This window comes from Arthrobacter sp. Y3221157, assembly GCF_059089865.1.
This window is the reverse complement of record NZ_JBNHFD010000023.1, coordinates 1-46755: the sequence shown is the minus strand read 5'-3', so window position 1 is coordinate 46755 and position 46755 is coordinate 1. Positions and strand designations below refer to the sequence as shown.

The 46755-nt window shown below is 67.1% G+C and carries 37 protein-coding genes, 4 tRNA genes and 2 pseudogenes; 19 read left to right on the top strand and 24 right to left on the bottom strand.

Annotation, left to right across the window (positions count from 1 at the left end):
• From AC5RTT_RS08750 to AC5RTT_RS08725, 6 genes and pseudogenes are all read right to left on the bottom strand, one after another.
• A pseudogene (locus AC5RTT_RS08750) lies at positions 1–434 on the bottom strand (hypothetical protein); the annotation flags it as partial.
• A 17-nt stretch (positions 435–451) separates the two neighbouring features.
• Positions 452–1093 (bottom strand): TetR/AcrR family transcriptional regulator, encoded by a 642-nt coding sequence (locus AC5RTT_RS08745; RefSeq protein WP_494144855.1) that lies wholly within the window; start codon positions 1091–1093, stop codon positions 452–454.
• Entirely contained in the window at positions 1090–3126 is a 2037-nt protein-coding gene (locus AC5RTT_RS08740; protein ID WP_494144854.1) for a YhgE/Pip family protein, read from the bottom strand. Before AC5RTT_RS08740 ends, AC5RTT_RS08745 begins: the two co-directional genes overlap by 4 nt.
• A complete protein-coding gene (locus tag AC5RTT_RS08735) occupies positions 3123–3896 on the bottom strand; it encodes an ABC transporter ATP-binding protein (RefSeq protein ID WP_494144853.1) in 774 nt (257 codons plus the stop codon). Before AC5RTT_RS08735 ends, AC5RTT_RS08740 begins: the two co-directional genes overlap by 4 nt.
• 69 nt (positions 3897–3965) lie before the next feature.
• Complete coding sequence (locus AC5RTT_RS08730) at positions 3966–5420, bottom strand: dihydrolipoyl dehydrogenase family protein (protein WP_494144852.1); 1455 nt, start codon at positions 5418–5420, stop codon at positions 3966–3968.
• 134 nt (positions 5421–5554) lie between these two features.
• A tRNA-Arg gene (locus AC5RTT_RS08725) sits at positions 5555–5628 on the bottom strand.
• A gap of 276 nt (positions 5629–5904) precedes the next feature.
• Between AC5RTT_RS08725 and AC5RTT_RS08720 the strand changes: the two genes are divergently transcribed.
• Positions 5905–7731, top strand: coding sequence for a phosphoenolpyruvate carboxykinase (GTP) (locus AC5RTT_RS08720; protein WP_494144851.1), 1827 nt, complete (start codon positions 5905–5907; stop codon positions 7729–7731).
• A 135-nt stretch (positions 7732–7866) separates the two neighbouring features.
• Here AC5RTT_RS08720 and AC5RTT_RS08715 read toward each other — a convergent pair whose 3' ends face one another.
• The 4 genes from AC5RTT_RS08715 to AC5RTT_RS08700 all read right to left on the bottom strand — a co-directional run bounded on the left by AC5RTT_RS08715 (position 7867) and on the right by AC5RTT_RS08700 (position 11566).
• Positions 7867–9027: a globin domain-containing protein gene (locus AC5RTT_RS08715; protein WP_494144850.1), complete on the bottom strand. Its 1161-nt coding sequence runs from the start codon at positions 9025–9027 to the stop codon at positions 7867–7869.
• Positions 9028–9174: 147 nt separating this feature from the next.
• Positions 9175–9639, bottom strand: coding sequence for an RrF2 family transcriptional regulator (locus tag AC5RTT_RS08710; RefSeq protein WP_494144849.1), 465 nt, complete (start codon positions 9637–9639; stop codon positions 9175–9177).
• Between the two features lie 13 nt (positions 9640–9652).
• Positions 9653–10141, bottom strand: coding sequence for a hypothetical protein (locus tag AC5RTT_RS08705; RefSeq protein ID WP_494144848.1), 489 nt, complete (start codon positions 10139–10141; stop codon positions 9653–9655).
• Between the two features lie 6 nt (positions 10142–10147).
• Positions 10148–11566, bottom strand: a complete 1419-nt coding sequence (locus AC5RTT_RS08700) for a phosphomannomutase/phosphoglucomutase (RefSeq protein ID WP_494103818.1) — start codon at positions 11564–11566, stop codon at positions 10148–10150.
• Positions 11567–11708: 142 nt separating this feature from the next.
• Here AC5RTT_RS08700 and AC5RTT_RS08695 point away from each other — a divergent pair, with 142 nt between their 5' ends.
• Entirely contained in the window at positions 11709–13922 is a 2214-nt protein-coding gene (locus AC5RTT_RS08695; protein ID WP_494144847.1) for a RecQ family ATP-dependent DNA helicase, read from the top strand.
• Here the strand turns inward: AC5RTT_RS08695 and AC5RTT_RS08690 are convergent.
• The 4 genes from AC5RTT_RS08690 to AC5RTT_RS08675 form a co-directional block, all read right to left on the bottom strand.
• Positions 13846–15327, bottom strand: coding sequence for an MFS transporter (locus tag AC5RTT_RS08690; protein WP_494144846.1), 1482 nt, complete (start codon positions 15325–15327; stop codon positions 13846–13848). The genes AC5RTT_RS08695 and AC5RTT_RS08690 overlap by 77 nt on opposite strands.
• A gap of 113 nt (positions 15328–15440) precedes the next feature.
• Positions 15441–15529: transfer RNA gene (locus tag AC5RTT_RS08685), tRNA-Ser, on the bottom strand.
• Between the two features lie 104 nt (positions 15530–15633).
• A complete protein-coding gene (locus tag AC5RTT_RS08680; protein ID WP_494144845.1) occupies positions 15634–16164 on the bottom strand; it encodes a GNAT family N-acetyltransferase in 531 nt (176 codons plus the stop codon).
• Positions 16161–18419: a prolyl oligopeptidase family serine peptidase gene (locus AC5RTT_RS08675; RefSeq protein WP_494144844.1), complete on the bottom strand. Its 2259-nt coding sequence runs from the start codon at positions 18417–18419 to the stop codon at positions 16161–16163. The genes AC5RTT_RS08680 and AC5RTT_RS08675 overlap by 4 nt, the downstream gene beginning before the upstream one ends.
• A 68-nt stretch (positions 18420–18487) precedes the next feature.
• On the opposite strand from AC5RTT_RS08675, the gene AC5RTT_RS08670 reads away from it, so the two are divergent.
• The 5 genes from AC5RTT_RS08670 to AC5RTT_RS08650 all read left to right on the top strand — a co-directional run bounded on the left by AC5RTT_RS08670 (position 18488) and on the right by AC5RTT_RS08650 (position 24747).
• Complete coding sequence (locus AC5RTT_RS08670; protein ID WP_494144843.1) at positions 18488–20428, top strand: FAD/NAD(P)-binding protein; 1941 nt, start codon at positions 18488–18490, stop codon at positions 20426–20428.
• A gap of 451 nt (positions 20429–20879) precedes the next feature.
• A complete protein-coding gene (locus AC5RTT_RS08665; RefSeq protein ID WP_494144842.1) occupies positions 20880–21959 on the top strand; it encodes an ABC transporter substrate-binding protein in 1080 nt (359 codons plus the stop codon).
• A gap of 3 nt (positions 21960–21962) precedes the next feature.
• On the top strand, positions 21963–22856 hold the full coding sequence (locus tag AC5RTT_RS08660) for an ABC transporter ATP-binding protein (RefSeq protein ID WP_494144841.1): 894 nt from the start codon (positions 21963–21965) through the stop codon (positions 22854–22856).
• Positions 22856–23767: an ABC transporter permease gene (locus tag AC5RTT_RS08655; protein ID WP_494144840.1), complete on the top strand. Its 912-nt coding sequence runs from the start codon at positions 22856–22858 to the stop codon at positions 23765–23767. Before AC5RTT_RS08660 ends, AC5RTT_RS08655 begins: the two co-directional genes overlap by 1 nt.
• Before the next feature lie 56 nt (positions 23768–23823).
• Positions 23824–24747 (top strand): TauD/TfdA dioxygenase family protein, encoded by a 924-nt coding sequence (locus AC5RTT_RS08650; protein ID WP_494144839.1) that lies wholly within the window; start codon positions 23824–23826, stop codon positions 24745–24747.
• Positions 24748–24891: 144 nt separating this feature from the next.
• On the opposite strand, the pseudogene AC5RTT_RS08645 reads toward AC5RTT_RS08650, so the two are convergent.
• Together AC5RTT_RS08645 and AC5RTT_RS08640 are read right to left on the bottom strand one after the other, a co-directional pair.
• Positions 24892–26976, bottom strand: a pseudogene (locus AC5RTT_RS08645) (bifunctional metallophosphatase/5'-nucleotidase); the annotation flags it as partial.
• A gap of 248 nt (positions 26977–27224) precedes the next feature.
• Positions 27225–27312 (bottom strand) — tRNA-Ser (locus tag AC5RTT_RS08640).
• 107 nt (positions 27313–27419) lie between these two features.
• Between AC5RTT_RS08640 and AC5RTT_RS08635 the strand changes: the two genes are divergently transcribed.
• The 9 genes from AC5RTT_RS08635 (at position 27420) to AC5RTT_RS08595 (ending at position 37469) form a co-directional block, all read left to right on the top strand.
• On the top strand, positions 27420–28403 hold the full coding sequence (locus AC5RTT_RS08635; protein WP_494144838.1) for an NAD(P)H-quinone oxidoreductase: 984 nt from the start codon (positions 27420–27422) through the stop codon (positions 28401–28403).
• A 117-nt stretch (positions 28404–28520) separates the two neighbouring features.
• A complete protein-coding gene (locus tag AC5RTT_RS08630; protein ID WP_494144837.1) occupies positions 28521–29120 on the top strand; it encodes a PadR family transcriptional regulator in 600 nt (199 codons plus the stop codon).
• Positions 29117–29854, top strand: a complete 738-nt coding sequence (locus AC5RTT_RS08625) for an ABC transporter ATP-binding protein (RefSeq protein ID WP_494144836.1) — start codon at positions 29117–29119, stop codon at positions 29852–29854. The genes AC5RTT_RS08630 and AC5RTT_RS08625 overlap by 4 nt, the downstream gene beginning before the upstream one ends.
• Positions 29854–32709, top strand: a complete 2856-nt coding sequence (locus tag AC5RTT_RS08620; RefSeq protein ID WP_494144835.1) for a hypothetical protein — start codon at positions 29854–29856, stop codon at positions 32707–32709. Before AC5RTT_RS08625 ends, AC5RTT_RS08620 begins: the two co-directional genes overlap by 1 nt.
• A 154-nt stretch (positions 32710–32863) precedes the next feature.
• Positions 32864–35164, top strand: coding sequence for a carbon starvation CstA family protein (locus tag AC5RTT_RS08615; protein WP_494144834.1), 2301 nt, complete (start codon positions 32864–32866; stop codon positions 35162–35164).
• The gene (locus AC5RTT_RS08610) at positions 35164–35367 is read left to right on the top strand and encodes a YbdD/YjiX family protein (RefSeq protein WP_494144833.1); all 204 of its coding nucleotides are present in this window, start codon (positions 35164–35166) and stop codon (positions 35365–35367) included. Before AC5RTT_RS08615 ends, AC5RTT_RS08610 begins: the two co-directional genes overlap by 1 nt.
• Before the next feature lie 79 nt (positions 35368–35446).
• Entirely contained in the window at positions 35447–36076 is a 630-nt protein-coding gene (locus AC5RTT_RS08605) for a bacterial proteasome activator family protein (RefSeq protein WP_494010740.1), read from the top strand.
• 7 nt (positions 36077–36083) lie between these two features.
• On the top strand, positions 36084–36533 hold the full coding sequence (locus tag AC5RTT_RS08600; RefSeq protein ID WP_494144832.1) for a hypothetical protein: 450 nt from the start codon (positions 36084–36086) through the stop codon (positions 36531–36533).
• 90 nt (positions 36534–36623) lie between these two features.
• On the top strand, positions 36624–37469 hold the full coding sequence (locus AC5RTT_RS08595) for an aldo/keto reductase (protein WP_494144831.1): 846 nt from the start codon (positions 36624–36626) through the stop codon (positions 37467–37469).
• A 91-nt stretch (positions 37470–37560) separates the two neighbouring features.
• Here the strand turns inward: AC5RTT_RS08595 and AC5RTT_RS08590 are convergent, their stop codons facing one another.
• From AC5RTT_RS08590 to AC5RTT_RS08575, 4 genes are all read right to left on the bottom strand, one after another.
• Complete coding sequence (locus tag AC5RTT_RS08590) at positions 37561–37746, bottom strand: hypothetical protein (protein ID WP_494144830.1); 186 nt, start codon at positions 37744–37746, stop codon at positions 37561–37563.
• A gap of 114 nt (positions 37747–37860) precedes the next feature.
• Positions 37861–38331 (bottom strand): alpha/beta hydrolase, encoded by a 471-nt coding sequence (locus AC5RTT_RS08585; RefSeq protein WP_494144829.1) that lies wholly within the window; start codon positions 38329–38331, stop codon positions 37861–37863.
• A gap of 595 nt (positions 38332–38926) precedes the next feature.
• Positions 38927–39346: a hypothetical protein gene (locus tag AC5RTT_RS08580; RefSeq protein ID WP_494144828.1), complete on the bottom strand. Its 420-nt coding sequence runs from the start codon at positions 39344–39346 to the stop codon at positions 38927–38929.
• A 128-nt stretch (positions 39347–39474) separates the two neighbouring features.
• On the bottom strand, positions 39475–40440 hold the full coding sequence (locus AC5RTT_RS08575) for a hypothetical protein (RefSeq protein ID WP_494144827.1): 966 nt from the start codon (positions 40438–40440) through the stop codon (positions 39475–39477).
• A gap of 287 nt (positions 40441–40727) precedes the next feature.
• Between AC5RTT_RS08575 and AC5RTT_RS08570 the strand changes: the two genes are divergently transcribed.
• Entirely contained in the window at positions 40728–41246 is a 519-nt protein-coding gene (locus AC5RTT_RS08570) for a GNAT family N-acetyltransferase (protein WP_494144826.1), read from the top strand.
• Positions 41247–41400: 154 nt separating this feature from the next.
• On the opposite strand, the gene AC5RTT_RS08565 is transcribed toward AC5RTT_RS08570, so the two are convergent.
• The 4 genes from AC5RTT_RS08565 to tmk form a co-directional block, all read right to left on the bottom strand.
• Positions 41401–41473, bottom strand: a tRNA-Thr gene (locus tag AC5RTT_RS08565).
• A 103-nt stretch (positions 41474–41576) separates the two neighbouring features.
• Positions 41577–43142, bottom strand: a complete 1566-nt coding sequence (locus tag AC5RTT_RS08560; protein WP_494144825.1) for an alpha/beta hydrolase — start codon at positions 43140–43142, stop codon at positions 41577–41579.
• Between the two features lie 17 nt (positions 43143–43159).
• A complete protein-coding gene (locus AC5RTT_RS08555) occupies positions 43160–44302 on the bottom strand; it encodes a DNA polymerase III subunit delta' (RefSeq protein ID WP_494053701.1) in 1143 nt (380 codons plus the stop codon).
• Positions 44299–44997, bottom strand: a complete 699-nt coding sequence (gene tmk, locus AC5RTT_RS08550) for a dTMP kinase (RefSeq protein ID WP_494144824.1) — start codon at positions 44995–44997, stop codon at positions 44299–44301. Before tmk ends, AC5RTT_RS08555 begins: the two co-directional genes overlap by 4 nt.
• Before the next feature lie 121 nt (positions 44998–45118).
• Here tmk and AC5RTT_RS08545 point away from each other — a divergent pair, with 121 nt between their 5' ends.
• Together AC5RTT_RS08545 and AC5RTT_RS08540 are read left to right on the top strand one after the other, a co-directional pair.
• Entirely contained in the window at positions 45119–46309 is a 1191-nt protein-coding gene (locus tag AC5RTT_RS08545; protein ID WP_494144823.1) for a trans-sulfuration enzyme family protein, read from the top strand.
• Positions 46310–46318: 9 nt separating this feature from the next.
• Entirely contained in the window at positions 46319–46672 is a 354-nt protein-coding gene (locus AC5RTT_RS08540; protein ID WP_494144822.1) for a DUF2516 family protein, read from the top strand.
• Positions 46673–46755 lie beyond the last annotated feature (83 nt).

Below are 46755 nucleotides of genomic sequence, written 5' to 3'. Positions count from 1 at the left end.
CGGGAAGCAGCAGGCCGGCGCTTCGCTGCGGGCCGCCGGGCAGGCGCCGCCCTTCTGCCGGCGGGCCAGGCGGCACCAATGAACAGGGCCAGGAACGTTGCCACAAGGGACACCCCGGCGCCGAAGAAGTAGTTGTCTGGATCGTTGGTGGGCACCGGCGTGCCCAGGAACGTTGACTGGCCGTCAAACGCCAGCTCCCACGTGCTCAGGAACGCCAGGACAAGGCCGACGGTGAGGCTGGTGCCGGCCCCGACGCACAGCAACACCAGCCGGCGGCCCCGCACCAGGACCTCGCCGACGGCGGACAGATACGCAAGGGCAAGCACGCCAAGGAACGCGACGAACACCGGCTCGGCGAGGGTCATCCCCGTGAGCACGAGCAGCAACGCGGCAACGATGCCGGCGATGACCGCGAACTTTCCGCTTTTCCCCATGTGGCGCACGGGCACCATCATTCCGGAGGAGCAGGCTGCCGCAGGACGTAGCCACGCATGATGGCCATGATTGCTGCAACACTTTGGTCACGGCTGCGCTCGGGGTTGTAGGTCTGCCTGTCGAGCCCCACCACAAAGCAGGCACCGAAGATTGCCGTCTCCAGGCTGCCCCGGGACACGGATTCGTCCACAGGATACGCCTGCGCCACATCGTCTACGGCCTGGGCAATGACGGCCAGCAGCTCGCCGCGCAGCACCGCGAAGGTGCCCTGCCATTCGCTGGGCGTGCGCCAGTTCTCGCTCACCCAGAGCCGGGCGAAGGACGGATACTCGGCCATGAAGTCCATGGCCTGGCCGATCATGGCTTCCATGGCTTGCAGCGGATCCTGTGCCGGCTCTGTCCCGGCCTCGAGCAGCCGTGCCTTCAGGATGTCCACGCCGTGCCGCAGCAGCTGCGCGATGAGTTCCGATTTGCTGCCGAAGTTGTAATAGACGGTGCCTTTGGACACCCCGGCCGCGTGGGCGATCTCGTCCACGGTGACGTTGGCGGCTCCGCGTAGGCCAATAAGCTCCATGGACGCGTCGAAGAGTTTTTGCCGGGTGGCGGTGGTCCGTCCTGGCCGCTGCCCTTTTGCTGGCGCCGGCGGCCCGGAGGTCATGCTGCGATCTCCGGTTTCAGCGTTTTCAGGGTCCAGTATTTGTTCCTGCGGACGGCCAGTGTGGACAGGACGGCCCCCAGCAGGGTGTAGCCCAGGAGTCCGAGGACCGTGGGGAGGATCATGGACAGGTCGGCCCCGTAAATCAGGTGCCGCATGCCCGTGACCACGTATCCCATGGGCAGTACCTGGTGCACCACATGGAGGGGTTCCGGGGTGGTCTGCCAGGGGAACGTGCCGCCGGAGGACACCAGCTGGAGCACCAGCAGGATCAGCACCACCAGTTTGCCCGGCGACCCCAGCAGCGCCACGATTCCCTGGATGAGGGCGCTGAAGGCCGTGGCCGCCGCCAGCATGAACAGCCACATGAGGACCGGGTGCACCGGGTTCAGCCCCAGCGCGAGGTTCACCACGAGTGTGAGCAGGGTGGCCTGGACCGCGGACACCGCCAGGAACGGCAGCCAGCCGCCGACGGCAATCTTCCAGGACGGCGCGTTGGATGCCAGTGCCCGCTGCGTAATGGGCCGCATGACCTGCACCAGCATGAAGATGCCTATCCACAGCGCCAGGGTGAGGAAGAACGGTGCAAGCCCCGCGCCGTAGGAGTCGGCCTTCGCCTGGGAAACGTTGCTGACGGCGACAGGATCGGCCATCACCCGCGACAGGTTGTTCTTCTGGGCATCGTCCGGGTTGGGTACCTGCCCCGCACCCTTGCCGAGCTCGTCCGCCAGGTAACGTGAGCCATCGGCGGCAGTGGCAGCCCCCGCGGCAAGCTGGGCCGCACCAGCATCCAGCTTCCGGGCGCCTTCGGCGAGGCCGGCAGTGCCGTCCAGGGCTGCTTGTCCTCCGGTTGCCAGCGTGGCGGCACCGGTGTGCAGCTGGTCCGCCCCGCTGGACGCCTGCCGGACGGCGTCCTTGAGTGCCGGCGTCCCGGCGGCGAGCTGCGCGGCGCCGACGCTGACGGACTCGGCGCCGTCAGCCAGCTGCTGGACCTGGGCGGCGTCCGTCTGGACCTTGGCCTTGGCCGCCGCCACCGGGCTGGACGCCGCCGTGGCGTCGAAGTCGGCCAGGATGCTGTCAGCCTGTTCCTGGGTCAAGACGCCGGCGGCGACCAGCCGGGTGTTCGAGTCAATGACACGCGTGCGGAGTCCCTGGTCGGCCCTTTCCAGCTGGACGGCCACGTCCTGGAACTTCGCGTTCAACTGGGCGTTGCCGGCAGCTACCTGTGCCGCACCCGTGGCGAGGATCTGCGTGTCGGTGGGCAGGGACGCGGTCTTGTCCTTGAGGGCGGACAGGCCGCTGCTGAGTTGTCCCGCGCCGTCGGTCAGTTGGTTGGCGCCGTCCCGCAGCTTCAGTTGGCCTGCGTAAAGGTCGTCGGCGCCGGTGCTTAGGCCGGAGGTTCCCCCCTGGAGTCCGGCCGCGCCGTCGCGGAGCTGCGCCACGCCGTCGGCCAGCCGGCCGGCGCCATCAGCGGCCTGCACCATCCGGGTATGGATCGTGCCGAAGCCGGTCAACAGCTGGTTGGCGGTCTCCTCGCCCACCTCCGTGGCTACGGTGCTGTGTACTGACGTGGTCAGCTTGTCCACGATGGTGCTCAGCAGATAGTTGTTCGCATCGTTCGTGGTGACATTCAGCATGGCCTGGCTGGCCGAATCGAAGCTGCCCGGCGACACGAGGTTCGCGGAAAAGTCCTTCGGGATCTTCAGGGCGAACGCGTACTCACCGTCGCTGACGCCCTGGTCGGCTTCCTGGCTGCTTGCAACCGGAACCCAGTGGAAGACGTTGCCTTCCACCAGGCTGTCCGCCACCTTGGTTCCGGCCGCAAGATGGGTGCCGTCGCTGGCGGTGGCACCGGCGTCCTCCACAACCAAAGCCGCATCCAAGTGGTCCAGGTTCCCGTACGGGTCCCAGTTGGCATAGAGATAGACGGCGCCGTACAGCAGGGGAACCATGGTCAGCGCCAGGATGGTCAGCTTGGGCAGCAGCCCGCCGGTCATGCGCTTGAGTTCGGAGCGGGCCAGCCGCAGTACGGTCACTTGGCAACCTCTGTTTCGAAGTGGGTGTGCTGGTGGTCCGGGCGGCGGTTCGCGTCGTCTTGCGCCTCTGCTTCCCCCCGGCGCCCTGCCTCATCCCGGGGGTCTGCCGCTTCCTGGGGCGCTGCCTCGTCCCCTGATTCGCGGCCCGCCTCGGCGTTGCCGACTTCCACGGCTGGACCGGTCCATGACTGCGGCAGGGCACTGACTGTTGCTACGACGGCGAGCTGCCGCCCGGCGTCGGACGCCAACTGCCGGAGCTTCGGCAGCCAGTCGCCGTCGTCCCCGCTGTGCCGGTCCGGAGAGTCCACTACCAGCAGGTCCGTGCGGGGGTTGGCCAGGGCCAGGGAGACGAGGAGCTCCAGCCGGCGGCGCGGCTCCAGCTGCTCGGTCCAGAGGCCGGCGATGTCCTGGAAGCCGTTGACCTTGATCCAGGGGCCGCTCAGCAGTGCTCCGCGGTAGCGGCGGGGGACAAGGGCCAGGTCCTCGGTCACCAGGTCGCGGACGCTCAGATGCTGCTCGGGTTCGTTGACGCCCGGGGAATCCACCAACGCGCTGGCGAGCCGCAGCTGGCGGATGCGTTGGTTGCCGTCCCAGCTGAGCACGCCGCTGCTGGCCTTCATCCTGCCGCCCAGGACCAGGGCAAGAGCCGTCCTTTGGTCCTGGCGCTGGCCCGTGACGAGAAGCAGTTCACCCCGGCTGACGTGGAGTGAGGTGGAGGGAAGCAGTGAATCGCGGCGCCCTTTGACATGGAGCTGATGCGCTGAAAGCAAGAATCGCCTTTCGCGGTGAATGCGGCTGCTTCCAGCTTAACGAAACTGACCGGTCAGTTCAAATACCGCTCACAGCCCGTACTTCTCCAAAAGGCGCAACCACACCTCGCTGAGGGTGGGGTAGGAGGGCACCGCGTGCCACAGGCGGTCCAGGGGAACTTCGCCCACGACGGCGATGGTTGCGGCGTGCAGCAGTTCGGCGACATCCGGGCCGGCGAAGGTGGCCCCGAGGAGGACCTTGCGGTCCTCATCCACCACCAGCTGCGCCCAGCCCTCGTAGTTTTCGGAATGCAGGGAGGACCCGGCCACCTGGATGGGAAGCTCCACCGAGGAGGCGTTGTACCCGTCCTTTCGCGCCTTCTCCAGGGTGCGGCCCACGGAGGCGAGCTCAGGATCGGTGAAAACCACGCCGGGCACCGCATGTGCGTTGGCCGTCTGCGCGTACCGGCTCCATTCGGCGGGTGCTCCTTTCAGTTCCCCCTTGGCGCGGGCGGCGATGGCGTCGCCGGTGGCGCGGGCCTCGTACTTACCCTGGTGCGTGTAGAGGTGCTCACCGGCGGCGTCTCCTACCGCGTACAGCCACGGCTCGTCTCCGGGTGTTCCCTGGACCAGGCCTGAGGCGTCCGTGTCCAGGACAAGGTGCCCGTCCTTGTCCGGCTCGAAGCCAAGGCTTTCCAGGCCAAGCCCCTCCAGTGCGGGGTGCCGGCCGGTGGAGACCAGGACCTTGTTGGCCGTCACGGTGGTCCCGTCGGACAGCACCAGGCTGAACGTGCCGTCGTCGTTTTCGCTGATGCGCTCGGTGGCCGTGTTCAGGCGGAGTTCGACGCCGTCAGCGCGCAGCCCCGCGGCCACAAGCCGTGCGGCCTCCTCCGGAAAGTTCCGCAGCAGTCCGCTGCGCGCCACCAGTGTTACATCAGAGCCCAGGCGCGCGAATGCCTGGGCAAGTTCGGTGCCGGCAACGCCGCCGCCAAGGACAGCAAGCCGCTGCGGGACCTCCTTGGCCGACGTTGCTTCGCGGGTGCCCCACACCTGGAGGTCCTGCAGTCCCTCGATGGGGGGAGTGTTGGGCATGGAGCCGGTTGCCAGGACTACCGCCTGCCGCGCCCGGAGCAGGTGCGATGTTCCGTCCAGCCCGGCCACGTCCACGGTCCTGGCTGCAGTGAGCCATGCGTGGCCACGGACCAGTTCGATGCCTGCCTCCTTGACCCACGACGCCTGGCCGTCGTCCTGCCAGTTTGCGGTCATGTCATCGCGGCGTTTCAGCACGGCTGCAGCATCCAGCGTGCGCGTGACGGCCTCTTTCGCGCCCGGCGTGGTCTGTGCGCCATGCAGTGCGGTCCCAGGCCGGAGGAGTGCCTTGGACGGCATGCAGGCCCAGTAGGAGCACTCGCCGCCCACCAGTTCTGCCTCCACCAGGACTGCCGTCAATCCCCCCTGGACCACCCGGTCCGCCACGTTTTCCCCTACGGCGCCTGCGCCGATCACCACTACGTCAAATTCGCGCTCAACAGCGTCCGGCATCATGGGGAAAGCCTACGCCCGGGCGGTGACAGTAAGGGCCCGGTTTGGTGCGGATACAGGGGGGGATGGATGCGCGGCGGGCCGGCGCTGGTTAACGCATAAGGTCCGCACCGGCAAACCGGTGCGGACCTTGGTTGTGCGCCCAAAGGGATTCGAACCCCTGACCTTCTGTTCCGTAGACAGACGCTCTATCCAGCTGAGCTATGGGCGCATCTCGTGTCCTTGGAGAAGAACCGCTCTCCCTGAACCTCGAATTACTTTACGCGAGGTTGGCCGCCGTGCCAAATCGAAAGCCATGTAATCTGCACGACTAGACCGGTATAGGTGACCTTCGTCACTTAATCGGCCATTTTCCCGCTGCTTTTCCTTGAATTCTCGCGGAATCCGGTTTTTTCAGCTCCATTTGCCCGACATCCGGCCCAAAAACGCCGGTGGTCCGGACCATAGCATTTAGCTCACACCGATGAACCCGAGGAAGGGAACCGAAATGGGCGATCTGGCGCAGAAGCCGCTGCTTGATAAAGCACCCACCACACATGCCGGTCTGCTGGCATGGGTCGAAGAGGTTGCTGAGCTAACGCAGCCGGACCGCATCTACTGGGTTGACGGATCCGAAGAGGAAAACACCCGTCTCACCGATGAGCTTGTTGCAGCCGGAACCCTGACCCGGCTGAACCAGGAGCTGTTCCCCAACTCCTTCGCCGCTTTCTCGGACCCGGCTGACGTGGCACGCGTGGAGGAGCAGACGTTCATCTGCTCCGAGAACAAGCGTGACGCCGGGTTCACCAACAACTGGATGGCCCCGGCGGAGATGAAGGACAAGCTCCGCGGCCTCTTCGCAGGTTCCATGCGCGGCCGCACCATGTACGTCATCCCGTTCGTCATGGGCCACCTGGATGCAGAGGACCCGAAGTTTGGCGTCGAAATCACCGACAGCGCCTATGTTGTTGCCTCGATGCGCATCATGGCCCGCATCGGCACCGACGTCCTCAACCGCATCACCGAGACGAACGCCTTCTTCGTCCCGGCCCTGCACTCCCTGGGTGCCCCGTTGGAGGCGGGCCAGGAAGACGTGCCGTGGCCCTGCAACCCGGACAAGTGGATCGTGCACTTCCCGGAGGAGCGCTCCATCTGGTCCTTCGGCTCCGGCTACGGCGGAAACGCGCTGCTGGGCAAAAAGTGCTACGCCTTGCGCATCGCCTCGGTCATGGCCCGCGATGAGGGCTGGCTGGCCGAGCACATGCTCATCCTCAAGCTGACATCCCCGGAACAGAAGACCTACTACGTCTCCGCGGCATTCCCCTCCGCCTGCGGCAAGACCAACCTTGCACTGCTGGATCCCACCATCAAGGGCTGGAAGGTAGAGACCCTCGGCGACGACATCACCTGGATGCGCTTCGGCAAGGAAGGCGAACTGCGTGCCGTCAACCCCGAGGCGGGCCTCTTCGGCGTTGCTCCGGGCACCGGCTGGGGCACCAACCCCAACGCCATGCGTGCCATTGCCAAGGGCAACAGCATCTTCACCAATGTTGCGCTGACCGACGACGGCGGCGTGTGGTGGGAGGGCATGACCGAGGAAGTGCCGGCGCACCTGACCGACTGGCAGGGCAACTCCTGGACGCCTGAGTCGGGCAAGCCTGCCGCGCACCCCAACTCGCGCTTCTGCACCCCAATCGACCAGATCGACATGCTGGCCGAGGAATACCACAGCCCCAACGGCGTGGAACTGTCCGCCATCCTGTTCGGCGGCCGCCGCAAGACCACCATCCCGCTGGTCACCGAGGCCCTCAGCTGGTCCAACGGCATCTTCATGGGTTCCACCCTGTCCTCCGAGACCACTGCCGCAGCAGCCGGTGCGGTGGGCGTGGTCCGCCGTGACCCCATGGCCATGCTGCCCTTCATCGGCTACGACGCAGGCGACTACCTGAACCACTGGGTCAACCTGTCGGCCAAGGCAAACCCCGAGCGGCTGCCCAGGATCTTCCTGGTCAACTGGTTCCGCCGGAACTCCGAGGGCGGCTTCGCCTGGCCCGGCTTCGGCGACAACGCCCGCGTCCTCAAGTGGGCCATCGAACGCCTCGAAGGCAAGGCGGACGCCGTCGAAACCCCCATCGGTTTCGTTCCCACCGGTGACTCCATCGACCTCGAGGGCCTGGACATGACCCCGGCGCAGGTCGAGGAAGCCGTCAAGGTCGACCCCACCGAATGGGCTGCTGAACTTGCCTCCATCGAGGAATGGTTCGCGAACTTCGGCGGCTCACTGCCCGAAGCACTCCAGTCGGAGCTGGCGGGCCTGAAGAAGCGCCTCTCCTAAACGGTTACAGCAGAACGACGGCGGCCCCGCACCTTTCGAGCGAAAGGTGCGGGGCCGCCGTCGTTCCTTGACAGGGGCCTCCGCTGCCGAGGGTTCCCTGGCTGAGCGGAGCGAAGCTAGGGAGGCGGTGGGGATCTAGCCGGCCAGCCAGATGTCCGGGCCGAAGACCTCGTAGTGGATACTGGTGGCCGGTATCCCGGCGTCGATGGCCTCGTTGCGGATCTTCTGCATGAAGGGAAGCGGGCCACACAGGTACAGGGACGCATTGGCGGGAAGATCTACCTCCCGCAGCGACATGAAGCCCTCGCGTGCGCCCGCCTCGGGCTTTTCCAGCCACAGCTGCAGTTCGGCACTTTCCAGGCGTTCGACGTCGTCCGTCATCTGGCTGCGCAGCGCCCAGCTGTCCAGGGTGCTTTCGGCATGCAGCACCAGGACCCGCCGGTCCGTTCCGGCTTCGGCCAGCGAACGCAGGATGGAAGCCGTAGGGGTACAGCCGATACCGGCAGAGGCCAGGACAACGGGACCGGCACCCTCCTTGAGTGTGATCTCGCCGTACGGGTTGGAGATTTCGAGGATGTCGCCCACCTGCACGTCTCCGTGCAGGACCGGGGAGACCTCGCCGCCGTCGTCAAGCTTTGTGGTGAAGCTGCGGCTGGTCCCGGCGTCCGCCGACAGGGAGTACTGGCGGACCTGCCGCAGCCCTTCCGGGAGCACCACTTTAACGCTGATGTACTGGCCGGGAAGCGCAGGCGTGACGGGGGTGTCGTCCGCCGGCTCCAGGGTGAAGGTCATGGCGCCGGTGCCGGCCGGAGTCTTGGCCGCCACGCGCCACGGCGTCCAGCTCCGGTCATTGGCCTGGCTGGCGTACAACCCCTTCTCGAGCTTGATCAGGGCATCGGCCATAAGCCAGTAGACCTCAGTCCAGGCCTCGGCGATCTCAGGCGTGATGACCCCGGCGAGGTCCTCGGCGATGGCGGCGAACAGGTGCTCGTAGACCACCTGGTACTGCGGCTCCGTGATGCCCAGGGAGGCGTGCTTGTGGGCGATCCGGGACAGAACGGCTTCCGGAAGCGTGCCGGGGTTGTTCACCAGGTGGGTCGCGAACGCCGCGATACTGCCCGCCAGGGCCTGCTGCTGGTTGCCCGAACGCTGGTTGGAGCGGCTGAACAGCCCGTCCAGCAGTTCGGGGTGGGCGGCGAAAAGGCGGGAGTAGAACTTGGGCGTGATCGCGCCGATCCGCGACCCGACCAGCGGAAGGGTGGCTTCGATAACGGGGCGGGACTTTTCCGAGAGCATGCAGACTCCTGAGATAGTGGCCGGGGCCTTCGTCCGGCCAAGTACGAATACATGCATTCGCATGCGTGTATTCATAGCTCAAGTTCTACAACTCGTAGAAGACGAAATCAAATTGCGCGGAGATGTTGCGCCCGGACGCAAGGAGTCTTATCCGGGGCCAGGCGAGAGTCCGGGCCGGAGGCCGATCATGTCGAAGACCGGGGCCATCTGACGCGACCCGGGCAGGTCCGCGATCACCACGGAGTCAAGCTCCCGGTAGAACGCCTCCCTGGCCCGCGCCAGCGCTGCCCGCAGCTTGCACTCATTGATGAGCGGGCAGTTGCCTGTTGCCGCCATGCATTCGGCGGGGTCGGTGCGGGTGTCAAGCTCGCGCAGGATCTGCCCCACCGTTGCCATGCGGCCCGCATGACTCAGGCGCGAGCCGCCCGTCCTGCCCCGCGCTACCTCGATCAGCCCGAGGCTCCGCAGCTTTGCCATTGCCTTGCTGACATGGTTGTAGGGCGTTCCCACCGAATCCGCAATGCTCTGCGTGGTGAGCAGCTCGCCGCCGGGAACGGCGGCGAGCACCATCAGTGCCCGCAGGCTGACATCGGCGAAGGCGTTGATCTTCATGGCCGGCGGCGGTCTAGTCCACCCAGATTGCGGGTTCGTTGGAATCGGCAGCCAGCTCGCCGAAGTCCCATGTGCGGGTTGCCGTGTTGGCCGCGTAGGGCAGCACGGCCGCGAAGACTGAGCCATCGCGGTGTTCGGCGGCCACGTGGATGGCGTCCGAGTCCTCCTCCACCAGCAGGATGTCGCACACGATGGCGGCAGCCCGGAAGCCATCCCTGTTCTGCCGCAGCAGGGCGTGGAGGTCGCTGATCATCGCGTCGGCGTCGAAGTCCGCGTCCGAATCCTCCGCCACGTCGGCGGGGGAGACGGCAACGAGCCGTACCTCGCCGTCGTTCTGGACCGTGAGGGCGAAGGGCAGGAAGCCGCCGTTGCGCTGGAGTTGTTCCTGGGCGGCGCTGACGCCCGTCCCCAGGAGGTTCTCCAGGTCAGTTGCGGTGCCGTCCGGAACAGAATCGCGCCATGCGGCTTGTCCCTCGGCTCCCGGCAGCGTCCCGTCAGCCATCGCGCCCTAGGCCCGGACGATCGACAGGACGCGGTCGCGGATCCGTTCCATGGTGCCGCGGTCCGTAGCTTCTGCATTGAGCCGGAGGAACGGTTCGGTGTTGGAGGGGCGCAGGTTGAACCAGTAGCTGCCATCGTTGGCGGTGAAGGTGCTGCCGTCCAGGGTGTCGATGGTGAGGTCCTCGCCGGCGAAGGCGGCGCGAACCCGTTCGACGGCGGCAGGCTTGTCTTCAACTTCCGAGTTGATCTCACCCGAGCTGACGTAGGGCTCGTATTCGCGGCCCAGCTCGGACAGCGGGCCGTCCTGCTCACCCAGGGCGGCCAGGACGTGCATGGCGGCCAGCATGCCGGTGTCCGCGTTCCAGAAATCCCGGAAGTAGAAGTGGGCCGAGTGCTCGCCGCCGAACACTGCGCCTTCCTTTGCCATGACGGCCTTGATGAAGGAGTGGCCCACGCGTGTGCGGACGGCTCGGGCGCCGTCGTGCTCCACCAGTTCGGCCACGGCACGGGAGCAGAGGAGGTTATGGATGATCGTTGGCGTGGCCTCACCCTGAGCCTTCGCGCGGGCGATCTCCCGCCGGGCCACCATGCCGGTAATGGCCGACGGCGACACGGGCTGGCCCTTCTCATCCACCACGAAGCAGCGGTCGGCGTCGCCGTCGAAGGCCAGGCCGATGTCCGCGCCGTGCTCGATAACTGCGGCCTGCAGGTCGCGGAGGTTCTCCGGCTCCAGCGGGTTGGCGGGGTGGTTGGGGAAGGAGCCATCCAGCTCGAAGTACAGCGGAATGATGTCGAACGGGAGCTTGGGAAGCAGGGTGTCGCCCAGGACCGCGGGCGTGGTGAGGCCGGCCATGCCGTTGCCGGCGTCGACGACGACTTTGAGGGGGCGGGAACCGGACAGGTCCACCAGCTTGCGGAGGTATTCGGCGTAGTCCTTGAGCACGTCGCGGACACTGATCTGGCCGCGGGTGCCGGCAGCGGGAATGGAACCGGTGTTGAGGTACTGCTCGGCGAGGGTCTGGATGTCCTTGAGGCCGGTTTCGGAGGAGATGGGAACCGCACCGGCCTTGGACATCTTGATCCCGTTGTAGCCGGCAGGGTTGTGGCTGGCGGTGAAAGTGGCGCCGGCGCGGTCCAGGAAACCGCATGCGAAGTACAGCTCATCGGTGGAGATCAGGTCCAGCAGCTCGACGTTTGCGCCGCGGGTTGCTGCCCCGTCTGCGAAGGCTTTGCTGAACTCGGGGGAGGAAGGGCGCATGTCCCCGCCCACCAGGATGGTCTGCCCCTCGAGCTGCAGGACGTCCACGAACGCGGCCCCCACGGCTTCGACGATTTCGGCGGTGATGGTCTCGCCAACGATCCCACGGACGTCGTAGGCCTTGAAGGATGCCGAGAGATCAAAAGTCGTTGTCTGTTCGCTAGTCACGGGCTTTATCTTACGATGGCGCGGAAGGTGCCTGTGGAGGAGGGGTGGCGGCAGCCCAATGTGACGGCCGGGTCTTTGGGCCGGTTTCCACATATAAGTCCGCCATGTGTCCGCTGTCGGAGGTGGCTGGGATACTGAATCAATGGTCGATAACCAGCACGCCGCCCTGATAGACGCGCCAGCAACTTCCGGTACAGCATCCAACGGCCCAGGCCCAGGCCCTGCCTCCGCCACCCACCAGCAGGCACTGGAGGTCCTCCGGGAGCTGGTGGGCCACCCCGAAGCCGGTTTCCACGAAGGGCAGTTTGAAGCCATTGAGGCGCTGGTCGACGGCGGGCGGCGGGCTTTGGTGGTCCAGCGCACCGGCTGGGGAAAGTCGGCCGTGTATTTCGTGGCGTCCCTGCTTCTCCGGCGCCGGGGTGCGGGGCCCACGCTCATTGTTTCGCCCCTGCTTGCCCTGATGCGGGACCAGGTGGCCGCAGCGGCAAGGGCAGGCGTCCGCGCCGTGGCCATCAACTCGGCCAACCAGCTTGAGTGGGACACGGTCCGTGAGCAGCTGGCAGCGGACCAGGTCGACGTCCTGCTCGTCTCCCCGGAGCGCCTCACCAACCCTTCCTTCCGGGAAAACCAGCTGCCCGAACTGATCCGGCGCACTGGCCTGCTCGTCATCGATGAAGCACACTGCATCTCCGACTGGGGGCATGACTTCCGCCCGGACTATCGCAGGATTGCCGACCTGATCACCCGGCTGCCGGAGTCGGTCCCCGTGCTGGCCACCACCGCTACCGCCAACTCCCGAGTGGTGCACGATATCGAGGAACAGCTCGGGGCAGGCGTCCTGACCATCCGCGGCGCACTGGGCCGGGACTCGCTCCGGCTCGGCGTCCTGACCCTCCCGGACTCGAAACAGCGCCTGGGTTGGCTCCTGACCCACCTGTCCGATCTTCCCGGCAGCGGCATCATCTACACCCTGACGGTCTCCGCCGCGGAGGACACCGCCCGCCTGCTGGTGGAGGCAGGGCACGAGGTCCTGGCCTATACGGGACGCACCGATCCCGCGGACCGTGAGCGCGCCGAGCAGCTGCTCAAGGACAACCAGGTCAAGGCCCTGGTTGCCACATCGGCGCTGGGCATGGGATTCGACAAACCCGACCTGGGCTTCGTGGTCCACTTGGGCGCGCCCTCCTCGCCGGTGGCGTACTACCAGCAGGTGGGACGTGCCGGGCGTGGTGCCGCCAACGCCGACGTCCTCCTGCTTCCGGGCTCCGAGGACCGGGAAATCTGGCAATACTTTGCCACCGCTTCCATGCCCTCCGAGGAGAAAGCGGCCGCTGTCCTCACAGCGTTGGCGGAGGCGGGGACTGCGCTCTCCACGGTGGCCCTCGAAGCGCGGGTGGACCTGCGCCGCACCCCGCTGGAGCTGTTGCTCAAGGTCCTGTCCGTGGACGGGGCCGTCGAACGGGTAGGGGGAGGCTGGCGGTCCACGGGACAACCATGGGTCTACGATGCGGAGCGCTACCAGCGGATTGCCGAGGCCCGGGTGGACGAGCAGGACTCCATGGTGATCTACCAGGACACCGCAGGCTGCCGGATGGAGTACATCACCTCGGTCCTCGACGATGAAACGGCGCACCCCTGCGGCCGGTGCGACAACTGTGCGGGGCGCTGGTTCCCGGCAGACGTGGCGGAGGATGCCACCGCTGCCGCAGGCCAGACCTTGAGCAGGGCCGGCGGTGTCCTGGAGGCACGCCTGCAGTGGCCCAGCGGCATGGACCGCCTGGGCGTTCCGGTGAAGGGAAAGCTGAAGCCCGGCGAAGGACTCTCGGAAGGACGCGTCCTGGCCCGCCTGACGGACCTTGGCTGGGGCGGCGCGCTGCGGGAGCTGTTCGCTGCAGGTGCCCAGGACCGGCCCGTGGATCCCGGGATGCTGCAGGCCTGCGTGCAGGTCCTGCGGGAATGGGGCGCCGGCGATGCACGCACCCCGGGCTGGAGCGGTGCGGGCAGGCCCGCCGCCATCGTGAGCATCCCGTCACGAAGCAAGCCGCAGCTGGTGGGCTCCCTCGCCAGGGGAATCTCAGAGATCGGCCGGATTCCCTATCTCGGCGAGCTGCAGCTGGCCCACGGTGGCCCCACCGGGAGCCGCGGCGGCAACAGCGCCTACCGGCTGGCCGGGGTGTGGGACCGCCTGGCCGCCGGACCGGAGCTTGAAGCAGCGCTGGCAGCAGTCCAGGGGCAGAGCGTGATGCTGATCGACGACCTCGCGGACAGCAGGTGGACGCTCACGGTCGCGGGCCGCGCTCTTCGGCAGGCCGGGGCCGGCGCGGTTCTTCCACTGGTGCTTGCCCAGGCCGGCTGACTTCCGCGCCCGCGTGCCGGGGCAGCAGGAGGCTGTCCAGGGTGCTGGCGAGCATCAGGGCGGCCATGGCGAGGAAGGCGCCGCGGAACGGGCCGGCCGGGTCCGCAGATCCCGCCGGCAGTCCGGAGAAGATCCGGATCAGCAGTGCCGCCACAGCGATGCCCGCACCGGTGGCGAGCTGCACAAGGGTGGCGGAGACCGTGTTCGCTGACGTCAGCTGGGACGGCACGATGTCTGCGTATTGCACGGAGGCGTATGCCGAGAAACCGATGGACCGGAACGCGCCGCTGCAGACCAGCAGGGCGAATGTCAGTGCCTGGGGTGTTTCGGGCGTGAGGAAAGCGCACGCGGCGAAGGTAGCGGCGGACGCGAGGGAAGCGAAGACCAGCATTGCCTTGAAGCCGAAGCGGCGGATCAGCGGGGTGGTGGCCGGCTTGATGCCGATGTTGCCGATGAAGACCGCCGCCACCATGATGCCCGCGTGGATGGGGGACCAGCCGAATCCTGTCTGGAACATCAGTGGCAGCAGGAAGGGGACGGAGCTGATGGTCAGGCGGTAGACGAACCCGCCGGTGGCCATGGCGCGGAACGTCCGGGTCCGGAACACTTCCAGGTCGAACAGCGGGTTCCTTGCCTTGCGCATCCACAGCACGGCGGCCGCGAGGCAGATGGCTCCGGCGGCTGCGCTGATCCCGGCCCAGGGGGTGTCGGGGTGGGCGCTGGCCAGTTCGAGGCCGGTCACCAGTGCGCCGACGCCCAGGGTGGTGAGGATAAGCCCGGGCCAGTCCAGGCGGCGGCCCGGGTCTCCGCTGGTGCCGGGTACCAGGCGCAGCGCTGCGATCAGGGCGGCGGCGCCGAGCGGAAGGTTGATCAGGAAGATCCAGTGCCAGGACAGATAGGTGGTGAGTGCGCCGCCCACCAGGGGAGCGAGGACCGGAGCCAGGAGCCCGGGCCACACCAGGAAGGCGGTGGCCCGCAACAGGTCGGCTTTGGGAGTCCCGCGCAGGACCACCAGCGTTCCGACTGGCACCATCATGGCTCCCCCGGCGCCCTGGGCGATGCGGCTCAAAGTCAGGGTGGTGAGGTCCTGGCTCAGCGCGCAGGCAAGCGAGGCGGCGGTGAAGACGGCGATGGCGAGGCAGAACACCCGGCGGGCTCCGAAGCGTTCGGCCAGCCAGCCGCTGATCGGAATGCCCACGGCCACCGTCAGCAGATAGGCCGTCATGGTGATGTTCACGTCGGCTGCCGGAACGCGGAAGTCGGCTGAAATATTGGGGATGGCGGTGGTCAGGACCGTGCCGTCCAGGAATTCCATGAAGAACGTTGCCGCCACCAGGAGCGCCAGGCGCGGATTCCACGCCTGCCCGGTGCTTCCGCTTCCGTCCACCTGAGTACTCGCCGCCATTCGTTTATGGTGCCATCGGGAGTAGCCTGCAGCAGTGCGGTGTCCGGTCCCCGGACGGCCCGGACACGGCCCGGGAACGCAAAAGGCCCCGGTCCAGGGACCGGGGCCAAACGCGGAGACGGGGGGATTTGAACCCCCGGTCGAGTTTAACCCCGACCCTTCATTAGCAGTGAAGTCCATTCGGCCGCTCTGGCACGTCTCCAATTGCTATTCCTAGCCCACCAAGGATACGCAGATTCGGGCACCCAGTGCAAAACGCCGCGAAGCAGGCGCAACGCCAACAGACACGGTGTGCAACAGCGGAACTCAGGCGGCGGGCTGCGCGGGCCGCACCATCCGGATCTCGCGCAGGTTCTCCCACTCGGCCAGGACATCTTCGGCGCCGTCAGGTTCAAAGCCGAACCGGCGGTAGAAACCGATGGCACGGCTGTTGTCGGCCGCCACCCACAAGCTGGCCGCTTCATTTCCAAGTGCCGTTTCCAGCAACCGCCGGCCCAGTCCCAGGCCCTGGTGCGAGGCCAGCAGGTACAGTCCCCACAGCTGGAAGTCTCCGGAGGCCGGCGGTGGATGCCCTTGCGGGGAACCCGGGGCGGGATCCCACCGGACACCCGCGAATCCGACCACTGTCCCGTCATCGCACGCCACCCACGCTGCCGCGGGCTCGGGACGGTCCAGCAACATCCGCCACAACTCCAGCCGGTTGGCCTGATCCACCCCGGACAGGAAGGCGTCGGAGAGCATCCCGCGGTACGTTTCCCGCCAGCAGCGGATGTGCACCTCGGCCAGCGCCTCCACGTCGGCGGCGACGGCCCGCCGCACCGACAATCCTGGCGTCACGACAACCCGCCCGCCAGCGCCTTCCACAGGAAATGCTGGCTGCGTGCCTGCAGCGCGGCGGCTTGCCGGTTGTCGGACGCACCGGCGTGGCCGCCCTCCAGGGCCTCATGGAACCAGACGTTCGGGATGCCCATGGCCAGCATGCGGGCTGCCATCTTCCGGGCCTGGACAGGCCCCACCCGGTCATCGGAGGTGGCGGTCCAGATGAACGTTTCGGGGTACTCCACCCCGTCCCGGAGCAGGTGGTAGGGGGAGAAGGTCCTGATGTACTCCCACTGCTCCGGCACATCCGGGTCGCCGTACTCCGCGATCCAGGAGTGGCCGGCGGACAGTTTGGTGTAGCGCCGCATGTCCAGCAGGGGCACGCCGCAGGAGACGGCGCCGAACAGTTCCGGGTACCGGGTGAGCATGTTCCCCACCAGCAGCCCGCCGTTGGAGCCACCCACGCAGCCCAGCCGCTCCCGGGAGGTGACACCGCGGTTGATGAGGTCGCGGGCCACAGCGGCGAAGTCCTGATACGCCTTGTGCCGGTTCTCCTTGAGGGCCGCTCGGTGCCAGGACGGACCGTATTCACCGCCGCCGCGGATGTTGGCCACCACGTAGACCCCGCCGCGCGAATGCCCGTCGCCGCGGCCGGCGGGGCCCGCTGTCCGGCGCTCCAGCCACGCCCTACCCACGGTGCCGCTGTAGGCAGGCGTCCGGGAGATCTCGAACCCGCCATAGCCCGACAGCTGGGTGGGGTTCTGGCCGTCCAGTGGCAGGTTCCGGGCGGACACCTGGAAATAGGGGACGCGTGTTCCATCCTCGGACACCGCGAAATGCTGCTGCACTTCGTACTCGCTGTCCGCAAAGAACGACGGCGATGCCTTCACCACCGCGTGCCGGCTTACCACGCCGGGCTGCCCGCCGTCGTCATGGTTGCGTTCCAGGTTCCCCCGCATCAGCGTGCTGGGGGTGGTGAACCCGGTGGCGACGAGCCAGAAGTCGTCGCCCGCACCGCCGTCGGCCGCAGTTTCGTCCTCATCGTCCACGGCGTAGGCGTTGACGTCGTGCAGGGGCGGGCAGGCGTCCAGGGGAGTGGACGCCCAGGCGCCCGCCGCGCTGTCGGCACCTGCCACGGGGCGGGACGGGTCGAGGACCCGGATTTCGGACGAGACGTCACGAAGGAGATTCAGCAGCAGGAAGTTGCGCGTCCAGCTCCAGGACTGCAGCGAGGTGCGGGCATCCGGCGTGAACAGGACGGACAGGCGGCGGCTGCCGGCCAGGTAGTCCTCGAACGCCGCGGCCAGCAGCGATCCGGCCGGATAGGTGGTGCCGGCCAGGATCCAGTCCTGCTGCGGGCGGAACAGCAGCCACTCGCGGTGCGCGCTGACGTTGACGTCGGTGGGGACGTCGATCGCCACCCATTCCCCGCCGCGGAGCACCAGGTTGGTGCGGTTGAAGAAGTCGATGTAGTCCACGGCGAAGGTGCGTTCAAAGCCGGGAGTTGAATCGTGGGCCATCACTGCCATCATGTGGTCTTCGGGGACCTCAAAGAGCCGGGGAGCCGACGCGAGGCTGGCGCCGCGTCGGAGGGTTACCGCGGTGCGGGCGTAGGAGGACGCCGTCCTGGGCAGCCCTTCGGCCGTGGAGGCGACCAGCAGGGTGTCCGCGTCCAGCCATGACACGTTGCCCTTGGCAGTGGGCAGGTCGAAGCCGCCCCGCGTGGGGTCCACGAAGGAGCGGGTCTCGACGTCGAATTCGCGGTAGCGGTTGGCGTCGCCGCCGTCGGGGGAGAGCGCCAGGAGGGCCAGGCGGTAGGGGTCGCCGGTCGCCGGCCGGAGGAACGTGGCTCCATGGAACACCCACTCCTCGCCTTCGGCGGCGGACAGCGCGTCCACGTCCAGCAGGACGTCCCACTCGGGGGAGTCAGTGCAGTAGCTTTCCCAGGTGGTCCGGCGCCACAGGCCCTTGGGGTTCTGCTGGTCCTTCCAGAAGTTGTAGTACCAGTTGCCGCGCTTACCCACCATGGCGATGCGGTCCGTGGAGTCGAGGACTTCCAGGATGCTGCCCTCAAGCGCCGCATAGTCCGCGTCCTCGAGCAGGTCCTCCGTGCGGGAGTTCTGCTCCTTGACCCAAGCAAGCTGCTCTTCGCCGTAGATGTCCTCGAGCCACACGTTTTCGTCGATGGGCTCCGGCGCGGTGCCCGCAGGCGCGCTCCCGGGGCTGGCCCCGGAACCCGGAACGGACGCTGAATCAGCTGCAGTGGTGGTCATTCGCCCATCCAAACAACATCGGTGCCGGCGGGCAAGGCGTTCAGCTGGCAGCGGATAGTCTGGATGCCGTGGAAAATACGCAGAGCATCCGGGCCGCCATCATTGGTGCCGGCCCCCGCGGCACCAGCGTGCTGGAACGCCTGCTCGCGCACTCCGCCGCCCGCCGCGCCAGTGACGGCGGGGCCCTCCGGCTCCACATCGACGTCGTGGATCCCTACCCGGCCGGGCCGGGGCATGTCTGGCAGCCGCAGCAGTCGCGGCTGTTCCTGATGAACACCCAGTCCTTCTACCCCACGCTCATTCCGGAGGACCCGTCGCTTCCGGCGCCGCTGGCAGGCACCTCGTTCGACAGGTGGCGGGAGCGGCAGCAGCGCAACCCGCTGCCGTCCCTGACCGCGGACGAGCGCGCGGAACTCGCGGTGCTGCAATCCAATGACTTTCCCAGCCGCGCCCTGTACGGCAGGTACCTGCGCTCCACCCTGGAGGACCTGCTGGACAACGCGCCCGACGGCGTCACCGTCCAGTTCCACGAAACGTCCGCCATGTCGGTCCGCCCCGCAGCGGACGGAACGTTCGACGTCGGCCTGGCCACCGGGGAGACGCTCCGCACCGGCTCCGTGGTGCTCGCGCTGGGCCACATCCCGTCCAGGCTCAACCCCGAACAGCGCGAGCTGCAGGCGGCGGCGGAGCAACTGGGACTGCAGTACCTGCCCCCGGCGGCACCCGCCGACGTGGACTGGTCCCGGATCCCTGCCGGCGAACCCGTCCTGGTCCGCGGCATGGGGTTGAACTTCTTCGACACGATGGTGCAGCTCACCGAGGGCCGCGGCGGAAAGTTCGTATCCGGCGGGGGACGGCTGGAGTATGAACCGTCCGGCCAGGAGCCGCTGATCATCGCGGCCTCCCGGCGCGGTACCCCGTACCGGGCCAAGGCGGCGCTGGAAGGCTACTATCCGGCGTCGGTCACCCTCCGCTACCTCACCGAGGCGGCGCTGGAGCGGTTCCGCAGGGCCGGCATCCGGCCCGGGTTCGACCATGACCTGTGGCCGCTGCTGCACCGCGACACTCTTTGGGCCTACTACTCCACGCTGGTCCGCTCGCAGCCCGCCGCCGTCCCGGACAGGGCTGCCTTCCTTGCCGCCCTCGAAGAAGCGCTGCACCCGCACGCGCATTCGGCGGCCAACTGGGAGGACAGCGTGGAGAGCGTGCTGGCAGTCCATGTGGGACCGCGGCACAGGCTGGACCTTCCCGCGCTCGCGGCACCCCTGGCAGGAAGGACGTTTGGTTCCCGGAGGGAACTCGACGCCGCCGTGGTGGAGTACCTGCTGGACGATGCCCGCCGCTCAGCCCTTGGCGAGGACGACCCCGTCAAGATGGCCATCGGCGCCCTGCACCACGGGCGCGCCGTCCTCAAGACCGCAGTGGCCGACGGCGGCATCACCGAGGCGTCCTGGGTGGCCGGACTGCGTGGCTGGTTTGAGTCCTTCGTTGAGGGCCTTGCCAGCGGGCCTCCGGCCCTGCGCTCCGAGCAGCTGGCCGCGCTGGCCCGGGCCGGAATTGTCAGCTTTGTGGGCCCGGACCCGAAGTTCGGCGTTGACCGCAGGACCCGGATGTTCACCGCGTCCTCACCCTGGGTGGACGGTCCGCCGGCTGCCGCGCCCACCATGGTGGAAGCCCTGGCCCCCGGCAACAGGGTCTCGGCCAACGACTCGCCACTCCTCGGGCAGCTGCTGGGTGACGGCGCGGTCCGGCCCCGCCTGATGATGACCGCCGAGGGTGCGCCCGTCCAGTCCACCGGCCTGGACGTGGTGCCCCACCCGTACCGGCCTGTGGCGGCAAACGGCGCCGTCACCGAGGGCATCTATGTCCTGGGCCTTCAGCTCTCCTCCAACCAGTGGGGGACGGCCATCGCCGCCGAGGCTGCCCACCCCGGGTACCCCGTCTACCGGAGCGGCCAGCGGACCCTCCGCGACGCCGACGAGATAGCCGCCGCCATCCTCGGCCGCTGACCGGCCGCCCGCATCGGGAACCTCTCGCTGCGGCGTAACAAAAGGCGCTGCACCACGAGAAATATTCGGGACGGATTTCCCACCGGCAGGCCTGCCACGCAGCGCAGGACTTGACGACGGCGGCGCCCATCAGGTCCCCTTCATGGCCGTGATGGGCGCCAAGCCCCCGCACGTACGGGCCCGTATGTCACCAGGTGAAGCGACGTGACCCTCCGTTACCCCGCACCGTGGCCCAGCGTTGCCGCCGGTTAACCGCCGTGTAGGAGTGTTGCAACATGCGTCCACGGCCTTACCCGGGAGACGTTTTGGGGCCAATCATGACCCGGGAAAACCTGAAATTTCCTGCCGTTTCCCGCCGTGAAGGCGCCCCTTCTGCTTCGGATTCCACTCTGTTCTAGTGGTTGCCACGAGCCAGCCGGCCCGGACCCAACCGACTGCAGAAAGACCCCCGATGAAAAACCGACTCCTGCCCGCAAGACGAATCACCGCCGCAAGCAAGGCAGCCGCAGTGGCCGCCGCCGCGGCACTGTCGCTGGTGATGTCCGGGTGCGGCGGCAGCGCCACCGCGGAATCGGCGGGAAGCGGCGGCACCGAAGTGAAGACCGTCCGTTACCAGGGCTCACCCAACACCGTCTCCCTGCTGGAGGTGGCCGAGGACCTGGGGTACCTCGGCGACGTCAAGCTCCAGTGGGTCAGCAACACCACCAGCGGCCCGCAGAGCATCCAGTCCGTTGCCACGGACCAGACGGACATCGGCGGCGCCTTCACCGGAGCGGTGATCAAGCTGATCGAAGCGGGCGCCCCCGTCCAGGCCGTTATCAACTACTACGGCGAGGACAAGGACACGTTCACCGGGTACTACGTGGAGGAAGGCAGCCCCATCACCAGCGCCCGCGACCTGATCGGCAAGAAGATCGCGGTGAACACCCTGGGCGCCCACCATGAGGCAGTCATCACCACGCACCTGAAGAACAGCGGACTGACGCCCGAGGAAATCAAGCAGGTCCAGCTGGTGGTGGTACCGCCCAACGAAACCGAGGTGGCCCTGCGCAAGAAGCAGGTGGACGTAGGCACCCTGGGCGGGGTGCTCCAGGACCGGGCGCTCGCCGAAGGGGGCATCCGGGCCCTGTTTACCGACGTCGGGGTCATTGGGGGGCCGTTCGACGCCGGCCAGTACGTCCTGCGCAAAGACTTCCTGGCAAAGAACCCGGAGACCAGCCGCACGCTGGTGACTGGCGTGGCCAAGGCAATCGAGTGGGAACGCAACACACCCCGTGAACAGGTCATTGCCAAATTCGAGGAGATCATCGCCAAGCGCGGACGGAACGAAAGCACCGAGGCGCTCAAGTACTGGAAGAGCGTGGGAGTGGCCTCACCCGGGGGGCGCATCTCGGATAACGACTTCACCCGCTGGTCCGATTACCTGAAGTCCGCAGGGATCATCAGCGGCGGCCTGGACACGGCAAAGCTCTACACCAACGAATTCAACCAGTTGGAGACAACCGCTCCGGCTGCACAGTCCAAGGGATAACCCATGACCTCCAAAATCAGCCTTCAACACGTCACCAAAGAGTTCGCCGTCCGGCAGGGAAGGAACAGCCGGGGAAGGAGAATCGGCAGCCAGCCGGAGACCGCCGTCCTGACCGCCTTGGATGACCTCAGCCTGGACGTGGCAGCCGGTGAATTCCTCACACTGGTGGGGCCCAGCGGTTCCGGCAAGACCACCCTCCTGGACCTGCTGGCCGGCCTGTCCCGTCCCACGTCCGGCAAAGTCTTGGTGGATGGAAAGGAAGTCACCGGGCCCGGCCAAGACCGGGCCGTCGTGTTCCAGCAGTACGCCCTTTTTCCCTGGCGGACTGCGTCAGCGAACGTCTCGATCGGCCTTGAGAACCGCGGGTTGTCCCGGAAGGACCGGGCGGCGACGGCAAGCAAGTACCTGGACCTGGTGGGCCTGGCCGGGTTCGAGGACCGGTATCCGCATGAACTGTCCGGCGGTATGAAGCAGCGCGTGGCCATTGCCAGGAGCCTCGCCTATGAGCCGGACGTCCTCCTGATGGACGAGCCCTTTGCGGCGCTGGACGCCCAGACCCGTGAGCAGCTTCAGGACGAACTCCTGCGGATCTGGCAGGCGACGGGGAAAACCATCGTCTTCATCACGCACGGGATTGATGAGGCGGTGTATCTCGGCCAGCGGGTGGCGGTCCTGAGCGCCAGGCCCGGCAGGCTCAAGGAAATCGTGGACATCAATATTCCGGACCGCGGGGGCGAGGCGGATGTCCGCTCCCACCCCGCGTTCGTGGAGCACCGCCACCAGGTCTGGTCCCTGCTGCACGACGAAGTCCGGCTGGCCCAGGACTCGGGCCACCGGAAGATCCTCCCGGACGGCACAGCCCCCGATGAACACCCCCTCGAAAGGAACGCCGCCTGATGAGCACCGTCCTAAGCCGGCCCCCACAGGGGAGCGCCGCCGTCGAACCCGCACCACATCCCGCCGAACCGCTGGCTCCCTCCGGTCCCGCCAGGAGGGAACGCCCGACGCCGGCAGGAAGGTTGGGTGCCGCAGCGAACCTGGCCATACGCGCGGCCTGGAAGTCGCTGGCAGTCCTGCTGTTCCTGGCGCTGTGGGAGTTCGGTCCCCAGTACTTGGCCGGCCCGTCCACCCGGGTGTTCCTCCCGCCGCTGCACGAAGTCCTCGCGGCGGGGGCCAGGCTGGTGGAGACCGGGCAGCTGCAGAACCACCTGCAGGCCAGCCTCACCCGTTCCGTTTCCGGGTTCGGCATCGCGGTGGTGTCCGCCGTTGCCCTGGGGCTGCTGATCGCCTGGTACGGCTGGTTGAACTCGTTCCTGAACCCGCTTTTGGAACTCTTCCGCAACACCGCAACCCTCGCCCTGCTGCCGGTCTTCACGCTCCTGCTGGGCATCGGCGAGGAATCCAAGATCACCATCGTGGCCTACGCCGCGTTCTTCCCGGTGCTGCTCAATACGATCGCCGGTGTCCGCACGGTGGACCCGCTGCTGGTCCGCGCTGCCAGGTCCCTGGGGCTGAACAGCTTCCGGCTCTTCCAGAAAGTCATCCTTCCATCGGCGGTGCCCACCATCTTCACCGGGATCAGGATGGCAGGCACCTCATCGATCCTGGTGCTGATTGCCGCGGAAATGGTGGGCGCAAAGGCCGGGCTCGGATACCTGATCGTCAATGCCCAGATGAGCTTCCTCATCCCGGACATGTACGCAGGCATCCTCACCGTCTCCGTGCTGGGCCTTCTCGTCAACATCCTGCTGGTGGCACTGGAACGCCACTTCTCCCGCTGGCGCACCGCCGTCGGCGCCGGCAACTGACCTTCCCCGTTCCCAAACCCTGACAACACTGACACTGACTGAAAAGGACACCGACCATGACCACCATTACCGAAACCAAACTCGAATTCACCAAGCTCGGGTCCCGCATCGGCGCCGAAATCAGCGGCCTGGACCTGGGCGCGGAGCTCAGCCCTGGCACAGTGGCCCAGATCCGCGAAGCCCTCAACGTCCATAAGGCCCTGGTGTTCCGGAAGGCGAACATCCGCACCGACGAGGACCAGGTCCGGTTCGCAAGCTACTTCGGCCCGCTCACCAAGGCGCACCCCACCGTTGCCTCCGTCGATGGCAAACCCGCCGTCCTGCCGGTGGACAGCGAAAACGGCAGCGCCAACAACTGGCACACCGATGTGACGTTCGTGGTGAACCCGCCGCAGGCATCAACGCTGCGCAGCATTACGCTGCCGCCGTACGGCGGTGAAACGCTCATCGCCTCCTCGGCGGGGGCTTACCGCGACCTGCCCGAGGAGCTGCGGAACTTCGCCGACACCCTCTGGGCCATCCACACCAACGACTACGACTACTCCGTGCCCAAGAACCTGGAACACGCCAATGCGGAGGAGCGGCGCAAGGAATTCACCAGGATCCACTTCGAAACCGCCCACCCCGTGGTCCGAGTCCACCCGCTGACCGGGGAGCGCGGGCTCTTCATCGGCGGCTTCGCGCAGCGCCTGCGGATCGTGGGGCTGTCCAACACCGAGTCCAGGGACATCCTCCGCCTGCTGCAGGCCTACGTCACCAGGCCCGAAAACGTGGTCCGGGTGAACTGGGAACCTGACCAGCTGGTGCTCTTCGACAACCGGATCACCCAGCACTACGCCCCGGACAACTACGATGGCCAGCCGCGGAAGCTGAACCGGGTGACCATTGCGGGGGATGTCCCGGTGGGCGTGGACGGCCGCAGCAGCACCGCAATCAAGGGGGATTCATCCACCTACTCGGAAACGGTGGTCCTCCCCTAGACCCCGGAGTTTTTCTCCAGATATGGCGGGATAACCTGTCCGGAAGTCACCATATCTGGACAAGAACTCCCAGCAGAAAGCGCCCCACGTTCGGGTCCGGGAAGCCCGGGACCAACGCGGGGCGCTTTCTTGTTCAGCCAGGTATCAGCCGCGCAGGCACTGCTGGTACTGGAGCCAGGCAATGCCGTAACGGATCCAGCCCAGGACGTCGTACCACTGGGCGGGTTTGGCCGGAGCGGTGCACACCGGCGGGACGGGACCGTCAGTGGCCACCTGCACGCCGACCTTCACCACGGTGCCGGACTCGGCGGCGGTCAGCACCAGGGTTCCGGTGCCGGCTGCCGCGCGTGCGGGGACGGCCAGGTTCACAGAAGCAGACCCGGAAGCGACCGGCACGGCGCCAAGGTCTGTCACTACACCGGCGGCATCGGTGAACACCGCCGCCAGGGAGGTGTTGGCCGGGCTGCCCAGCGACGTCAGGTCCAGCTTGGAAACCGTCAGCGTAACGGGTTCGCCCGGGTTGACCTTTGCGGGAGTGCTGTTGGTGACGGCCACGGAGCGGCGGGCGAAGTCCGGCGATACCGGACTGCTCTCCTGCAGGTAGCTGATCCACGCGTCCCGGTCCACCAGCCCGGAGTCACGGGTGTTGGCGCCTTCGGTAAAGACCCGGAAGTTGTCCCCACCGGTGGCCAGGAAGCTGAACGTGCCCACCCGGTAGGACTTCGCCGGGTCAAGCAGTTCCCCGTTGACCCGGACCGAAGTGATGCGGTCACCGGCAGCGCGGGCGGCGTCGAAGGTGTAGTTCACGTTCTTCGACAGGCCCAGCTGGATGTAGGCGCGGCTGGGAACCGTGCCGTCCGCGTTGGTCTGCCACTGTTGTTCCAGCAACGTCTTGAACTGGGCACCGGTCAGGGAAGTGGTCCACAGGTTGTTCACGAACGGCAGTACCGCGTTGGCCTCGGCGTAGGTGATGGTGCCGTCCGGGGCGTAGTAGAGCTCGTTCCGCAGTCCGCCGGCGTTGACCACGCCGATTTCCGCGCCGCCCAGTCCGGCCGGCTGCAGGGAAGCAAGCAGCGAGTCGGCCACGAGGTTGCCGAGGGTGGACTCGCTCGAGCGGTCGTCCCGCTTTGGCGCGCCGGTGGCGTCAGTCCTGAACGCCGTGGTGATGTCAGCGGTGACGGAACCGACCCGCTCGTTGCCGATCACGGCAGCGTCGGCCAGGGCTTTCTGGACAATGACGTCGACGGCGGCGACCCGCGGGTAGGCGGCGGCGATCAGGCCGGCGGCGGGATCGGTGGTCCGCCTGACGTTGCTGCCCTTGGACGCCGTCACCCCTTTGGTGGCGGTGTCTACTGTCAGCTGGATGTGGCCCACGTTCTCGCCGTAGTTGCCGGTCTGCACGATGGGACGTGTCTTGCCCTCGACGCCAGGAACGGGGGCGTCCCAGGCGTATTCCTTGTGCGTGTGGCCGGTGAAGATCGCATCCACGTCGGCGGACGTTTCGGTGACCAGCTTGGCGAAGGGGCCGCCCGCTGCCACTTCCTCGGCCAAGGTTGAACCTTCCACCACACCCGAGCCGGCGCCGTCGTGGTTTTCCACGATGATGACGTCGGCCAGGTTCTCCGCGGTGATCCTGGCGGCTGCCCGGTTGATGGCATCCACCGGGTCCCCGAACTCAAGGTCTGCGATGCCGGCCGGGGTCACCAGGGAGGGGACCTCCTGGGTGACGGTGCCGATGACGGCCACCTTGATGCCGTTCATGTCCAGCACGGTGAACTCCGGCAACACCGGCTCAGTGGTGCCCTTGCGGTAAACGTTGGCGCCAAGGTAGGGGAACTTCGCATTAGCGCCGCCGGCGATGACGCGCTCGCGCAGGTCCGCCCATCCGCCGTCGAACTCGTGGTTGCCCACGGCCGATGCCTGCAGCTCCAGGGCATTCAGCACGTCGATGGTGGGCTGGTCCTTGGCCACAGCGGAGGCGAACAGCGACGCACCGATGTTGTCTCCGGCGGAGAGGAACGCCGTGGCGCCAGGGGCGGCAGCGGCGCGGAGCTTCTCGATGGTTCCGGCGAACTGGACGGTGTTGGCGTCGATCCTGCCGTGGAAGTCGTTGATCCCCAGGAAGTTCAGGTCGACGGTGGCAGGAGTGGAACCCAGGTCCAGGCCCACCACCACTGGATCGTGGTCACTGGCACGGAACGGGTCCGGGGCGTAGTAGTTGGTGATGTTGCGGACAAGTGGCCCGGACCCGGCTCCTGGTCAAGTGGGTATTTCCGGCACATCACAACAGAGCTGAATGAACGCAAAGTGGCTAGGGCGTGCATTCGGCGGGACGTCCCCCAGCGGAACGGACCGCCCACCGGCCTGGAGCCCCCGTAGCCTGGTTCCGGTGATGCTGCTGGTGGTTTATGGCACGGTGGAGGGCAAAAGCAAGGGCCCCTGCCGGCCAGCGGGCTGGCGGACAGGGGCCCTCTTTGCGGAAGGTAAGAGATTCGAACTCTTGGTACGGGGTTACCGCACACTGGTTTTCAAGACCAGCTCCTTCGGCCGCTCGGACAACCTTCCTCAGCTAGTAGTGTTTCATAGGCGCTTGCCTGCAACAAAACAGAGCCTGGAAGGTGTCCGGTGCACACTGGTTGCAGCCAGTATTGAGTCAGAAACGGAAGTGGTCCATGAAAGCCGTCTTTATTTCGGAACCGGGCGGCCCGGAGGTCCTGGAGGTCCGCGAAGCCGATGCCCCGGTGCCCGGCCCCGGCGAGGTGCTCATCGACGTGGTTGCCGCAGGCCTGAACCGTGCCGACGTGCAGCAGCGGCGGGGTTTCTACCCGCCGCCGCCGGGCGCGTCCGAGATTCCCGGGCTCGAGGTGTCCGGCAGGATCGCCGGGTTCGGGCCGGGGGTGACCAAGGCTTTCTCCGTGGGCGACAAGGTGGTGGCGCTGCTGGCGGGAGGCGGCTACGCCCAGCAGGTGGCGGTCCGGGCCGAACAGGTCCTGCGGGTGCCCGAGGGGGTGGACCTGGTGACGGCGGCGTCGCTGCCGGAGGTTGCGGCTACGGTCTACTCCAACCTGATCATGACGGCCCAGCTCCAGCCGGGGGAGACTGTACTCATCCACGGCGCCACCGGCGGGATCGGCACCATGGCCATCCAGCTGGCAAAGGCCTTCGGGGCGCGGGTGGCCACGACGGCCGGCACGGATGAAAAGGTGAGCACGGCGAAGGCCTTCCTGGGCGCGGATATCGCCATCAACTATGCGGAGGAAGATTTCCCCGAAAGCCTCCGCCGGCAAAACGGCGGAAAAGGCGCGGACGTCATCCTCGACGTCGTGGGGGCCAAGTACCTGTCGCAGAACGTGGACGCGCTGGCGGACTACGGGCGCCTCGTGGTCATAGGGCTCCAGGGCGGCACCAAGGGGGAGCTGGACCTGGGCCAGCTGCTGAAGAAGCGTGCAGCCGTGGTGGCCACGGCACTTCGGCCCCGCCCGGTGGAGGAGAAGGGCGCCATCATGAATGCGGTCAGGGAAGCGGTGTGGCCGCTGCTCGGCGACGGCCGGATCAGGCCGCTCGTGGCCAAGACCTTCCCGCTGGACCAGGTCCAGGCGGCCCACCGGTACTTCGACAGCGGCGACCATGTAGGCAAAATCCTGCTGCTTATGTAGCGGGATACATACTCAGTATTGTTTTGCGCGCGGACTGCGGCTAGGCTTCCCGTATACGCGGTATGCACGGGTCTTGGGGGTTCGTGCATACCGCTGCTACCAGCCAGAAGGAGCAGCATGTCCATCCGTCACAGCCTCCTCGCCCTGCTGCAGGACCGGCCGCGCTACGGCTATCAGCTCAGGGTCGAGTTCGAGAACCGGACCGGGTCCACCTGGCCCCTCAACATCGGGCAGGTCTACACCACCCTGGACCGGCTGGAGCGGGACGGCCTGGTGGCAAAGGACGGCGACGACGGCGAGGGCCACGTGGTGTACAGCATCACCGCCGAAGGCATGGCGGAAGTGCAGAGCTGGTTCGCCGCTCCCGTGGTGCGCACCAATCCGCCGCGGAACGAACTCGCCATCAAGCTGGCGCTTGCCGTGACGCTGCCGGGCGTAGACGTCCAGGCCATCATCCAGGCCCAGCGTGTGGCTTCCATCCGCGCCCTGCAGGATTACACCAAGGCCCGCCGGGATACGGCGGGCAGCCAGCGCAGCGGTGACACAGCCTGGCTCCTGGTCCTCGATTCCCTCATCTTCCAAACGGAAGCGGAGGTCCGCTGGCTGGACCTCTGCGAGGCAAGGATGGTCCAGCTGGCCGCCGCCACTGCCGCACGCAAGACGTCCAACGGGGTCACGGAAGACGCCGCCCCGCTCAACGCGGACAGCCGCCGGTGAGCGTCCGGGGGCCGCAGCAGGTCCTGGAGCTTGCAAAGGTCAGCAGGACCTTCGGGGAGGGCGCGACGGCGGTCGCCGCACTCCGGGACGTGAACCTCACCATCGGCGCGGGGGAGTTCGTGGCCGTCATGGGGCCGTCGGGGTCCGGAAAGTCATCGCTGCTCGCGCTGGCCGGCGGACTGGACAGGCCGACGTCGGGCGGCGTCTTTGTGGAATCAACCCCCCTTGCCGGGCTGGGGCTGAACGAACTGGCCCGGCTGCGGCGGCGTGCCGTGGGGTACGTCTTCCAGGACTTCAACCTCGTCCCCACCCTTACCGCCGCAGAAAATGTTGCCCTGCCGCTGGAACTGGACGGAACCGCATTCAAGAAAGCCCGCCGGCAGGCGGCTGACGCCCTCCGCCAGGTAGGGATACCGGAACTGGCGGACCGGTTCATGGACCAGATGTCCGGCGGGCAGCAGCAGCGGGTGGCCATTGCGCGCGCGGTGGTGGGGCAGCGGCGCCTGATCCTGGCGGACGAGCCAACAGGCGCCCTTGACTCGACCACGGGCCAGGGCGTCATGGAGGTGCTGCGCTCGCGGGCAGATGCAGGGGCGGCCGTCATGCTGGTCACCCACGAGGCCCGGCATGCCGCCTGGGCGGACCGGGTGGTGTTCCTCCGCGACGGGCGAATAGTGGACCAGGCCACCGCCATGCACGATCCCACCATGCTCCTGGCGCAGGCCGGCCTCTGATGCCGCTTGACCTTACTCCGGCTCCTCGCGGCCGCCGGAGCAGTTTCCGTGTTGCCCTGCGGATGGCCCGCCGCGACATCCGTCGCCACCGGCGCCGGTCGTTCCTGATCGTCCTGCTGATCATGCTGCCAGTGGCTGGGATGACCGGAGCGGCCACCCTGTACCAAAGCTCGCTGAGGACGCCGGAGGAGATTGTCCGGTTCGAGCTGGGCAATGCGCAGGCCCGGTTCGTCGCCCTGCCGGTGGTGAACGCGCAGACGCTCCAGGACCCGCAGAACGATTCGGTGGCGGCCTCCAGTCCCGGGAACGTGGATCCTGATTTCATTGCCACGCCCCCTGAGGAAGTCCTTCCGGAAGGCTACGAGGTACTGCCGTTGCGCCAGCTGCAGCTCACCACGCGCCTCGGGGAAGCGCTGGTGTCAGTGAACGGCGTCCACGTGGACGCGCTGCACCCCGCCTTCACCGGCAAGTTCACGCTCCTTGACGGCCGGGCTCCGGAATCCACCAGGGAAGTCCTCGTCTCGCGCGGACTGCTGGTACGGTTCGGCCTGGACTTCGGCGAGGAATTTACGACGTCGGCAGGAACGTTCGTGCCGGTGGGCACCCTCCGTGACGCGGACGCCTCCGACAACAACAGCTTCCTCTATGTCCAGCCCGGGCAGGTGCCGGCAGCGGTCCTCGCGGACGAACGGACCCACTCCGTGTCCTACTACCTGGTGGGGCAGGAACCGATCGGCTGGCAGCAGGTCCGGGAGGCCAACAGCCGGGGTGTGGGGGTGCTCTCGCGCAGCGTTGTGCTGGACCCGCCACCGCAGGAGCAGCGGGTGGTCCCGGGTGCCCAGGTATGGGACACGTCCGCTGAGATCTGGACTGTCTACGGCACCTTCGGCCTCCTGGGAGCCCTGGCCCTGTTGGAGGTGGGCCTGCTCGCCGGCGCTGCCTTCGCCGTGGGAGCCAAGAGGCAGGTGCGGGAACTGGCGCTGCTGGCCGCCTCCGGCGCGGAAGCTCCCACTGTCCGTTCGGTGGTCACGGCGGGAGGCCTGTGGCTGGGTTCCATTGCTGTTGTGGCCGGAGCCGCCCTGGGATTCGGCGGCGCGGCTGCAGCCGTGCTTTGGGTGCGGGCCGCAGGCTCGCCCCGGCTGGCAGGAGTGCACGCGGATCCCTTGCTGACGTCCGTTGCAATGGCTATGGGGCTTTCCGCGTGCATCCTTGCGGCACTGGCCCCGGCCAACCTGGTTGCCCGCCAGGCGCTGGTCGGCGCCCTCAAAGCCGGCCGCGCTCCCGCCGGAAACGGAAGGCGGTCCAGCATCGTGGGCGCCGTGCTCCTGGCTGCGGCGGCGGGGCTGCTGGCTGCCGGCTGGCTGCTGGGGCAGTCCGTGAAGGACCCTGACCGCCAGGCGGAGCAACTGCCCTTGGTGGCCGGGCTGCTGATTGGCGGAGCGGTGCTGGCTGTTGCGGGACTCGTGCTGCTGACCGGTTGGCTGGTTGGCCTGCTGACCTCGCGGACACACTGGCTTTCCCTGCCCCTGAGGATGGCCGCCCGCGACTCCGCCCGGAACCGTGGCCGGACGGTCCCTGCGGTGGCCGCGGTGCTTGCTGCCGCAACGCTGGCAAGCGCCGGCCTGGTACTGGCCGCCAGCCAGCAGGCGGCGATGCGGGAAAACCACTGGTGGAGCGCGCTGGAAAACCAGGTCCGCCTGCCCCTGGAGGTGGACGCCCCGTTCCTTGCGGACGGCGGCAGGCAACCCTCGGTTGCAGTGGATCCGGCTGAACTTTCCTCCCGGGTCGGGCAGGCGGTGGACGCTGTTGCCTGGACGAAAACCATCACTGCGCCGGGATCGATTGACTGCGACTTTGGCCCTGACGTGGATATGTCGGTTCCCGTCCGGACTGAGGATTCGAACTGCATGATGTATTCCCTTGCGGTGCCGGCGGAGCATCAGTGTCCGATGACGCCGCAGCGAAGGATGGTGGACCCGAGAGACTGGCGCTGCCGCGGGTCGATGATCCGTGAATCCGTTTCGCCGCGGGGCATCGTGGTGGGAGGCGAAGAGGAGATCCGGTTGTTGCTGGGCACGGATGCGGGGGCTGACGCCCTCGGGGTGCTGGATGCCGGCGGCATGGTGGTGACCAATCCGGTCTTCGTCCGGGAGGGGAAAGCCACGCTGCTGGGACAGGACGTCCGCACGCAGCTGCGGTCGCCGTCGGACGGTTCCATGGTCCACGAAACGGTTACCAGCACCGCCTTGCCCGCCATTGCGGTCGAACCCCTGGAGGCGGTGCCCTACTACGGCGTCGTATCCCCGCAGACCGCTGAACGCCTGGACCTCCGTGCGGAACCTGCCGAGCTCCTGGTCCAGCTGGACCGGCGCCCGTCAGCGGCCGAGACTGATGCGGCGGCGGCGGCAGTGGCAGGTGTCTATCAACAGCCCGGAGCCGGGTTCTGGGTGGAACCGGGGGTCTCCCGGGAGGACCAGTGGATGTTCTGGCTGATCGTTGCGGCCAGCGCGCTGATAACGCTGAGTGCAGCCGGCATCACTACCGGCCTGGCACTGGCTGACGCGCGCAATGACCACGTGACCCTGGCCGGCGTCGGAGCCTCGCCCCGTCTCCGTAAGGCGCTCGCGGCGGCGCAGGCACTTTTCACCTCCGGCCTGGGCGCCGCGCTCGGAACCATCGCGGGGGCCGTTCCTGCCGTGCTCATCGCAGCCTCCACGGAGATGCGGACAGCGGTGGAGGTCCCGTGGCTTCAGCTGCTGGCACTGATGCTCGCCGTTCCCGCAATGGGCTCGGCACTGGCATGGCTGTTCACCCGGGCGGCCCTTCCGGCGTCACGGCGGGGGTTGGGGGCGTAGCCGGCGGGGAACGGCGGCGGCCAACGTTCGGCGCCCGGGGGCTGCCGTTCAGCGCACCGTCATGCCCGGGTGGACGAGACCCATCCCCATCACCGAGCGGCATTGATAAGGTGCCTTAGTAAGTGGAGGCTCGCACCCATCTCAAGGAGGAGACATGGCCGAAACGCCTGACAACCGGAATGGTTCGGCGCGGAGGGAGGGCACGGTCTCCACGGACACCGCCCTTCCCGCCGCTGCTGTGGACGAGAACGTCCGCGAGGCGGAAGAACGGAAGTGGACGCCGCGGAAGATTGCGCTGTGGGCCGCGATTGCCCTGCTGGGCGGTGTGGCGTGGTTCATGCTCGCGATCATCCGTGGGGAAACGGTCAACGCCATCTGGTTCGTCTTCGCATCGGTCTGCACGTACCTGATTGCCTACCGCTTCTATTCGAAGGTGATCGAACGCTACATCACCAGGCCGGATGACCGCAGGGCCACCCCCGCCGAGTACAAGGCGGACGGCAAGGACTATGTCCGGACGGACCGCAACGTCCTGTTCGGCCACCACTTCGCAGCAATCGCCGGTGCAGGCCCGCTGGTAGGTCCCGTGCTGGCGGCCCAAATGGGCTACCTGCCGGGCACCATCTGGATCATTATCGGCGTCGTGCTGGCCGGCGCGGTCCAGGACTACCTGGTCATGTTCTTCTCCATGCGCCGGGGCGGCCGTTCGCTGGGCCAGATGGCCCGGGAGGAGCTTGGCGTGGTCGGCGGTACTGCGGCCCTTATCGCCACGCTCCTGATCATGGTGATCATCGTTGCCATCCTGGCGCTCGTCGTCGTCAACGCCCTGGGTGAAAGCCCGTGGGGTGTCTTCTCCGTGGGCATGACCATCCCCATCGCCTTGTTCATGGGCGTGTACCTCCGCTACCTGCGGCCCGGGAAGATCATGGAGGTCTCCATCATCGGGTTCGTGCTGCTGATGGCGGCCATCATCGGCGGCGGCATCGTGGCCGAAACCTCCTGGGGCGCCGAGATCTTCACCCTGGACAGGGTGACCATCGCCTGGGGCATCATCATCTACGGTTTCATCGCCGCGATCCTGCCGGTTTGGCTGCTCCTGGCACCGCGTGACTACCTGTCGACCTTCATGAAGATCGGCGTGATTGTGATGCTGGCGGTGGCCATCATCGCGGTCCGGCCGGAGATCTCCGTGCCGGCGTTCAGCGAGTTTGCCAGCCGGGACAACGGTCCCGTGTTCCCGGGGGCGCTGTTTCCGTTCCTGTTCGTCACCATCGCCTGCGGGGCGTTGTCAGGCTTCCACGCCCTGATCTCCTCCGGCACCACCCCCAAACTGGTGGAGAAGGAACGCCAGACCCGCTTCATCGGCTACGGCGGCATGCTGATGGAGTCCTTCGTGGCCATCATGGCCCTGGTCGCCGCGATCTCCATTGACCGCGGCCTGTACTTCGCCATGAACTCCCCGGCGGCGCTGACCGGCGGGACGGTGGAAACAGCTGCCACATGGGTCAACAGCCTTGGCCTGACCGGTGTGAACATCAGCCCGGAGCTGCTGTCCCAGACGGCCGCCAACGTGGGTGAGGAAAGCATCGTCTCGCGCACCGGCGGTGCGCCCACGCTGGCCTTGGGCCTGGCCCACATCATGCAGCAGTTCATCGGCGGGACGGCCATGATGGCGTTCTGGTACCACTTCGCCATCATGTTTGAAGCCCTGTTCATCCTCACGGCCGTGGACGCCGGCACTCGCGTGGCCCGCTTCATGCTGCAGGACTCCATCGGCAACTTCGTGCCCAAGTTCAAGCAGCACTCCTGGCGGCCCGGTGCCTGGCTTTGCACCGCCATAATGGTGGGCGCCTGGGGCGCGGTACTGCTGATGGGCGTGACAGACCCGCTGGGTGGCATCAACACACTGTTCCCGCTGTTCGGCATCGCCAACCAGCTGCTGGCAGCCATTGCCCTGTCCGTGTGCCTGGCCATCGCCGCCAAGCGCGGGACCTTCAAGTACCTGTGGATCGTGGCCCTGCCGCTGGCCTTCGCTGCGGTGGTCACCATCACCGCGAGCTACCAGAAGATCTTCTCGCCGACGCCGGCGGTGGGCTACTTCGCCAACAACGCCGCATTCAGCAAAGCCCTTGCCGAAGGCAAGACCGAGTTCGGGTCCGCCAAGACCGTTGCGGCCATGGAGGCTGTAGTCCGCAATACTGCCATCCAGGGCTGGCTGTCGGTGATCTTCGTGGTGCTGAGCATCATCGTGATCGCCACCGCCGTGCTGGCCACCATCAGGGCTTTCCGGCACCACGCGGCCGGCACACCCGTTACGGATACCGAGGACCCTGCCCGGCCGTCGCGGGTGTTCGCTCCGGCCGGGCTTATCCCCACTCCTGCGGAACGGCAGCTGCTGGCCGAGTGGGAACAGGTACCGGCTGAACTCCGGTTCGAACGGGCAGGGCATCACTGATGAGCGCGGGACTGGTTGCGCTGTCCAGCGGTTTCAGGGGGTTCGCCCGTTACCTGGGCGGCCTCCTGGGTGCCGACGCGTACACGAAATACCTGGAACACCACCGGGCCGCCGGGCACCAGGAACCGCGCCTTACCGAGCGGGAGTTCTGGCGCGACAGGACCGACCGGCAGGACGCAAACCCGCAGGGCAGGTGCTGCTGATTGAGCCTGCAGCGTACAAGCGTGTCAGGTGGGTTCATCGACTGGACCCCGGGCGGATCGCTCATGAGAGTATGAACGCATGAGCGATCCGAACGACACTCAGGCAGCTGAGGACCTCCCCGTAGAAGGCACGCCCGTTGATGACAGCCAGGCGCCGGTACCGGCACAACCGGTCCAACCGAACGGCGCCAAGAAGGGCAGCAACCTGCAGGACCTGGTTGACGAGCCGGCTAAGGTGATGCGGATCGGCACCATGATCCGGCAGTTGCTCGAAGAGGTGAAGTCCGCCCCGCTCGACGACGCCGCCCGCGGCAGGCTCGCCGAGATACACGAGCGCTCCATCAAGGAACTCGAAGACGGCCTGGCCCCCGAACTCGTGGAGGAACTGGACCGGATCAGCCTTCCCTTTTCGGACGAGGCCACGCCCTCCGACGCCGAGCTCCGGATTGCGCAGGCCCAGCTGGTGGGCTGGCTTGAAGGTCTGTTCCACGGCATCCAGACCGCCATCGCGGCGCAGCATGCTGCCCGCGAGCATGCGGCGGCGCAGGTGCAGCTGCGCCAGCTTCCGCCGGGGACCATGATCGCGCCGGGCGTGGTGATCGGCGAAAACGGTGAGCCGCAGCGGGCCTCAGCCGGGCAGCGGCCCGGAGTCCCCGCCCAGCAGGGCAAGCGCGAAGACCCGGACCACGGTCCCGGACAGTACCTGTAGGTTGCGCTTGGGCTTTCTCAGCGCTGCCAGGCAGGGGCGCAAGGACGATGCGGAACTGGGGAAGGGGTTGTGGCGCCGCGCGCACGACCGCTTCCATCGGGGACTGGACCGCTTCCACCAGGTGCTGGAAGGCGTGGAGAACGACCAGCTGTACGGGGAGCTGGTGGAGATCGCCAACGAGCTGGCGGCCCTCCTGGAACGGGTGCGGGCCGTCTGCGTGGAAGCGCAGCGGCTCTCACCCAGCGAGGGCCTGGACATCCCAGTGGCCCTGTCCGGCGTGCACCGCGCCTTGTCCAAGGCTGGGAACTCGCTTGCCACCACTGCCGAGGCGGCCGCTATGCTGCGGCTCGCCGTCGGGCCTGTGCCCGTTGGGGCCGCCTCCGTGCGGCGCCGTGCCGAGGCCGTCTTCCAGCAGGTGGCCGACGCCGAGCGGCACCTCCACGAGGCAGCCTCCTAACTGCAGGGGCCGGATTATTCCTGGTTAAGCGCGTGGCTTAGTCAGGCCCAAAACGGGCTGGAGGCCGGGCGCGTTTGGCAGGATGAATGAATGACTCTTTCACCTACCTTGACTTTTAATGACGGAAACACGATCCCCCAGCTTGGCTACGGCGTGTGGCAGGTTGAGGACGGCGTGGCGGAGAAGGTAGTCCGCCAGGCATTTGAGGCGGGCTTCCGCCACATTGACACGGCAAAGGTCTACGGCAACGAGGCAGGCGTGGGGCGCGCTATCGCCAGCTCCGGACTGTCCCCCGAACAGCTCTTCATCACCACGAAATTGTGGAACTCGGACCAGGGGTACGAGTCCACGCTGGCAGCCTTCGAAGAGTCGATGGACCGGCTGGGCCTGGAGACGCTGGACCTGTACCTGATCCACTGGATGCAGCCCAAGCAGGATAAGTACGTGGAAACCTGGAAGGCGCTGATCGAGCTCCAGAAGCGCGGCCGCGTAAAGTCCATCGGCGTTTCCAACTTCACGGTGGAAGGCCTGCAGCGGCTGATTGACGAGACCGGTGTGGTCCCTGCCATCCACCAGATCGAGCTCCACCCCTACTTCAGCCAGCGTGAGCTGCGGGAGTTTGGCGCGTCCAAGGGCATCCTGACCCAGGCCTGGTCTCCACTGGGCCAGGGCGGCGAGCTGCTTGAGGATGCAACCGTGGCGGCCATCGCTGCCAAGCACCAGGCAACCCCCGCGCAGGTCGTCATCGCCTGGCACCTCGCCATCGGCAACGTGGTGATTCCCAAGTCCGTCACGGAATCCCGGATCCGCGAGAACTTCGCCGCGCTCGAGGTGTCCCTGGACGCGGAGGATGTCGAGGCCATCAACGCCCTGGACCGCGCCGCCTCGGGCGAAGGCCGAATCGGGCCGGACCCGGCAGTCTCCGACTTCGCCTAAGCCGGACCTGACCGCTTAATGGCGGTACCGGACCCGCGCTGCCCTGGTTTTGCAGGGCAGCGCGGGTTCCTGCTTTAAGGCGGAGGCGGAATCAGGCGGCGAGGCGGACCTGCTGGACGGTGACCTCGTCAATCACGGCCCAGCCGTCTTCACTGCTGCAGTACTTGTTGGCGAAGCGCTGGGCCTCGGCCAGGGTGTCGAAGATTTCGGCTCGCGACCGGCCGCAGTCAGCGTCGAAGTACGTGACGTGAAATTCCTGAACGGTGTGGTTTTCCATGAATCCAGTCTGCAACCGGGGTCTGACAATCTCCGGAACCAGCCCCGCGTGTTGCTTAGAGACGTAGGGCCTAAGTGTTCGAAGGGCCTAGGTAGTCTCCTCAGGTATGCCTCCTCAGGCCACTCCGCCTGAGGCGCTCCTGGTTCCCGGTTGCCAGCCCAGCCAGGTAATTGCTTCCTCAGCGATGGGGGCTGGCACCGTATGCGGGCCGGGGAATTCCCTGTAGGTCACGTCGTAGCCCTCACGCTTAAGAAGGGGCACCACACTGCGGCTGGTGCGGTTGATAGGCAGGACGCTGTCAGTCTCTCCATGGGAAATGAAAATACGGGGCCGGCCGACCCGGGGTGCGGGAGGGATAAAACCGGGGGAAAAGGCGATGATGGCGGAAAACAGGTTCCCGTTTGCAAGGCCCAAACCCAGCGCATACGAGGCGCCGTCCGAGAAGCCCCCGACAGCTATGCGGCTTTGGTCCACGAAGGCCATGTGGAAGAGCCGCTCCAATGTCTGGTTGATCAGGTGCACGTCAGGCCCGAAGCCGCCGCGGATGCCGTCCCAGGTGGTTCCCTGCGAGGAGGGCGCGGCCATGATCATCCTGTGCGTCTCCGCAAATGATGAAAGCAGGGCGAGTCCTCCTGCCGCATTCCCTCCCGCGCCGTGCAGCAAAAGAATAAGTGGGGCCGGCACGCCGGCCTCCAGTCCTGGTGGCAGGAAGAGCAGTGCGTCCCCCAGGGATTCCAGACGCAGCGGATGCTGGCCCGGGACAGGGGCGGAGGAGGGCTCGCCCCCGGGTCTCGCCAGCAGTACGGCGAGGTTTGGCTGTGTTCCCGGACGATGCATGTCTGCTCCCGAACAGGCGGCCGGTGCGGCAGTTGCTGCGGGGGCTCCGCACAAACCGTCCCAGGCCCCGCCGTCGACCGCGACTTGCTTTCCGACAATAAGGATGACTCCGGCGCGGAAACGATCACCAGACCAGCTGTCCGGCGCTTCGCCTGCCAGCAGTGGAGGAGCCGGCCGCGGCTGGGGGAGGCGTCCGCGGTCTCAGACGGACGCCCTCGTCGCCGGCTCCACCCACTACGTTACGGTCCAGGCGCGTCCGGCACCCGAGTAATCAGTACGCGATTCCGTCAGCGGGGTGCACCTGCCCCAAGGCGGGCCCCAGCCAGCAGGCTACGATCCTGCTTCAGGCATGTACGCGTCCCGGCGAGTACCTGCGGCTGCCAGCTCCCGCTTCCCGGGGCAGCATGAAGGCCAGGACCGCAATGACGATTCCAATGGCCCCCACGAGCGGGTGCATCACAGGGTGGAAGACCTGCATCCAGAGCAGCTGCACGAGGATCCACGCCACCAAACCGAGCCCGGAGAAAACTGCCAGCGGGCGCGCGTAGCGCCACCGGACCAGCACTGCGGCGGCGGCGAGCAGCTCTCCTGCTCCCGGCAGAAGGAGCAGTGCGATGCCCGGCACTGTCCAGTCAGTGAATGGGGTGCGCTGCAACCAGTCCTGCTGCAGTTCCATGGTGCCGGCCAGCATGAGCCAGCCTCCCACGACGGCGAAACATCCCACAAGCAGCTGCAGGGCGACCAGTGGTGCCCTAAATTTCATGCTCCCTCCAAAAGTACGGTGTCCAAGCGGGCACCTTTCCACACTCCCAGCTCACAGCATGTAGTGGCAGGGGCAAAGGTCCCCAGTGGACCTGACCGACGGGACAAGGAATCCCGCGGCGACGCCTCCTAGCTGCTCAGCCGGAGGACACGTTCCCGGGCGAGCATCACGGTCCGGCCTGCCTTGTCCGCCTCCCGCAAGGCCTGTTTCGCCTCCGCCGCAGTGGCCGCAAGCTGCTTGCGGGCACGGTCCAGTTGCTCCTCCGCAGCCTTCAACCTGTCGCGGAGTTCGGCGGCCTCCTGAACCAGGGCGTCTATTTGGGAACGGGTCTCCTCCACCTGCTCCTGCAGCTCCTCAGCCAGGCCGCTCGTCCTCGTTTCTTCCGCCTGCGCTTCGGCGAGGGCGGCCTTTGCCTTTTCAAGCGCGGGCGGCGAGGCGGGCCGGGGAGTCTGGCGGACCGCCTCAAGCCTTGGCTTGGTGACCTTTGGCCGGGAGGTGCGCTCCGGCGTCGTACGTTCCTTCTTGGCCGGTACGGACGCCAGTGCCGGCTTGCGGGCTGCGGAAGCCGAAGGTGCAGGCAGGGCGCCGGGTACCGCCACCGTTCCCTCCAACTCCGCGGCGCTGACCCCGTCCGCCGAGAGGGTCTTCAGGAGCCGCCCGCTGCGGACGGCCTCCGCTGCGCCTTCGTCCGCCGTCAGGGCACGGAGCGTTTCCTCCACGTCGGCGGCTATGGTGTCGCTGATGGCGCGGCCCTGCTGCTGGACGACGGACCGGGCAGTGTCGACGGCGGAGGCCAGCATGGTGCGGCGTTCGCGTCCCAGTTCCCGGAGGGACGGTGCGTCGAGCGACGCCTGCGCGTCCCGCATCCGGGAACCGAGTTCGGCCAGTCCCGCCAGTACGTCCGGCTCGTGCAGGGCGAGCATGTTGACCGCCCAGGCAGCCACGGAGGGCTTGGGCAGTCCCTTGACCGCCGCAGCGAGCTCCTTGTCCGTCCCGGCAGCCTCCTTTGCCGCGGCTGTGCGTGCCGCCACGAAATCCTCGAGCGGCACGGCGTAGAGCTCGTTCGCGATGTCCGCCAGGGCCTGCTCATCCATGTCCGCCATCTTAGGCGGGGGATACCGGCAGTCCGGACACAAATGGGGGAGCCGCCCACAGACCCGGGAGAAGATGGGGTGGAGGAGCCGGCGACGGCTGGGGGAGGCGTACGTGGTCTCAGACGTAAGCCTTCGTCGCCGGCTCCGTTCAACACTTTAGGTGCGCGCACCCGGCGGGCGCCCGAGTATCCGGTACCTGATTCAGGGCGGGCCAATACGTGCCCACTGTTGCAGGAACGGGCTGAACAGCTGACCCGCCGGCGGCTGCGGCGTGCTTGACTGGAATGGTGATCAGAAAGGCGCGCCTGGAGGACGTTGGGCGCCTGCGGGATATCGAGACCGCCGCGGGCGAGGCCTTCCGCATCCTCGGAATGCACGCGGTGGCGGAGGATCCTCCGCCCAGCGTTCAGGAGCTCAGCCGCTATATATCTTCCGGGACTTGCTGGGTCAGCACGGCTGGGGAGCAGAAGGCTGTCGCCTACATCCTGGTCGACCAGGTTGACGGCAATGTCCACATCGCCCAGGTGACGGTGCACCCCCAGTATGCTCGCTTGGGCATCGGCAGGGCCCTGATCGACGAAGTTGCCTCTTGGGCGGCCCCGCAAGGGTTCAGGGCGCTGACCCTGACAACGTTCCGGGACGTCCCCTGGAACCGGCCCTACTACCAGCGGCTGGGCTTCGCCGTCGTGCCCCAGCGGCTGTGGCCGGCGGGAATCCGACGGTTGGTTTTGGCGGAAGCTGCGGACGGCCTGGCTGCATGGCCTCGCGTGGGGATGAGGAGGGCCCTGGGGGAGCAGGAAAAATGATCGTCCTGGAAGTCAGGGGCCGTCTTCCGCTGACCTGCTCGGCTTGTAGTGAGGGGAGGCTAACACGCCCGCCGGCGCTGGCTGGCGCTTGCCGCTTAACCAGCGAAAAACCCCGGAAACCCCTAGATTTAGGGGCTGTCCGGGGTTTATCCCGAGCTTCCTATCAGAATCGAACTGATGACCTTTTCATTACGAGTGAAACGCTCTACCGACTGAGCTAAGGAAGCGCGCATGAGGTTTCCGGCGGAACCGGGTCCCTCATGCAAGAGTCAACTGTAATAGAGTCCCCGCGCCCGGGTCAAAATGGCGCGGGGGCGGCAGTTGAGGTGCTCAGCACACGGTGTTGTCGGCAGGCACCTGACCGCTCACCAGGTACCTGTCCACGGGATCCTCCAGGCAGCTGTTGGCCCGACCATAGGCCGTGTGCCCCTCACCCTCCCAGGTCAGCAGCGTGGCATTTCCCAGCTGCTTCCGCAGCGATGACGCCCATTCAACAGGGGTGGCGGGGTCGCCCGTAGTGCCGATCACCACGATGGGCGATTCACCGGTGTACTCAACCGGGGCGGGAGTCCGGACGTTCTCGTGCGGCCAGTCCTGGCAGCTGGTCCCGCCGTAGGCGAAGAAGTATCCGAGCGTGGGTGACTCCTGCATCAGGCGCTGTTGTTCGGCGCGCATGGCTGCCGGGTCGGACTCCATGGGGTAGTCGAGGCAGTTGATCGCGTTGAAGGCGAACGTCGAGTTGGATGTGTACGAGCCATTGGATGAACGGTCCGCGCCGAGGTCCGCGAGGCGCAGCATCAGGCTCACGTCCCCTGCCATCGCCGCCTCGAGTGCCTGGGTCAGGGCCGGCCAGCTCTGGTCGTTGTAGAGCGGTGTGATCAGGCCGCTCACTAGCATCGTTGCGTTGACCACGCGGCCGTCCTTGGCGGTGCGCGGCGTCTCCTTGACTGCCGCGATAAGTTCGCGGATCTGCTCCACACCGGAATCCACGTCTCCGTTTAGCGGGCAGCTGTCCTGCTGCTGGCAGCTGGCAACGTAGGCCCGGATGGCCTTCTCGAAGGCGCGGGCCTGTCCGCTGGTCACCTCCTCATAGCTGATGGAGGGATCGAGGGCGCCGTCCAGCACCATCCGCCCCACATTGTCCGGGAAAAGGGATGCGTAGGTGGAACCCAGGAACGTGCCGTAGGAGTAGCCCAGGTAGTTCAGCTTGGTGTCATTGACCACGGCGCGGAGGATGTCCAGGTCCTTCGCGGCGCTCTGCGTGTCGATATGTGCCAGGACCTCGCCGGTCTTCTCGGCGCACTGGTCCGCGATCGCCTTGTTGTCGGCCCGTGCAGATGCCAGGCCGGCATCCGTTTCCAGGTTGTAGATCTTGGCCCTTGCGGCATCCCGCTCGGCATCAGTCAGGCAGTTGACGGGTGCCGAGCGCTTCACTCCGCGGGGATCGAAGCCCACCAGGTCATATGCGTCCCGGACCGGCTGCGAGAAGTGCGTTGTGGCTGCATCCTTGACGAAGTCGTAGCCGGACGCCCCGGGTCCCCCGGGGTTGACCAGCAGGCTTCCAGCCTTGTTGCCCGTGCTGGCCGCCTTCAGGGCGGCTATTTGGATGGTCTCGCCGTCAGGATCCCCGTAATTCATGGGAACGGTGATCTTGGCGCACTGGAACTCGTTCTCGCAGGGCTCCCACACCACTTCCTGCGAGTAGAAGCGCTCCAGTCCGGAAGGGGCGGAGGCCACGATGGAAGGATCGGCCTTGGCGGTTGCTGTCTCCTGGTTGCGGTCTCCGCCGTTGAGCAGGCTGCACGAGGCCAGCACCATGGCAAGAACCAGGGCGCAGGCGGCACGGAGCCCGGTCGCGAGGGACCGGGGGCGTGCGGGCAGGGGGCGGGCAGTCATCGGGTCTCCTTGGAGGGTTAGATCAGGCTGGCTGCCATGGATTCAATGGTCAACAGCGGGGCAACGTTGGTTGTGGTGATGCGTTCACGGGCTTTGTTGATTGCGTCCATCCGCGCAAGGGTGGTTTCTGGCGTGGAGCGGCTGGCGAACTCCTCCAATTCACTCCTCAGCTCAACGTTTACCAGCTCCACAGCATTCCCGAGCTGGATGATGAGCACGTCGCGGTAGAACGACAGCAAATCGGTGAGGGTCCGGTCCAGGGAATCGGTGATGGACCGCTTCGCCCGGCGTTTCTGGTCATCCTCGAGCTGTTTCAGCTGGCTTCGCATGGCCGGCGGAAGGGTGCCAGACTCGGGTGCGCCCAGCGTGGCGAGCAGTGCGGCCTTCTCAGCAGCATCGCGCTCCTCGTTCGAACTGGTGGCCTCCGCAGTGGCGATTTTCACGAGCTTGTCCGCCATCATTACGGCCGCCGTGACGCCCCGCAGCCCGAGCGGGAACCTCACGGTTTCGAGGCGGCGTTCCCGGGCCGCGGCGTCCCTGGCCAGGCGGCGGGCAATGCCCACATGGCTTTGCGCGGCGCGGGCCGCCCGTTCGGCAAGCGCAGGATCAACGCCGTCGCGCTTTACCAGGAGGGCGGCAACATCCGAGGCGGGTGGCAACCGCAGCGCCACGCTCCGGCAGCGGGAACGGATGGTGACCAGCACGTCCGCGGGGGAGGGCGCGCACAGCATCCATACTGTCCGCGGCGTGGGCTCCTCAATCGCCTTGAGGAGCACGTTGGTGGTCCGCTCCGCCATCCGGTCCGCGTCTTCCACCACGATGATCCGCCACCGGCCGGACGACGGCCGGTTTCCGGCGGTGGCCACCAGTTCACGCGCCTCGTCAATGGTGATGGTGACCTTTTCGGTCCGGACAAAGGTTACATCCGAATGCGTTTCGCCCAGGATGGTGTGGCATGCCTGGCACGTGCCGCAGCCGCGCAGGTTCACGTCCTCCTGGTCGCAGTTGAGCGCAGCGGCAAACGCCTTGGCCGCATTCGAGCGTCCGGAACCCGGAGGACCGGTGAACAGCCAGGCATGGGTCAGGCTGTCACCGGTGGAGGCCTGGCGCAGTTGTTCGACGACGGCGGGCTGGCCCTGGAGGTCGTCCCACACGGTCATGGGTTACCGCCGCCGCGGGCGCCCAGGGAGGGAACAGCACCTGCAGGGGTCACTGGGCGGACTGCCAGCAGGGCATCCACCCGCTCCAGGATTTGTGCCGCGAGGTTCTCGACCGGGAGCCGCGCGGGCAGCACCAGATAGGCGTCCGGGCGGCTGCGGGCCAGCCCGAGGAAGGCTTCGCGGATGCGGCCGTGGAATTCGTCCGCTTCGGACTCCAGCCGGTCTTCAGCGGTGTCACCGGCGGTGCGGCGCTGGCGCCCCACTGCCGGGTCCACGTCCAGCAGGATGGTGAGGTGCGGTTGCAGGCCGGATGTGGCCCACTCGTTCAGGGACTGGACCGCGTCCGTGCCGAGATTCCGCCCGCCGCCCTGATAGGCGACGGAGGAATCGATGTAGCGGTCCGTCAGGACGATCTCGCCGCGCTCCAGTGCCGGCCAGATCACCTGGGTGGCATGCGCGGCCCGCGAGGCGGCGAAAATCAGGGCTTCGGTGTGGGCATCGATGTGCCCGTGGCCATGGTCCAGGACCAGGGAACGCAGCTTCTCACCGATGGGGGTTCCGCCCGGCTCCCGGGTGCGGAGCACTGTGAGCCCCCGGGATTCCAGGGCTTCCGCGAGCCGGGCCGCCTGCGTCGATTTGCCGGCACCGTCGCCGCCTTCAAACGCGATGAAAAGTCCGGACCCTTGTGTGCTCACCCCTCAAGCCTACCGACCGCGGGGGGCAATCAACGATTGGAGAAGGGTTCATGTGGACAGTCCTGCCAGCCCTGCCTTGCCCTTCGGGGAACACCGGAGCCGGGCCAGTACGCTTTTGACCATGAGTCTTTCCGAACAGCACGCGGCCGCCTTGTCAGCAGAGACAGTGGTGGTTGCGGCCGGGCGTCCCCCGCGGGAACGGGACATGCCGGTCAACCCGCCCCTGGTCCTTTCGTCCACCTACTACGGCACGGGTTCGCTCGATACCGGCGACCGCGGCTACGGTCGCTACTCCAACCCCACATGGGATCCCTTCGAAGAGGCACTCGCCCAGCTCGAAGGCGCCGAACTGCCCGGGCTGCTGTACGCCTCGGGCCTCGCAGCCGTCAGCTCCGCTCTGTCGCTTGTACCGGCCGGGGGAGCGCTGGTCATGCCCACTCACAGCTATTCGGGGACCCTGGTGATGGCCTCGGAGCTGGCCCAGAAGGGTTTCGTCGAGCTCCGCACCGTGGATATCGCCGACACGGCCGCGGTCAAGGCTGCCCTGGCGCCGGGCGGTCCGGGAGCCCGGGCCGCGGCGATGCTGTGGCTGGAAAGCCCCACCAATCCGATGCTCGGCATCGCCGACGTCGCGGCGCTCACGGAGGCAGCGCACGCCGCCGGCGCCATCGTGGTCACGGACAATACTTTCTCCACGCCGTTGGTGCAGCAGCCTCTGGCCCTGGGGTCCGACGTCGTCCTGCATTCGGTGACCAAGTACCTGTCCGGCCATTCCGACGTCGTCCTGGGCGCCCTGGTGACGTCAAATCCGGACATCCGCTCGGCCCTTCTGCACAACAGGACCATCCATGGCGGCATTGCCGGCCCCTTCGAAGCATGGCTGGCGCTGCGCGGCCTGCGGACGCTCGCGCTCAGGGTGGAACGGTCACAGCAGTCCGCCATGATCCTGGCGGAGCGGCTCAGCAACCATCCCGGGATCGAGTCGGTTCGGTTCCCGGGGCTGCCCGCGGACCCGGGACACGAGCGGGCGAAGGCCCAGATGAAGGGATTCGGATCCATCGTCTGCATCCAGGTGGCCCCTGCCGGCGGACAGGACGGCGCCGGGGCGGCGGACAAACTGGTCCGGGCCCTAAAGCTGTGGCTGCCGGCAACGTCCCTCGGCGGCGTCGAATCCCTGATCGAACGCCGTCGCAGGCATGCTGCCGAGCCGACGAGTGTTCCGGAGAACCTGGTCCGCCTGAGCGTGGGCATCGAGAATGTCGAAGACCTTTGGGCTGACCTGGAGCAGGCGCTGGACACGCTGGGAGGCTAGGCTTGGGTTGTGGACGGTGAACTGATTATTCGGCCTGTTGAACAGGCAGTGTTCTTTCTCCTTGCCCTCGTGGCGCTGGGCCTGGAGCTCTGGGCCGTGGTGGACTGCGCGCGGCACCGTGCCAACGCCTTCGAGGCAACCGGCAAGCGAACCAAGACCTTTTGGCTGGCACTGACCGGCGGTGCGGCCTTTGTTGGTGTCATTTCACTGTTCGGCAGCGGCGGCGGCATCTTCGGTACCCTGGGCCTCTTTGGGCTTGCCGCCGTGGTGGCCGCCTCTGTTTACCTCGCAGACGTGCGTCCGGCCGTCAAGGACGCAGGCCGTGGCGGCAGCCGCAACATGGGCCCCTACGGCCCCTGGTAATCCCCGCCGGCCCCCAGGCTCGCAAGCTCGCCCAGGGACCCCTTCCGGCGTGGGCCCACGACCGGCCCCCCAGGCTCGCAAGC

Bases quoted from the DNA above. Each gene is read 5' to 3' on its own strand.
- AC5RTT_RS08745 (WP_494144855.1), bottom strand. From the start codon at position 1,093: ATGACCTCCGGGCCGCCGGCGCCAGCAAAAGGGCAGCGGCCAGGACGG.
- AC5RTT_RS08730 (WP_494144852.1), bottom strand. From the start codon at position 5,420: ATGATGCCGGACGCTGTTGAGCGCGAATTTGACGTAGTGGTGATCGGC.
- AC5RTT_RS08720 (WP_494144851.1), top strand. From the start codon at position 5,905: ATGGGCGATCTGGCGCAGAAGCCGCTGCTTGATAAAGCACCCACCACA.
- AC5RTT_RS08715 (WP_494144850.1), bottom strand. From the start codon at position 9,027: ATGCTCTCGGAAAAGTCCCGCCCCGTTATCGAAGCCACCCTTCCGCTG.
- AC5RTT_RS08710 (WP_494144849.1), bottom strand. From the start codon at position 9,639: ATGAAGATCAACGCCTTCGCCGATGTCAGCCTGCGGGCACTGATGGTG.
- AC5RTT_RS08705 (WP_494144848.1), bottom strand. From the start codon at position 10,141: ATGGCTGACGGGACGCTGCCGGGAGCCGAGGGACAAGCCGCATGGCGC.
- AC5RTT_RS08695 (WP_494144847.1), top strand. From the start codon at position 11,709: ATGGTCGATAACCAGCACGCCGCCCTGATAGACGCGCCAGCAACTTCC.
- AC5RTT_RS08690 (WP_494144846.1), bottom strand. From the start codon at position 15,327: ATGGCGGCGAGTACTCAGGTGGACGGAAGCGGAAGCACCGGGCAGGCG.
- AC5RTT_RS08675 (WP_494144844.1), bottom strand. From the start codon at position 18,419: ATGACCACCACTGCAGCTGATTCAGCGTCCGTTCCGGGTTCCGGGGCC.
- AC5RTT_RS08665 (WP_494144842.1), top strand. From the start codon at position 20,880: ATGAAAAACCGACTCCTGCCCGCAAGACGAATCACCGCCGCAAGCAAG.
- AC5RTT_RS08660 (WP_494144841.1), top strand. From the start codon at position 21,963: ATGACCTCCAAAATCAGCCTTCAACACGTCACCAAAGAGTTCGCCGTC.
- AC5RTT_RS08655 (WP_494144840.1), top strand. From the start codon at position 22,856: ATGAGCACCGTCCTAAGCCGGCCCCCACAGGGGAGCGCCGCCGTCGAA.
- AC5RTT_RS08650 (WP_494144839.1), top strand. From the start codon at position 23,824: ATGACCACCATTACCGAAACCAAACTCGAATTCACCAAGCTCGGGTCC.
- AC5RTT_RS08635 (WP_494144838.1), top strand. From the start codon at position 27,420: ATGAAAGCCGTCTTTATTTCGGAACCGGGCGGCCCGGAGGTCCTGGAG.
- AC5RTT_RS08630 (WP_494144837.1), top strand. From the start codon at position 28,521: ATGTCCATCCGTCACAGCCTCCTCGCCCTGCTGCAGGACCGGCCGCGC.
- AC5RTT_RS08620 (WP_494144835.1), top strand. From the start codon at position 29,854: ATGCCGCTTGACCTTACTCCGGCTCCTCGCGGCCGCCGGAGCAGTTTC.
- AC5RTT_RS08615 (WP_494144834.1), top strand. From the start codon at position 32,864: ATGGCCGAAACGCCTGACAACCGGAATGGTTCGGCGCGGAGGGAGGGC.
- AC5RTT_RS08610 (WP_494144833.1), top strand. From the start codon at position 35,164: ATGAGCGCGGGACTGGTTGCGCTGTCCAGCGGTTTCAGGGGGTTCGCC.
- AC5RTT_RS08605 (WP_494010740.1), top strand. From the start codon at position 35,447: ATGAGCGATCCGAACGACACTCAGGCAGCTGAGGACCTCCCCGTAGAA.
- AC5RTT_RS08595 (WP_494144831.1), top strand. From the start codon at position 36,624: ATGACTCTTTCACCTACCTTGACTTTTAATGACGGAAACACGATCCCC.
- AC5RTT_RS08590 (WP_494144830.1), bottom strand. From the start codon at position 37,746: ATGGAAAACCACACCGTTCAGGAATTTCACGTCACGTACTTCGACGCT.
- AC5RTT_RS08585 (WP_494144829.1), bottom strand. From the start codon at position 38,331: ATGGCCGCGCCCTCCTCGCAGGGAACCACCTGGGACGGCATCCGCGGC.
- AC5RTT_RS08580 (WP_494144828.1), bottom strand. From the start codon at position 39,346: ATGAAATTTAGGGCACCACTGGTCGCCCTGCAGCTGCTTGTGGGATGT.
- AC5RTT_RS08575 (WP_494144827.1), bottom strand. From the start codon at position 40,440: ATGGATGAGCAGGCCCTGGCGGACATCGCGAACGAGCTCTACGCCGTG.
- AC5RTT_RS08560 (WP_494144825.1), bottom strand. From the start codon at position 43,142: ATGACTGCCCGCCCCCTGCCCGCACGCCCCCGGTCCCTCGCGACCGGG.
- AC5RTT_RS08555 (WP_494053701.1), bottom strand. From the start codon at position 44,302: ATGACCGTGTGGGACGACCTCCAGGGCCAGCCCGCCGTCGTCGAACAA.
- AC5RTT_RS08545 (WP_494144823.1), top strand. From the start codon at position 45,119: ATGAGTCTTTCCGAACAGCACGCGGCCGCCTTGTCAGCAGAGACAGTG.